Source organism: Cupriavidus sp. LA-1 (assembly GCF_055385985.1).
This window is the reverse complement of sequence record NZ_AP031388.1, coordinates 1,684,843-1,740,786: the sequence shown is the minus strand read 5'-3', so window position 1 is coordinate 1,740,786 and position 55,944 is coordinate 1,684,843. Positions and strand designations below refer to the sequence as shown.

Sequence of the window (55,944 nt, the reverse complement as noted above, 5' to 3'; positions counted from 1 at the left end):
GCTTCGAGTTCCTCCGTCCAGCCCGCCGCATGTGGAGTCATGACGACGTTGTCGAGGTCAGCGAATCGCCGCGTCGCCGGTGGGCAAGTTTTCTCGCCCGCCTCCGGATAGCGGTACCAGGTGTCGATCACAGCTCCGCGGATTCGCTTCTCTCGCAATGCCTCGTACAGCGCATCTTCGTCAACGACAGATCCTCGCGCGATATTGATCAGGACTGCGTCTGCTTTCATGCGCGCCAGTTGTGCCGCACCGATCAATCCTTGCGTCTCAGGCCCTCCGGGTACGGACAAAAGAACATAGTCACTTTGCGACAGCAGATCGTCGAGACCATCGGTCCCCTTGTACCAATCGAGACTGTGATCGATCCCCGGGTTGCGGCTGACAGCAATGACTCGCATTCTGAAAGCCTTGCTTAACTCCGCTACGCGGTGGCCAATGCGGCCGTACCCCACCAGTCCGATGGTGCGCCCCTGAAGCTCATGATGTTTGCGGCCAAGCACCGAGGCACCTCCCCACCCCCAGCGAGCTGCACGTAACTCGCTGTCCATCTCCCGTAGGGGTATAGCCGACTGCAGCATCGCGAGCATCACGTACTCCGCAATCGGGTCGATGCCGACATTCGTGTTGCTGACCACTGTGCCCGCAGGCAACCATGCCCGATCGAGCCAATCCATTCCGGAAAATGGCACCAGTATCAGCTTGAGTTTCCCCGCATTCTGGAGCGTCCGTTTCACCAGCGTTCGTTTCTCGTGGAGTACCCACTCGGCCGACGCGACAATCACTTCAGCTTCCCTTGCGATCTCCACCATCCGCTCAGCACCTTCGGATGGCAGCCAGAGGTCTACAGCGTTCTCCTGGCCTACAGCATGTTTCACCGGGTCAAGAAAAACCCTCCCATACTCTCCTGTCAATACCACGCGTAACATTGGCGGCTTCCTTTGGTTTCGCATCTCAAGAGATTGCTCGATTGACGTTCGGCTTTTCAAAGCCAAACTTCACTGAGTCGCGGTTGGTCATTGAGCAATCGCCGCTGTACCTTACCGACTCCGGTGTCCAGCGGAAGCTTCTCAATTCGAATGAGCCGCGTGGGGCGCATATATTTCGGCAAATCAAATAGCGCCGCATGCACTTCGGACTCGATGACATGATGCGCGGTCGTGTAGAGCACGACCTCGTGTCCACGCGCCGGGGAATCTATCCGCCAAAGTGCGAACTCGCCGAGAGACTCGACCCGCCTCAACCGCTCCTCAACAAATCCGATCGGGACATACTCGCCATTGACGCGAATTGAATCACTCATTCTCTCAATAAAGATGAGATCTCCACACGAGTCTAGACGCCCACGATCTCCTGTCCTGAACCATCCCTCGGCGTCGGTCTGAGCCAGTATCTCTCCATCTCGCAGATACCCCGAGAACAAGGTCTGATGATGCAGCCCACGCACCCAGATCTCGCCGTCATCGGCTATACGATATTCGACATCCGAACGAGGCTGTCCTGCCATGCTGGACGGACCTTCCGGCGGAAAGTCGGCGTCGTCCGGACGTACGATGCGCGTATGGCAAAGGCCGCCAGCTTCCGTTGATCCATACCCCGTCACACCGATCGGAATATCAAATTTTTCAAGAAAATCCGGCACGCACCCGAAGGCTATTCTGATCTGGTGACCTTGTGCTTCTGCTCGCGTCGTCTTGGCCATCAACAGATTTGCCGGCGGCTGATGCAATATCAGCGCGGTAATATGGTGCGCCTTGACCAGCGACCAGAAATCTTGCGCCTGGAAGCGATCCATCGAAAGCAACGACGCTCGCGCCGTGAGCGAACCCACGACGCCGTACCCCATCGGATTGATGTGGAACATCGGCAGTGGCGAGAGGACCCTGTCGTAATGTGAGAGCCCATGCGAATCGGCAATAAAGCGGCCCAACCGAATGAAATAGCCATGACTCAGCGCGCAGAACTTCGGCAGTCCGGTCGTTCCCGAAGTATGGATGTATGCTGCTACGCCGGCGGGGTCTGCGCAGCGTCCATCGCTATCTGATTCCAGGACGACGCGGGAGAGGAGGGGGCTTTGCACGGAAACTTCGCCTTGCCATGCTCCCGTCAGATCCAACTGTGCTTCAGTCCTGTCAGCCAACCCTCCTGGGCTACGGCCCAGCCAGAAGATGGCACGCGCGCCCAGATTGTCGAGCATCGCGCCAAGCAATTCATCAGGATATGAGGGGTTGATCAATGCCGTCTGCAGCCCCACGAACTGGGCTGCCATCCACGTGACAAGGTACCCCGCGCTATTTGGACCGATGAAAGCTACGATGTCTCCTCGCCGGAAGCCAGCATCGCGAAACTGAGCCGCGACTGTTCGAGCCCGCTCAACAAATCGATGCAACGAGTCGTTTTGTGAACAGGTGCCGAAGGATGCGTCGGGACGATCGAGGGCTGCAACCTCGATCAGCTCGGTCAGGTTGTTCATGCCAGCCCCATCAGTTGAGCATCCTGCAGGATGCATTTTGCGACGTGATTCTTGAGGATTTCACTCGATCCACCGGCCACGCGCAGCAGTTTCACGTCGAGCATGAACTGGCCGAAGTTCTGCTCCTCATACAAACCGTATCCACCGATCAAGGCGTAGACGTCGCTCACAACTCGCTCGGCGGCCTTGATCGCGAGATGCTTCGCGACACTTGTTTGCATCGCGTGCTCGTGACCTTGTTGTGCGAGGTTGGCTGCATGATCACGAGCCAAAACCGCGGCGTGGATCTCCGCATAGCATTCCGCAATCGTCCATTGGTTCCCCTGAAAGTCTGCGACGACAGCGGACCCGACCGGGCGGGTAACCGCGTATCTCGAGGCTTCGGCAAGAGCACGCCGCGCTATGCCAATCAGCGTGGACGCGTTCCCTAGCCGGCTCACATTGAAGGTGGATACAAAGGTTGCAAGGCCCTTGCCGACCTCACCAAGGATCGCGCCGTGTCCAACGCGAACATCATCAAAGTACATGTTCGCTGTCGGCGAATAGCGAAGTCCAATGGGATGGGTATGTTCGCGCCGAACACCAGGCTGATCCGTATCTACCAGAAATGCGGTCAGCCCTTCCGGAGCCATCGCGTAGACGAGCGTGAGGTCACTCTCGACACCCATATTGATGTGGCACTTCTCTCCGCTAATGACCCACCCACCACCTTCATGCCTGGCGGTGGTCTGAAGATTCTTCAAGGATGAGGCAGCGGATGGTTCGGATATCGATTCAGAGAACAGGATGCTCCCGTTGGCAAGTCCAGGAAGGTACTTCGCCTTCTGCTCCGGTGTTCCCCAGTCGTTCAGCCAGCGTTCGCCTTGGGCCTGCGTCTGCCCACTTACCAGGCCGTAGCGGCCCAATTCCTCCTCCACCAGGCAGTACTCAGGCACACCGAAACCCAACCCCCCGTACTCCCGCGGGGTAAGCATTCCGAGCAGGCCTCGCCGCCCGAGTTCATTGAACGCGTGGCGAGGAAACACGCCCTCACGTGCAGCCTTGGCCATGTCACCCTGGATGACCCCAGCAAATTCCCGAATGCTCTCGATTGCGGAAGAAGCCCAGGCCGGGTCTTTCAGACGTAGTTCCAGATTCATTGCTGTGTCTCGCAGGTGGTTTCGTTTATCATTTGATTGTCCGGACAATGATAGGATGAAGCGTTTGTGGCGTCAAGACTGTGGTTCCGCTAACATCGCCTTTCGTTTGGCGACGAACGAAACTGGTGACCATCCCGATGGAGGCCACTTCGACTCCCCGGACGCTTACCTCAACATTCGCTAACGCGACGACCGTGAAACATATTCAACACAGCAAGACGTGCCCGCGCGCCCGGCCTTCTATACCAGCACATGTATCAGGCAGGAACGGGCGTGACCACGAGCACGGCTTCAGCTGCGCGGCTCGGTCGCACTACCGCCAAAGGACGGCCGCGGCAATCCGGCTGTCAACGAGCGCTGGTCCGGGCGAGGAACATCAGTGATGAGTCCCACGCCACATTCCAGCCTGGACAATCTCGGATCCCGCCCGCCCAAACATCTGTTGCTGGCGCAGTCGCTCCTCGCCGATATCCGCAGCGGCCGATATCCGGTGGAATCTCTCTTGCCCACAGAGGAAGCCCTATGCGCGATGTTCGGAGTCAGCCGTTTCACCGTTCGCTCTGCGCTACGCGCGCTGCAGGACCGAGGCTATGTTCGAAAGCAGAGGCCGATCGGAACGCGCGTCATCGCAGACAGAACCGAAGACCAGCAGACCATAAGGCTGACCTCGCTAGGTGATCTTGTTCAGCTCGCCGAAGGCGGTCAGCAGATGATCACCGCAAGCGCCGATATCGCTGCTGATCCGACGCTGGCCAGCACCATTGGTTGCGCTGTTGGTCAACACTGGCGGCACCTTGAAGTCCTGCGCTGGACAAGCGGTAACAAGGAGGCGCCGGCGATGCTTAGCCATTTATGGATTCATCCCATGTACTCGGGCGTCGCTCAAGGTCTCCACCTCAATCGGCTCTCCCCCGTTGTCATCTTTATCGAGCAGATTGGGCAACAATTCGGCGAGCGTCCGTCCGACATCCAGCAAACAGTCAGCGCATTCAATATAAAGGGACATCTGGCGCGTGCGCTGCAGGTCAAGAACGGTACTCCTGGCCTTCGTATCCAGCGCTGGTTCCGCAATAGTTCCGGCGAGTTGATCCTCTATGCCGACGGCTTTTATAACGGGCTCCTATATAAATACCAAACCACCCTGCATTTGAATAATTGAGGCTGATTCTTGGATCGTTGAGCAACAGAAAGCCCTCCAGTGCACTTCTGTGGCGCATAGCCATCGTGCATCCAAATGGCCTGCTGTGGCGCTGATAGACAACGCTCACGAGCGACCGGATATGCCCAGCGCCGCGGCCCTGGACCACAACTGAGCAGGTTCTGCGATCGGGCAACGCCAAGGCAAACGCACTCTGCCTGCGCGGAGGCAAAAAAGAAATATTTCAGCCTGATAGCGACTGGCACAAGCTCGATAGCATCGATGGCCGTATCGCTTCCGGACACCACCCAACAATACAAAATGGGAGACGCCAACCGCGGCGTCCGCCCTTCTGTTTCTCGACGATTGGCTCTTCGAGGGATATGCATGGAGGCTGGCCGGCATGTGGATCTCCTTGACCGTGCGGGGCGAAATCCAACGCATTACTTGAAAGGTTTAGCGCGTTAGTCAAAGCCCATCTGATTCCGTAGCTATGGCAACGACCAGCAACGATGCATGGCGGCCAACTGGGCGATCTCATGGCAAGGTATTTGCGGGACAGGACACTAGCCATTGCCTCCATCGACTGACGGCACATTTCTTGCCACAACGAAGCGGACAGGGCTCTGCCAAAGCCGTGCACAAGAGGGATGGCGATGGATGCGATGGACAGATATGCAGGAAATACAAGGGCCGGGCGCGTCAGTTTGGTAAAACTTACACGCCACACACCAGGGCCTGCGCAGTCTTACACCACGTCCGGGCGGGCACCGGGGTACCCGCTGGGCCAACACTTCGGGCCGGCGCATACGCGCCCGTCAGCGTGAAGCCATGAAGCAACAAGCCAACCGCGCGCCGCTGATCCTCAATGTCGAGGACCGCGAGGGTCCGCGCTACGTCAAGAGCCGCATCCTGCATCGCGGCGAGTTTCCGGTGATCGAGGCCGTCACGGGCCGTTCGGCGCTGTCGCTGGTGCGCCAGCATGCGCCCGCGCTGGTGCTGCTGTCGGCCAGGCTGCCCGACATCAGCGGGCTGGAGGTGTGCCGCCTGCTCAAGGACGATCCGCAAACCGCGCGCACGCTGGTGCTGCTGACCTCGCCCGGGCTGGCCCGGTCGCGCCAGCGCGTCGAGGCGCTCAATTGCGGCGCCGACGGCTACCTGGTGGAACCCGCCGAGCCCGAGGAACTGCTGTCGAGCATCCAGGCGCTGCTGCGCCTGCGCGGCGCCGAGGACGCGTATCGCCGTACCTCGCAGGCCTTGCACGAGCACGAGGACATGTTCCGCCAGCTGGCCGAATCGCTCGCCGACGTGGTGTGGATCCTGGACCCTGCCACGCGGCAGCTGCTGTTTGCCAGCTCGTCGCTCGCGACGCTGTGCGGCCACCCGGCCGAGCAGCTGATAGACGATCCGCGCCGCTGCCTGGACCGCGTGGCGCCAGCCGACCGCGCACGCGTGGAGGCGGCCGTGGTCAGCATGCTGCGCGACGGCAGGATGGACATCGAATTCCAGATCACCCTGTCCTGCGGCGAACCGCGCGAGATCCGCGCGCGGGCTTTTCCGGTGCGCGGCAGCGACAGCGCGCAAGCGGCGCCGGCCGGCGACGGCACCCCGCCATTGCACATCGCCGGCACCTGCCAGGATGTGACGCTGCAGAACCGCGCCGGGCGCACGCAGCGCGACGAAGTACGGCGCAAGGACCAGTTCCTCGCCATGCTGGCGCACGAACTGCGCAATCCGCTGGCGCCGCTGCGCAGCGCGGCGGACCTGTTGCAGCAACTGGCGCCGACGCGCGCAGACATGTTCCGCGCGCGCGACATCATCAGCCGGCAGGTGCATCACCTGACCCGACTGGTGGATGAACTGCTCGATATCTCGCGCCTCAACCAGGGCCGCATCACGCTGCGCCAGGACCTGGTGGAATTGCGCACCGCGCTCAAGACCGCGGTCGAAGCCGTGCGCCCGGTGCTGGACGCCTGCCGGCACACGCTGCGCCTGTCGCTGCCCGAGCAGCCGCTGCCGGTGCGCGGCGACCTGGTGCGCCTGACGCAGATCTTCAGCAACCTGCTGCAGAACGCTGCCGCGTACACGCCGGCGGGCGGAGAGATCGTCGTGGAAGCCAGCTTTGATGACAGCGCGCCGGGCCTGGCCCCCGACGCTGTCTCCGGCGGCCACGTCTTGGTGCGCGTGCGCGACAACGGCGCCGGCCTGCCCGAGGCGCCGCAGCGGCAACTGTTCGATCCGCTCACGTGGCAGGACGAGGGTGCCTGCGCGGAGCCGCCACACGGTGCGTTCCCGCATGACGGCCCGGGCATCGGCCTGACCCTGGTGCAGGAGCTGGTGCGCCTGCATGGCGGCACCATCCGCGCCTGCAGCGAGGGCCCGGGACAGGGCAGCACCTTCACCGTGATGCTGCCGGTGGAGCCGTGGCAGAACTGGCATCCCGGTTCAGGCAAGGCCGCCCCTCGCCACGGCGTGCCGCGCCGGGTCATGGTGGTGGACGACAACGTCGATGCGCTGGAGGCGATGACGATGACGCTGCAGGCCCTGGGCCACACAGTAGTGACCGCCGCGGACGGCCCGAGCGCGCTGGCGCGCGCCACCGATGTGCGCCCGGAGGTGGTGCTGCTGGACCTGGGCATGCCCGCCATGGACGGCTTCGAGACCGCCCGGCGCCTGCGCGCGCTGCCGGAGATGCGCGGCGCGACGCTGGTCGCGCTGACCGGTTTCGGCCAGCCGGAGGACCGCCGCCGCGCGCTGGAGGCGGGCTTTGACAGACACCTGGTCAAGCCCGCTGACCTGGACGCACTGGCGCGGCTGCTGGACGAACTGGACGCAGGCCGCGCCTAGCGCGAGACCGTGCCGGCGCCGGCCGCCGCATTCCCCCATCCCTGATCAAGGAGCTTTTCGTGCATACCACGCCCGACCCCGACCTGCCCCCGCGCGAGCCCGAAATCCCGCCGCAGGAGCCACCGCCGGGCCCGTCTCAACCCGTGGTCGACCCGCCTCCGGGCGACATGCCGCCACCGCCCCCGCAACGCGCCGGCGCACGTGGCAAAGGAGCGATCAAGTGTCCCGCATCATCTGGAAAGGCGCCATTGCCTTTGGCCTCGTCAATATCCCGGTCGTCCTGCGGCCCGCGTCGCGCAACCAGACACTGGACCTGGACCTGCTAGACGTGCGCGACATGGCCCCGGTGGGCTACCAGCGCATCAACAAGAACACCGGCAAGCCGGTCGACAAGGAGCATATCGTCAAGGGCTACCAGTACGCCAAGGACGAGTACGTACTGCTCAACGAGGAGGACTTCCGGCAAGCCAATGTCGAGGCCACGCAGACTGTGGACATCGTCAGCTTTGTCGATGCCGAAAGCATTCCGCCGTACTACTTCGACACGCCCTACTACCTCGAACCCGACAAGCGCGGCGAGCGCGGCTATGCGCTGCTGCATGAGACCATGCGCCGCACCGGCAAGGCCGCGCTGGCGCTGGTGGTGCTGCGCGCGCGCCAGCACCTGGCCGCGGTGCTGGTGCACGGCGACGCACTGGTGCTCAACACCATGCGCTTTGCCGACGAGGTGCTGCCCATCTCCGAGCTGCAACTGCCCAGGGCTGCCACCGGCAAGCCCACCGGCGCGCACGCACGCGAAGTCGAGATGGCAACCAGGCTGGTCGAGGACATGAGCGAGGACTGGGAGCCGGAGCAATACCGCGACACCTACCGCGACGACCTGATGGCGCGCATCGAGGAACGGATCGAATCCGGCAAGACCCAGCAGCTGACCCCGCCGGCGCAGGAGGAAGAAGCGCCACGCCAGGGCGCCAGGGTCATCGACATGGTGGCGCTGCTGCGCCAGAGCCTGGGCAAGCGCGGCAAGGAAGCCAAAGACGAGGAAGAGGCCGGGCCCGCGCCGCGCAAGGCCCCCGCGCGGCACGCCGCGGCCCGCAAGCAGCCGGCTGCCAAGCGGGCCGGCACCACGGCTCCAAAGCGTACCAGCACAACCCGCACTGGCACTGGAACCGCCAAGCGTGCGCCCGCCAGGCGCGAGTCGCATGCGCCGGCCGCGCGCAAGAGCCCGGGCACTACGGGAAGAAAGCGCGCGGCGTAGCGCGGCACCGCGATCAGCCGAATCCCAATTGTGTTCTCCCTCTCCCGCTTGCGTGAGAGGGTCGGGGTGAGGGCGGGAGCATCAACGAAATAGAGCGCGTCGGTATGCCTGCGCCTGCCCTCTCCCCCTGCCCGTCAGCGCGACGACGCCTTCAGATTGTCATTGACCGAGGTCACGCCCTCGACGCTGCGGATGGCATCCAGCGCCATGTCGTGCTGCTGCGGGCTGGGCACGGTGCCGCTCACGTCCACCATGCCTTGCTTCGTCTTCACATGGATCCCGGTGGACTTGAGGTCCTTGGTCGCCAGGAGCTTGGTCTTGATCCTGGTGGTGATGGCGCCGTCCTCGACTGCCTGTTTGGCCTTGTCTACGGTGGCCTCCGTGCTGGCGCCACGGTCCGGGTCGGCACGGCCGGGCATGCCAGGCGCAGAATTCACCGGCGCCGCCGGCGCATTGTCCGCCGCGACAAGAATCGGGCCGCTCTTGTCGAGTGCCAGCGCGCTGCCGGCAGCCGCCGCCAGCGCCGCGGTAGCGCAGGCCATCCGCATGGTGCGCGCGGTGGTTCGGGTAAATCGCATGGCTGTCTCCTGTACGGGTCCCGGTGCGTCCCAAATGCCAGCCTGACAAGCGGAACCACCGGTAAGGCATTTTTCAGCAATCTCCATACCCGCCCGGCCGGCCCGCGCCATGCACACCAGCAGGTGGCGCAAGGTGTGTAAAACGGGCGACCCGTTGTAAAAGCGCCGCGCCGCAGCATGTGCTGCATCGCGCGCATGGCACCGGTGCTGGCGGCGCTGCGGCGCGGTCGTGCCTGGCATGGCGATTGCGGAGCAGGGAATGCGGCAGTTCGCCGCGCCAAGGAGCTTGTAATGGGACAGCAGCAACAGCCGGGTCAATCGCAGTCGGGCCAGAAGCAGCAGGAACAATCGCAGACAGGCCAACGCGGCAGCCAGCAGCAACCGGGACAACAAGGTGGCGGTCAGATGGGTGACAAGGACCGCAAGCAGGATCAACAGCAACAGCAGGATCGCGGCAGCAAGCAACCGGGTCAGCAAAGCGGTCAACGCAGCGGCCAGCAAAGCGGCCAGGGCGGGCAACAGGGTGGTCAGCAAAGCGGCCACGGCGGACAACGCCAGCAATAATCCTCGCCAGCCACGACAACAGGCAGCTATCCGGTGACGTGCGGCGGCAACATGCGGTGCTGCCGCAGGGGCATACGCCGGAGATTGGCAGGCCGGAACTCCCAGCAGGGGCTCCGGCCCTTTTTGCATCCGCGCGCGCGGCATGGTCCTGCGCACGTCGTCCCGCCATCCCGTGTATGCTGGCCCTGACTTCACCCTCCAGCCAACACCGGTCTTGTCCAGCTTTACCGACCCCGCCACCGGCCGCTCCCCGCAGCAAGGCCGCGGCCCGCTGAACCATCTCTCCACCAAGCTGCGCGAGCGCGCCGGCGCGCAGGTGCGCGCGCTGACCCGCAGCAATTCGGGCCTGAGCCTCGATTACGACAACCCGCCAGGCGATCCCGGCCTGTTCGGCCCTGACGCGGTCTGCTGGCGCGTGCATGCGGACTTTCCGGCGATGCTGGCAGGCGGCGTCAGCGCGCTGCTGCTGCAGGCGCTGCATCCGCTGGCACTGGCCGGGGTGTGGGACCACTCGAGCTTTCGCACCGATATGCAAGGCCGCCTGGGGCGTACCGCGCAGTTCATCGCCGGCACCACCTACGGCAGCCGTGCCGACGCGATGGCGCTGATCGACCGCGTGCGGCGCATCCATGCCGGCGTGGTCGGCACCGCGCCAGACGGGCGGCACTACGCGGCTTCGGATCCCGCGCTGCTGACCTGGGTGCACGTTGCCGAGGTTTCGAGCTTCCTGGGAGGCTACCTGCGCTATGTCGGGCCGCTGGAGGGCGCCGAGCAGGATCGCTACTACGAAGAAGTCGCGCGCATCGCGCAGATGCTGGGCGCGACCGACGTTCCGCGCTCGCGCGCCGAAGTGACCGCCTACCTTGAGGCCATGCGGCCCGCGCTGCTGGCCAGCGAACGCACCCGCGAAGTGGTGCGGCTGGTGAGGAAGATGCCGGTGGCCAACCCGCTGCTGCAGCCCGCGGTGCGCATCATGGCGGATGCGGGCATCGCGCTGCTGCCGCCATGGGCACGGCACCAGCTCGACCTGGACGGACCATCGATCCGGCGCCCGGCAGCGCTGGCCGGCATGCGTGTGCTGGCTCCGGCACTGCGCTGGGTGCTGGGCGCCGGCCTCGCCGCGCGCGCCCGGCGGCGTGTGGCCCGCGGCGCCTCCGCCCCGGCCGGCTGAGGCTCGCCACTGTCACCTGCGCGCTTGCGGCAGGCCGTGCGGCGGCCCGAAGCGGCTATCGGCGGGAAGCGGACACTTCTTGAGGAGAAATGGGAATTAGAGGCAAAAACCCCCGCATTTCGGAGGATTGCGTGTCCCGGAAGTGGCGTTAAATCTGCCTGGGCATTCCGAACGGCCGGTCGGGTTTCTCGACCGCACCGGCCACAGCGCCACAGAGCGCGATTCAAACGACGCGGGCAAAAAAAAAGCCCACGCGCGGGGTGCTCGTAGGCTTTCCAGGACTGCTCGAGCCCGAAGGCTCTTGTCATGAATATAAACGCGCTTACATGAGATGTAAATCTCGCTTCTATCAGGGGATTCCCCTATGACATTATGAGCTCGTTTGCGCACTTTTGGTGTTTCTGCCCCTGACATCACTTTCAGGGCATTTTTCGCATGGGCTGGCATTTCCCCGCCAGCCCAGTCCCCACCGCGCCTGGCGGGCCGCTCCAAGTGCACTGCACGTGAGCATGCGGACGGACCCTTACAATATCACGGCAGTGAGAGCAACAACTTTAGTAGACGAAAGCCTCTAGATCTTGGGCGGCGCGCCATTCGTCAATGCTTGTAGAACTTTGTTACTCTCAGCCCTGAAGTATTCCCCTCCTCTTCTGGCAGCGCCAACCGCCGGCACCTGCGCGAAATCCCGGGGCCCGTGCGCGGGGCCTGGCGACACCGCGGCCCTGGCGGCCAGCTCCGACGCCGTTACCGAGAGCGGATGTTTCTCTTGCCGCCCTGGCCGTGCCGCACCTCAAGCTGCCGGCCAACGGACTGTTATCAGCCGCCAGAACCCTTGCGGGCTCTTCCGGAGTCGTTGTGAAGAAGAAGGAAATCCCGCCCAGGCCACGCAACCGGAAACAACTGCAGCCTCAGGAATATGCCGCATACTGCACCAGCCAGACCCCGGTGATCGTGCACTTGTCCAACGGCGCCCGGCTGCAGGGGCTGGTGCTGGCGTCGGACGAATACGTGCTGCTGCTCGGGCGGCAGCCGGACGACAGCCGGCCCACGGTGGTCTACAAGCGGGCCATCTGCCTGGTCACGCCGGCCGATGCGCCAGAAGCGGTGGTGGTGGCGCCGGATCCGGCCACCGCGCCGGACTTTGTGCCTATCTATATGCCGCGCACCCGCAAGCGCCGCTAGCCCAACGCCCGCTCCGCACGCCCTTCCGCACCGCCGCCCCTGGCCGCGCGGCGCTTCCGCCCGCCCTGCCGGCGCCCCGCGAAACTATCGCGGAGATCACTCTAAATCTTTCCGGAGCCTGGTCGATAACCTTTGCAACGGAGGCACTACAGCACTGCAACGCAGTCGGCCAACGTTACGGCATCCGCCGGACTGTGTAAATCACTGCATATAGGAGTCGCAACCATGGCGTCCATCATCAATACCAACTCGTTGTCTCTGATGACTCAGAACAACCTGAACGCTTCGCAATCGTCGCTGAACACCGCGATCCAGCGCCTGTCGTCGGGCCTGCGCATCAACAGCGCCAAGGACGATGCCGCTGGCCTGGCCATTGCCAACCGTTTCACCTCGAACATCAACGGCCTGACGCAAGCCCAGCGTAACGCCAACGACGGTATCTCGCTGGCTCAGACGACTGAAGGCGCGCTGACCGAAGTCACCAACAACCTGCAACGTATCCGTACGCTGTCGGTGCAGGCCGCCAACGGTTCGAACTCCGCCTCCGACCTGAAGTCGATCCAGGACGAAATCGGCCAGCGCATGTCGGAAATCGACCGCCTGTCGCAACAAACCGACTTCAACGGCGTGAAGGTGCTGTCGTCGACCGCCAAGGCAGTGAACGTCCAGGTTGGCGCCAACGACGGCCAGACCATCTCGGTCAACCTGCAGGAAATCAGCACCAAGACCCTGGGTCTGCAAAGCTTCAACGTGAACGGCCCGCAAGCTACCGCGACGGCTTCGTTCAGTGGCACTGCAACGATGACCGGTGTGGCCGCCGCCGGCACCAACGACTTCAAGAATGCCTACGGCTCGACGACCAACGTCTCGACCAGCACGGTTACGGAAAAGACCGCAGGCACGCTCGCCACCACGCTGGGTGTTGCAGCCGGCAGCATCTCGATCGGCGCCAACGCCGTGGTCGACAAGAACGGCAACTGGTTCGCTGAAGTCCAGATCACCCCGGCATCGGCCGCCGAAGCCCAGGCCCTGAAGAACCAGGGCATGTCGGGCGCCACCAGCGGCTCCACGATGTACACCTACGTGGCCCTGGACCCGGCTTCTGCCGACACGTCGAGCACCCCTGGCACCGCCAAGCTCAGCCTCGACACCAGCAAGCTGACCGCCTCCAACCTGACGGCAGGCGCTTCGGCCAACCCGATGGCCACGCTGGACGCCGCGCTGCAAAAGGTGGACAGCCTGAAGAGCTCGCTGGGTTCGATCCAGAACCGCCTGGATTCGAGCATCGCCAACCTGGGCACGACGATCACCAACCTGTCGTCGTCGCGTTCGCGCATCCAGGATGCTGACTACGCAACGGAAGTGTCGAACATGACCCGCGCCAACATCCTGCAACAAGCTGGCACCTCGGTCCTGGCCCAGGCCAACCAGACCACGCAAGGCGTGCTGTCGCTGCTGCGTTAATTGACTGACGCGTAGCACCGGTGCCGGGCCTCGTGCCCGGCGCTGTTGTGGAATGTTTCCCCAGGGCCGCGGCCCTGGGAAAGCATTTCAAGAAACCACTGAGTCGAGACGATCATGGCTACTGCCGCTACCACTTCGTCCGCGCTGCCTCCCGCGCTGGCGACCCAGCTGACCGAGTGGCCGGACCGCCGCGTGAACAGTATGCCTGGTGAACGAGCCGCCGGCACGCCCGGCGCCCCTGCCAGGGACGGCAAGCAGCCATCGCCATCGCTCGACGCAGCGCTCGAGCGCCTGACCGACGCGCTGCGCACCGCCTCGGTCAGTGTCCAGTTTGAAATCGACAGCACCAGCCACCGCGTCATCACCAAGGTAATGGACAAGACCAGCGGCGAGGTGATCCGGCAGATCCCGACTGAAGAGCTGGTGCGTATCTCCGATGCGATGACGCAATTGCAGGGCCTGTTCGTGAACCAGACCGCCTGAGCCGCCCATCGGACCTGGATTTGAAGTAGCACTCTGGAGTAGAAGACATGGCAACAATCTCTAACCTCGGCGTTGGTTCGGGGCTTGACCTGGGCTCGCTGCTCGACCAGCTCACCACCGCCGAGCAGGCACCGCTGACTGTGCTCAAGCAGCAGCAGTCCAGCTACCAGACCAAGCTGTCGGCCTATGGCCAGCTGCAGAGCATGCTCGCCGCATTCCAGGGAACGGCCAACCAGTTGTCCAAGCCCAGCTTCTTCAACGCAGCGACCGCTACCTCCAGCAACACCACCGTCATGACTGCCACGGGCAGCAACACCGCGGCTGCCGGCAGCTATGCGGTCAACGTCACCGCCCTGGCCCAGGCCCAGTCGCTGGTGAGCGCAGGCCAGGTCAAGCAGGATGCGGCGATCGGCACCGGCACGATCCATATCGATTTCGGCGCGATCAGCGGCGGCACGCTCGACTCCAACGCCGCCAGCCCCACCTATGGCAAGTACAGCGGCGCAGGCTTCACAGCCAATGCAGGCTCGACCGGCTTCGACATCACGATCGACAGCAGCAACAATACGCTGCAAGGCGTGCGCGACGCCATCAACAAGGCCAATGCCGGCGTCACTGCCAGCATCATCAACGATGGCTCCGGCGCGCCCTATCGCCTGGTCCTGAACTCGAACAATACCGGCGCGACCAACAGCATGCGCATCTCGGTCACTTCGAGCGACGGCACCAGCGCGCTTTCCAATCTGGTTGCCAACGATCCGGCAGGCACCCAAAACATGCAACAGACTGTCGCGGCCCAGAATGCGGCGCTGACCGTCAATAACATCGCGATCCAGAGCCCCAGCAACCAGGTCAGCGGCGCCGTGCAGGGCGTGACGCTCTCGCTGGCACAGACCGGCACCAGCAACATCACGGTCCAGCGCGACACCGCATCGATCCAGAACGGCGTGCAGGCCTTTGTCACGGCTTTCAACAACCTGCAGAACGCGGCCACCAGCCTGTCTGCCTATGATCCCGGCACGCAAACAGCTTCGCCCCTCACGGGAGACGGCGTGTTGCGCGTGATCCAGAGCCAGATCCGTGGCGTGCTCAACACGCCTCAGCCGGGCAGCGGGTCCAGCGCCATCACTGCGCTGACGCAGGTGGGCGTGACGTTCCAGCTCGACGGCACGCTGGCGCTGGATTCCACCAAGCTGACCAAGGCGCTGAATGACAACCCAAGCGGCGTCGCAGCCCTGTTTGGCAACGATGATGGCAAGAGCGGCTACGGCAACCAGCTGAGCACCACCATCACGGCGCTGACCAGCAGCAAAGGGGCGCTGACGGCCGCCACCGACGGCATCAACCGCAGCCTGAAGGACCTGAGCACCCAGTACAGCGCGACCCAGGACCGCATCAACGCCACCGTCGCCAACTATCGCACGCAGTTCACGCAACTCGACGTGATCATGTCGCAGATGAAGAACACCAGCACCTACCTGACGCAGCAGTTCAACGCCATGAACAACTCGTCGGGCAAGTAAGCCTTAACCGGGAGCCGAACGCCATGTACGCGCGCAACGCCATCAATGCCTATTCCCAGGTCGGGGTCGAGACCGGGGCCATGAGCGCCAGCCCTCACCGGCTGATCGTCATGCTGTTTGACGGAGCGCGCGCGGCCATCGCCAGCGCCCGCTTCCACATGGACGCCGGCGATATCCCGGCCAAGGGCAACGCGATCTCGAAGGCCATCGACATCATCGTCAATGGCCTCAATGCCGCGCTCGACCACCAGGCCGGCGGCGACATCGCCGCCGATCTGGAAACCCTCTATGACTACATGTCGCGCCGCCTGCTGCAGGCCAACCTGCGCAACGACGCAGCCCTGCTGACCGAAGTCGACGGCCTGCTTGCCACCCTGGCGTCGGCCTGGGCGCAGATCGGCGAGCAGCCACCGGCCGCCGCGCAGGCACAGGCGCCGGCCCCGCTGTTGGTCATGGAGAACTGAGATGAACCCGTTCAAACCAGAAGCCCCGAGCCCGGTCACCCGTGGCTACGAGGAATTGCTGCTGCTCTCGGAACAGATGCTGGACGCAGCACGCGCCGGCAACTGGGATGCCATGAGCGAGCTGCAGCAAGTCTATGTGGCGGAAGTCGACCAGCTGCGTGCCCTCCCTGCCCAGCCAGTGCCCTCCGCACAGGAGCGCACCCGCCGCTATCAGCTGCTCGAACGGATCCTTGCCCACGACGCCGCCATTCGCCAGATCGTGATGCCACAGATGTCGCGGCTGGAAGCGCTGCTGAGCAATTCCCGCCGCAGGCAGGAGCTCGGCCAGGCCTACGGCGTGCCCGTCTGAGCCCGAAGTGGGGCAGCGCATGCCTGCTTGCCTCGCCCCCGCCGTGGCCCCGGTCCATTCCCTGCCTGCCCGGAGCCAGCCAATGCGCCGCGATAGCGGCTTCCCGTCTTACTGGCTTGCATCATGACCGGCCTGCTCCTGCCTCCCGACGCCTCGCTGACACCGCGTCCCGATACGCAGACGCTGCGACCTACCCTTTCGGTCAACAAGCTGGCCGCGCTGATGCCGGCGCCCGACGTCACGCAGACAAATTCACGCAGCGCCGGCGAAGCCGGCAACGCGGCGATCCAGGGCCGGCTGGCTCAGGATGCCGGCAGTGTCCTCAACGGGAGCGGTCCGGCCGGCACCACCTCGACACGTGAAACACTGAGCTTCGCCGCCCGCACCATCCTCGACCTGCTCGGCAAAGGCGCGCAGAGCGCGCCCCGCACGACAGCGGTGTTGATGCCGGCACCGCCCACCGCGGCCAGGGCCGGCACGCTGCCTGCGGCCCTGGCGGGGCTGGTGGACCATAGCGGGCTGTTCTATGAGTCGCACCTGGCGGCATGGGTCAACGGTGCACGCACGCTGGCCGAGCTGAAAAAAGATCCGCAGGCGTCGCTGGGCACGCAGGCCCAGGATAGTCCGGAAGACACCCCCGGACGGCCGGTGGCGCTGCTGCCCGCCCCGCAACCCCGCCCTGGCCCGGGGCCATATCCGCTTCCTGCGACTGCCGCAGCCAGCATGGCCGACAGTCCCGCCGACACGCTTGCGCGGGCGCTCGCCATGCAGGCGGCGCCGCCCGGAGTAAAGGACAACGCCGGCCCTGAACACGCCCGCGTGACCACGCCTTACACGATGTCATCGCCGCACGATGCGGACACGCCCGACCAGGCCTTCGCCGCTCCGCGCGGCCCTGCCCACGGCCCGCAAACCGGCACCGGCCCGACGGCTACGCCACAACAAGGGGCCTTGCTCTATGAGGCCATGGCCCGGACCGGCGACGCAACCCAATCCCCGGCCCATGTGCACGCGCATGCGGACAATGTCCCGGCCAGCGCCCCCGCCGGCACCGCGCCCGCCGGCCCGGCCGTGCATCCAGGCGCAGAAGGGCTGGTCCGCCAGCAACTGGAGCTACTGGCCAGCCAGCACTTTCGCTGGACGGGCGAGGCATGGCCCGGCACGCACATGGCATGGGAGATTGTGCGCGACCCGACCGGAGACGAGGACGCGCGCGGTCCACGGCAGACGCAAACCTGGTCGACGCGCCTGCTGCTGGAGCTGCCCGAACTGGGCACGGTCGAAGCGCGGCTCTCGCTGTCGCCCGCCGGGCTCGGGGCGCGGCTCGTTGCCAATGCGCCTGATATTGCCGGGCGCCTTGACGATGCGCGCAGCAAACTGCGGGAACGTCTCGCGGCCAATGGTATCGAACTGGTTCAGTTTGCAGCAGATACCGCCAGGCCAAAGGGATCGTCATGAGCAACGGCGACCCGTCGCGCGGCGCCGCAGTGGCGCTGACGTATGACCACAAGGACGGCGCGCCGCGCGTCGTCGCCAAGGGCTATGGCGTCGTCGCCGAATCGATCATCGCGCGCGCGAAGGAGTCCGGGGTCTACGTCCACGACTCGCCGGCGCTGGTGAATCTGCTGATGCAGGTCGACATGGACTCGCATATTCCACCGCAGCTCTATGTCGCGGTAGCGGAGTTGCTGGCCTGGCTGTACCAGCTTGAAGAGGAGAAGGCAGCCGACCTCGCCTTCCGGCTCGCCCCCTGAGCGACGGCGCCTGGCCAGTGCCGGGGCGCCGGCCGCTCAGCGTAGTCCCGGATTCACGCGGCGGCCTGGATCGGCGCGGCATCCAGCAAGTCCCGCACCGCTGCGCCTACGCGTGCTACGTCTTCGCGGTGCAGGCTGAGCCCCGAGGGCAGGTTCACGCCATGTGCCGACAGCGTGTACGCCACTGCATTGCGCGCACGCGCAGCCTGGGCCATCGGTGCTGCGGCATAGGCATCAAGACTGCTGAGCGGGCTGAAGAACGGCCGGCAGTCGATGCCCTGCTCCCCGAGGTGGCGGATCACCGCGGCCTTGCCGCCCAGGCTGGCGGGCAGGATCGCCGTCACCATCCAGTAGGTATTGCGCACATTGTCCGCCTCGCTGTTGAGTACCACTTCGCCGCACCCCGACAGCTCCTCGCAGTACCAGCCGAAGATCTCGCGCTTGCGCGCCACCAGCTCCTCGGCGCGCTCGATCTGCGCCAGCCCCAGCGCGGCCTGCATGCTGCTCATCTTGTACTTGTAGCCAACCTCCCGGTTTTCGAACATCGTGTCGCCGGGGCGACGCCCATGGTCGCGCAATACCAGCACGCGCCGGTACACATCATCATCGTCGGTGATCAGCATGCCGCCTTCGCCCGTGGTCAGCGTCTTCGAGCCGTGGAAGCTGAACGTGCCGGTGACGCCAAAGGTGCCGGCGGCGCGGCCGCGGTAGCGCGTGCCGGCAGCTTCCGCGGCGTCTTCGATGATGGCGATGCCGTGGCGCCGTGCCACCTCCTGCAGGGCAGCATAGTCGGGTACATTGCCATACAGGTCGACTGGGATCACGGCCCTGGTGCGCGGCGTGATGCAGGCCGCAAACGACTCGGCAGACAGGCACCAGCTGGCCGGATCGATGTCCGCAAACACAGGCGTGGCGCCAACGTAGCTGACCGGCGCCGCACTGGCAATCCAGGTGCAGTCCGGAACAATCACTTCGTCTCCCGGGCCCACACCGAGCGCCAGCAGCGACAGGTGCAGCGCCGATGTGCACGACGGCAGCGACACCGCGTACCGCACGCCGTGGTACTCGGCAAAGGCCCGCTCGAAGCGCTCGTTGTAGATGTTGGCATTGGCGTACCAGGCATTGGTCACCGCATCGGTGACATAGGCGATCTCCTTTTCGGTGATAGACGGGCCGGAGACAGGGATGCGCTTCATGGTGTTCGGAATCAGAATGGCGGCGGGATGGCGGGACGGCTTTGCAGCGCTCAGAGATAGAAGACTTCCAGCTGCCGGCCCTGCCACTCGGGAATGGCGCGAATGGCCTCGCGCGAGATACGCGGGTTCAGGCCAACGTACACATGTCCGACGTGCTCCGGCAACACGGCCGGTGCGATCACGTCGCGCTCCAGGCGCTTGCGCCCCTGCAGGTGTGCATTGCGGTCGATAAAGCATTCGACATGCGACATCGACGCCAGGTTGGCCGCAATGAAATTACCGAAGAACCCCGCGCCGTAGATTGCGCTGGCCGCATTGGCCGGCTGGCTGCGCTCGAAGGCCCGGATTCGCGAAGCCACGCCGGACCAGTACGCCGACATCTCCGTGGCCGCGCGCCGCAGTTCCGCAATAGCGGCGGGTTCCGGCTTGACCGGCCGGGCCGTCCCGGAAGCGCCCAGGCGGGCGATGACGACGTAGGCGGAGTCATGCGCGCGGGCGTCGACCTCGACCCGGTCGAAGCCCTGCGCGCTCAGCAGGTAGTGCAGCGACTCGGCCGTGAAATGATTGACGTGGTCGGCCACCACGAAATCGGAAGGGCTCTGCTGCACATTCGGCACGATGAAATAGAAGAGGCCGCCGGGCTTGAGCAGTCCTTTGATATTGGCCACCGCATGCTGCAGCGACGAAATGTGTTCCAGGGCGTAGAACGACAGCACCACATCCATCGTGCCCGCCCAGGCCGGATCTGTCTGGTGCGAGGCCCAGCCGGGCTGGCCGGGAAATTTCTTCCAGAACGTCTGGTACTTGTCGGTCACGTCGAACAGGAACGGCCTGACTTGCGGAGCACGGCCCACCACCTTCTTCAGCGTCGGCGCCTTGGCGCAGCCGTAGTCGAGGATGCGGCATCCGTCAAAGAGATCCAGCTTGGCCAGCAGCACTTCAGCCTGGTGATCGGCGCGGTAGACCGGCCGGCCGTCAACGATCTGGTAGAGCTGGTCCTCGTCGTCGGATGTCAGGTTGATCTCGTAGACGTTGGCATAGTAGTCAGCGGCGTTCTGCAGCTCGGCCGTCTGCAGGTGTCCGCAATGACCGCACAGGAAGACACGCGTGCGTCCCGGCACCATGATGTTCATGGTAGTGATGGAGCTGTCTTCCGCCGATTCGTAGATCGGCGTTGCCAGCGCGTTCCCGCAGACGTTGCAAGAACAGGTCATGGTGACTCCTCGGAGAAATATTCTGGGAACAGCGCCTGGACTTCGGTTCCCGCGGTGATCGAGGCCTTCCACCCCAGTCGCATACCATAGGCATCGCGGAAATTAAACAGGCGCGATTGCATGGACCAGCGCGGCCGGCCCGAAACGTTGTAGCCGGACTGATGGATGGTCAGGTAGTCCATCAGGATCAGGTCTCCGGGCCGAGTAAGCGGCGCAATCTGCCGATAGCCTGCAGCCACCGCCTCGTCATCGGCGATCCCGATCTTGTAGGCGCCGGCCTTGGCGGCCCCGGCGCCGGTCCGGTTGACCTTGCGGATGCCGTCACGATGAGAGCCGACGCAGACCACCACCGGGCCCATTTCCGGCGTCACGGCTGCCAGCGGGCTCCAGAACACGATGCCGTCCACGCTTTGCGGCTGGAAGATGAATTCCTGGTGCCAGTGGCTGCGAAAGCGCTCCTCATTGGGGCGATCGATGCGGATGCCGTAGCTTGCAGTCCCGATTCCGGCGAAATCCGTGCCGCGCATCGCCCTGAACAGCGCCTCTGACTTTTCGGCGCAGACCAGCCGCACGAATGCCGGGATCTGCTTGACCAGGTCATAGACCTCGCCGCCGAAGGCACGGTCCACGGCTGCCAGCGCGTTGTATCCGGCATCGAAATGCGCAGGGGAGAAGGCTTCGCGCTCCAGCGCGATCCCGTGCCGGGCGGCGACCAGGCCGATGATCTCGTAGATGGCCTGCTGGACCGGCAGTATCTCGCGCTCGACGTCATAGAAGCCCGGCAGCACCAGCACACCGTCGCGCGCAAATTGCTCGCGCATGGCATCGGTCACGATCGCGCTCATTGGAATTCCTCCGCGTCATCGCTGCGTTCAATTATCACTTTGTCGATCCGTCCGCCAATCTGGGCGCCGATATACAGGCACTCCGCGTAGTGCGGAGGGAACCCCGCGGCCTTCATGGCCGCGGCGGTGGCATCGATGTCGTAGGGCACGCGATGCAGTGTCACCGCGTCGTCTGCCAGCACGGCAAAGGCCGCGCGCGGATCGCCGTCGCGCGGCTGGCCGACCGAGCCCGGATTGCAGTATTGCCGCCCGCCGAAGGCGGCCAGCACCTGCACGTGCGTATGCCCCGAGAAGAGCCGGCGCGCCTGCGCGGGAATCGTTGCCTCGCTGATGCGGTAGAGGTACTGGTCAAGCGGGTCTTCGCATCCGCCATGCACAAAGTGATTCGCGCCTTCCACCAGCATCGGCAGCGAGCCGGACAGCCATTCCACTTGCTCGGGCGTTACCACGCAACGCTGGTAGGTCATGATCTCCGACACCACGCGCGAACGCGGGCAAGCCAGCCCTTCCACCATGTAGTGATCGTGATTGCCCATCAGGTTGATCACACCGTGCGCGCGCAACAGGTCAATGCATTCGCCCGGCTGCGAGTAATAGCCCACCACGTCGCCGAGCGAAATGAAGCGGCGGCAGCCCAAGTCGGAGGCAGCCGCAAGTACGGCCTTCAGCGCTGGCAGGTTGCCGTGCACATCAGAGAGAATGCCGATCATGGATGACAAGATCCTCCGAGTAGCGCCAGGCCCGCCCCCGCATCAGTACGGCTTCATCGGGACGCTGGCGGTGCACGTAGTAAGCAAGGCTCATGGCGGCTTCGTTGTAGCCGAATGCGGCGCGCAGCGAGGTGCTGCTGGAAAAGCGCGGATTGATTTCCAGCAGGAAGATGCGGTCGCCCTCCTTACGGAACTGATAGTTGGTGGGCCCGAGCGGCATGAAGTGCGCGCAGAGGGCACGCGTGGCGCGCTCAATGGCGGCATCGCTCACCACCTCGGCGTAGCCCGTATTGCCCGCCGGTGACAGGCGCCGGCGCAGCACCACCGGTGCCAGCATGTCGCCCTCACCCAGGCCAAAAGCTCCGACTGTGTACTCCTCGTCATCGCTGCCGACGATGCGCTGGATCATGAAGCCCGCCCCAGACTTGCGCCGCCAGTAGCTGAAATCCGTCTCGTCCTGCAAGCGGACGATGCCGCGCCCGGCGTTGCCATGCCGCGGCTTGAGCAGCAGCGGCGGCGGACCAAGCCGCGCCGTGCATGCAGCCCAGTCGCCATCGAGCATTCCCGGAATCGCCAGCGCTGCCAACTCGCCGCCAGCACGCTCCAGCGCCTGTGCCAGCGCCCATTTGTCCTGGCCCAGAGCAATCAGCCCGTCCGTGTTCAGGCACAGGGTGGTGCCCATCGCGGCGAACGCCGTGCGATGGGCGGCCAGGTATTCCACATCGATCTCGATGCCCGGGATCACGAGCTGCACGCGTTCCGCAGCCACCAGTTCGCGCCAGAAAGCAAGATAGCCAACATCCTGCTCGGCGCAGGATGGCTTCGGGTAGAAGGCATCGCACAGGAATGCGCCCATCGAACCTGCATTGCGATCCACGCCGACCACCCGCACGGCCAGCCCGCACTTGCGCAGGCTCCGGACAATGCCCTGTCCGATGATTGCGCCGACGCCGGTGACGGCCACGGTCACCGGCCTGGCGGCAAGCGCTGTCGTCATGCCGGCTTTACCTCCATCAGCAGGCCCACGCACAGATCCGGGAAGTCGATGCCGACCTTCAGCATGGCTTGGAGGTTGGCCGCCATGTCAGGCAGCGTCTTCAGCACAGCGAGCGGCAGCGGCTTCAGGTAGATGCCTTCCTCGTGCACCACGGCGTAGCCATGCTCGCGCAGCAACGCGCGCAGCGTGTCGCGGCAGAACTGGCGCTGGTGCCCCAGTGCGATATCGTTGGCATTCAGGCTATAGATGTCGTCGATCAGGCCTAGCTCCAGGCCCAGCCTGCGGTTCATCGACTTCGCATTCGGCACCGCTACGAACATCCGCCCGCCCGGCTTCAGGAAACGCCGGAAGCGCGCCAGGAGGAGCCCCGGATCGTCGACGTGCTCGAGGATAAAGCCCATCACGATCACGTCGAAGCGCTCATCTGTCTCGAACGCCTCGAAGTAGGCCTCGATCACCTCGGCCTGGCTGTCGGGATGATTGCGCCGGAACTGCCCGATCACGGCGGGCGAGCCTTCAACGATCACATGGCGGTCGGTGTGGGCACTGAAGGTTTCAGTGGTGAAGCCGTGCCCAATGCCCAGTTCTAACAGGCTCCCGCAATGGCCGAAGCGACCCGTTATCCGCGTGGGATACCAATGCAGGACCAGGTCGTTTTCCACCGAAGTGGCTCCGTTGGGAAAATACTCCGAAGAAACGGCGTCAAGCCTGTTCATGATCGATTCCGGTTGACGCCCCGGCCAGCCGCTGCCCGGCGCACACCTCGCGCCAGGGTTCGGTGCCGGAGCAGATATGGCGGACGCCGTCGCGTCCGCAGTTGGCCACGAGGTCGAGCCCGGTGACATAGGGCGTAAATTCACCGTGGCGCTGGGGATAGGGGCTGAGCCGGTAAGCCATGTACTCGACTGCAATGCCGGCCTGCTCGAACAGGCTGTGGTCGAGATAGTTCCTTGCCCCGTGCCCGGTCACGTAGCGTGTTGCATCCAGGCGCCGGCACAGCGCGACGACGCGTTCGCTGCTGCCTCCCGGCACGCCCAGCGTCGACGAGTCCAGGAAGGTCCTGCCGGCTTCCAGCCCGAAGTAGCGCACCAGGGCCATGGTGGAGGCCCGCGAAAGCTCCGAAAGATATCGCGCCGGCACCGAGAAGACTTCGTCCACCAGCGCCAGCATGTCCTGCAGGTAGGGTGCACCGCGGTAGGCCTGGCGCAGCAAGTCCCGATGACTGGCCCGCCAGTCGGTACGGTCATCCAGTTCGAGTTCGCCGATCAGGCTGCCCAGGTGCCGCCCACGCAACGGCGCCGTCATCCAGTGCATGCCGTCGCGCATCTTGACCTGCACCCTGCTGACGCGGTTGGCCGCGCCGTACGAGAACTGCACGTCATCGTAAAAGACATAGGTATCGCTCAGCCGGACCTGTTCCAGCATGCCCACCCACGGAAAGTACATGGGCTGCGAGATGACCAGGCTATGGCAAGCCTTGGGCATGTCAGGCGCCGCCATGACCGAGCATCCTGATCGCTGGCACCGCCACCGCAAAGCACGCGCCCCACTCGCGCACGTAGGCGTGCTGGGCCTGGACCTCGCCGGCGATATTCCACGGCAGAATCAGCACCACGTCCGGGCGCGCCTCGCGCAGGTGCGCGGGGTCGACCACGGGGATGCGGCTGCCCGGCAGGAAACGGCCTTGCTTGGACGGCGCGGCATCGCAGACGAACGGCAGCAGGTCCGGCCGCACGCCCGCATAGTTCAGCAGCGTGTTGCCCTTGGCCGCCGCGCCGTAGGCCGCCACCTTGCGCCCCAGGCGCTTTTGCTCGATCAGGAACATGACCAGCCCGTCCTTGACCGCATCGGCACGCGCCTGGAAGCCGAGGTACGTCGCCAGTCGGCGCAAGCCGAATGCCTCTTCGGCTTGCAACAGCGCCGCAACAGCCGCGGAGGAAGCGCGCGCATCGTCGGCATGGCAACCGTAAACACGCAGACTGCCGCCATGGGTCGGCAGCGCTTCGACATCCAGCACCCGCAGGCCTGCGCTCGCAAAGATCCGCTGCACCGTGTACAGCGAGAGATACGAAAAATGCTCGTGGTAGACGGTATCGAACTGCGTATGCTCGATCAGCTGCATCAGGTGCGGGAACTCCAGCGTGATCGTGCCGCCGGGCTTCAGGGCTGCCTTGAGGCCGCGCGTAAAGTCATTGATGTCCGGCACATGCGCGAAGACATTGTTCCCGGCAATAAGATCCGCCTGCCGACCCTCGGCCGCCAGCCGCTCACCCAGCGTCAGCCCGAAGAACTCGCGCAGCGTCGGCACGCCGATGGCTTCGGCAGCCTGCGCGGTACTGGCAGTCGGCTCGATGCCCAGGCACGGGATGCCGGCGGCAACAAAGTTCTTCAGCAGGTAGCCGTCGTTGGAAGCCACTTCGATGACGAAGCTCTCCGGCCCCAGATCGAGGCGGCTTGATATATCGCTGGCATAGGCAGCCGCATGCGCGAGCCAGGTTTGCGAGGTCGACGAGAAGTACGCGTAGTCGCGGCTGAACAGCGCGTCGGCGCGCGCATAGTCTTCGGTCTGGACCAGCCAGCAGCCGGTGCACACATGCAGCCTGAGCGGCAAGGTTGTTTCCGGCGCCAGGAGCTCGGCCGCGCTCAGGTAGGCATTGGAAGGCGGCGCGGAGCCGAGATCAAGGAAGACATGATCGAGGGCTGCATTGCAGTGGCGGCAGTTCATGGAATGAGGCCGGCAAAGCCGGTGCTGAGAAGCGGATGGGAGCGGTCGCGTGCCGAGAGGTCGGTCACCGGCAGCGGCCAGCGGATACCAAGCGCGGGATCGTCGTGGCGCACGCCGCCTTCAGCCTGCGGGGTGTAGGGAGCGGTGTGCAGGTACAGCAACTCGCTGTCGGCCTCCAGCGCCTGGAAGCCATGTGCGCAGCCCTCCGGAATCACCAGCATGCGCGCATTGCCGGGACTCAGCTCCTCGGCATGCCATTGCAGGAAGGTCGGCGAACCGGCGCGCAGGTCGACCAGCACGTCCCAGACACGGCCGCGCAGGCAGCGCACCAGCTTCATCTCGGCATGCGGCGCGTGCTGGAAATGCAGGCCGCGCAGCGCCCCGGCTGCGCGCGTCAGCGAGTGATTGGCCTGCACCACGCGGCGCTGACCGAAGACCTCGGACAGCGCGTCGATGCAGAACAGGCGGGCAAAGGCGCCGCGATGATCCGCGAAGGGTTCTCCCTGGACCAGCGCCGCGCCGCTGATTGCAAGCGGCATCACGTTCATGAGGCCACCCAGTGCACGCCGGCCGCAGCGGCCGCGGCGATGTAGGCATCAATCTGTCGGCAAGTCGGCACCGTGCCGCCAGCCTGCTCGCGATACCAGGCGGCAGTCGCTGCCAGCGCCTCGCCAAGCTGCCAGGCGGGCTGCCAGCCAAGCCTTGCCCGGGCGAGCGAGCTGTCCAGATAGAGCAGGCCGGCTTCATGCGGCTGCGCGGCGTCGGACACCCGCCAAGCCAGCTCCGGCCAGTGCGCCTGCATCAAGTGCAGGACGGCTTCGACCGTACGGTTGTCCTGCGCAGACGGGCCGAAGTTCCAGGCCGCCGCACAGGCCTGGTCGCCTTGCAGCAGGCGCTGGCCGAGCAGCAGGTAGCCGGCCAGGCAATCGAGCACGTGCTGCCACGGCCGCGTGGCCTGGGGCGAGCGGATCTCCAGCGTTTCGCCGCGGCGGGTGGCACGCACCAGATCGGGAATCAGGCGGTCTTCGGACCAGTCGCCGCCGCCGATGACGTTGCCGGCGCGGGCAGTCGCCACCAGCTGCGCGCCATCCACACCGAAGTAGCTCTGGCGATAGCTGGCCGCGACCAGTTCGGCGGCCGCCTTGGATGCGCTATAGGGATCATGGCCGCCGAGGCGATCGCCCTCCCGATACCCCCAGTCCCATTCCTGGTTGGCGTAGACCTTGTCGGTGGTGACCACGACCACGGCGCGCACGCAGCGATGGCGGCGGCAAGCTTCCAGCACGTTGGCCGTGCCCATGACATTGGTGGACCAGCTTTCCAGCGGATCGCGGTAGGAGCGGCGCACCAGCGGCTGCGCCGCGAGGTGGAAGACGATTTCCGGCTGACACTGCGCCACCGCGGCGTCCAGCGCCGGCAGGTCCCGCACGTCGCCGCGCAGGTCGGTGGCCGGCACCTCCAGCAGTTGCCAGTGGCCGGGCGTGGTCGCGGGCGGCAGCGCATAGCCGGTCAGTGCCGCGCCGAGCTTGCTCAGCCATTGCGCCAGCCAGCTGCCCTTGAAGCCGGTGTGCCCGGTCAGCAGGACGCGCCGGCCTGCGTAGACGTCGCCGAACAGTCTCACGTCCACACCTTCCACGGCGGAGTGCCGCCGGCCCACAGGTTCTCCAGGTGGTTCTTGTCGCGCAGGGTATCCATGGCCTGCCAGAAGCCGTGGTGCATGTACGCCTGCAGTTGGCCCTGCGCGGCCAGGCGCATCATCGGATCGCCCTCCCAGATGCTGGCGTCGTCGGCCACCAGGTCGATCACGGAGGGCTCGAGCACAAAGAAGCCGCCGTTGATCCAGGAGCCGTCCCCCGCGGGCTTCTCCTGGAAGCTGTCGACCGAGGTGCCTTCGACATTGAGCGCACCATAGCGGCCTGGCGGCTGGATGGCCGTGACCGTCGCCCGCTTGCCGTGCGCGAGATGGAAGTCCAGCAACGCGCGGATATTGATGTCGGACACGCCGTCGCCGTAGGTAAAGCAGAACGGCTCGTTGTCCAGGTAATCGCGCACGCGCCGCATGCGGCCGCCGGTCATGGTGTGCTCGCCGGTATCCACCAGCGTGACGCGCCATGGCTCCACATGGCGCTGGTGCACCTCCATGCAGTTGTGCTTCATGTCGAACGTCACATCCGACATGTGCAGGAAATAATTGGCGAAGTACTCCTTGATGACGTAGCCCTTGTAACCCAGGCAGATCACGAAGTCGTTGATCCCATAGTGCGAATACGTCTTCATGATGTGCCACAGGATCGGCTTGCCGCCGATCTCGATCATGGGCTTCGGCCGCAGGTGCGATTCCTCGGAAATGCGCGTGCCGAGTCCGCCGGCAAGGATCACTGCCTTCATGCCGCGACTTCCTCTGCCGGCACCGGCATGCCGGTGATCTCGAACACTGACGGCAGCGGCTGCGCCTCAAGGAGGGCGATGTCCAGCCCGAACGCTTCCTGCAGGAAGTCCGCGAGCGCAGTCTTGTCCTGGCCGCATTCGTCCAGGCGCGCCAGCAGCAGGCGATACAGCGGCAGCGAGTATTTGCGCAGCGTCGCGCTCTCGATCAGCAGTTCCAGCGCCGTAGTCGTGTCGCCCTGCATGTAGGCGACTTCGGACAGCGCGTAAGCGACCAGCCAGTGCTTGCTCCAGCGGGCGGAAATGTTCTCCAGCACATTCGCCAGCCCGTCGGCATTGCCCGCTTGCAGCGTGTTGACCACGGAGACGATGATCTCTTCCATGGCATGCCAGCGGCCGCCGAAGAACACGCCATCGCCGGCCGGCCGCTCAAGCTTCCCGGGCTGCCGGTAGCTGCTGGTCCAGCTGGCGACTTCGCCCTCGAACCAGCGGCAGAAGGCGGCGGCGTCGAACAGCGGGCTTGCCTCGAAGCGCTGGCGGATCGACAGGCGCAGCGCATTGAGCTGCGCCACGTCGGCAGCCAGGCTGGCGGCTGTTTCCACATACTGCTCTTCCGTCAGGCAGCCCAGACCGGCCAGGCCAACCGACGCGACGATGGAGGCCGCAATGCGCTCGTGGCTGGCATGCCCGCAGAAAGTGACCACCGGCACACCCATCCACAGCGCATCGCACGCGTTGGTGCCGCCGGTGACGGGCGAGGTATCGAGGACGATATCGATGCTGTGGTAAATCAGGTACTGGTTCTCGCCACGCCGCGGCACGCAGATCACGCGGTCGCTGTCGATGCCGGCCTGCTCCATGCGCGCAAGCAGCGGCTGGCGCACGGGATCCTTGTCCAGGCCCGCGCACTCCAGCAGCAGCTTGCTGCCCGGGCAGCGCGCCAGCACCTGGCCCCACATCCGCAAGGTCCGCGCGCTGATCTTGGCAAGGTTCACGCTGCAGCCAAAGGTGACATGCCCGGCCTCCAGTGCCGGCGTCGGACGCGGGCGGTACGCCATGGCATAGGCGTCCAGTGGTCGCCCCACCAGCGGGAAGTAAGCCGCCGACACCACCGGGGCGCGCATCAGCTGTTCCGTGTAATAGGCCTCGTGGCCTTCGGGATCGGTCACGTTGTCGACCAGGCGGAAGTCGATCTCAGGCATGCCGGTGGAACCCGGGTAGCCGATCCACGTGATCTGCCGGGGAGCCAGGCGGTGCGCCATGTACTGCAGCGGCGAATTGCGCGAATAGCCGCCCATGTCGATCATGACGTCCAGCCTCGCCTCGCGAATCAGGTCCGGAATGCTGGCGGCAGGCGTCGCAGAGATATCGACAAAGTGCTCGGCGTAATTGCGGATCTTCTGCGTGATATTGTCCTTGCGCCCGTTCAGCGCATAGACGAACACTTCGATCCTGGTGTGGTCAAGATTTGCCAGGAACGGGATGATGAAGTACGCGCACGCATGCGCGTAGAGATCGTTGGAGAGCATACCCAGCCGGATACGGCCGGTGTCCTTCGGCGCTTGCAGCGGCCTTGCCGGCCCGGGCGCCTTCATCAGCGCCGCACAGGCCTGCGCTTCACGCAGCAAGTCCTGCGGCGTGGTGGCCTCATCGAACATCATCGTGTAGAGCAGGTTGCTCCGGATCGCCGCCTCGGCCGGCGCCGCCGCGACGGCTCTGCGCTGCGCCGCCAGCGACTCCGCGATCGCACCGGTTTCCTTCAGCGTGTTGGCGTAATTCGACAGCAGTCCGGCATCCGAGGGCTCGAGCTCGATAGCCCGGCAGATCGCATCCTTGGCGCCCTGGTAATCCTGCACCGTATACAGGAGCGTCGAGTAATTCGCCCACGCCATCCAGATCGACGCATCGATCTCGAGCGCAGCCTCCATCACTTCCCTGGCCGCCTCGTAGTGCCCCAGGTCCATCATGACCTTGCCCGCCAGGACCCGTACGCGCGCATTGTCCGGGAACACTGCCTGTGCCTGTGCCAGGATGTTCTTCGCTTGCTCCAGCGTGCCGAGCGACATATGCGACAGCGCGCGCCAGCAGTAGGTGTTCGGGTTCTTCTTGTCGAAGCGCTCGGCCTGCTCGGCCTGCCGGATGCAATCGTGGTACCGCTGCGCGGCAAAGCTTGCCTCGGCCTGGCTCAGGTAGCGGGATACCCGGGAAGCATAGTAATTGTTCTGCATGAGGTGACAACCAGGAATCAGGATCGTGCCAGCGCGCCGGCACCGCATGCACCGGCGCGGTTGCGCCAGGCTTTCCGGCTTGCGATGCCTCAGACCGGCATATTCATCATCTCCTGATACGCCGCCACCAGACGGTTCCGCACCTGCACCCCGGTCTGGAACGACACGTTGGCCTTCTGCAGGTCGATCATCACGTCATTGAGCGCCACGCCCGGCTTGCCCAGCTCGAACGCCTCGGCCTGGCCGTAGGCGCGGTCCTGGGCGGCGTTGATGCGGCCCAGCGAGCGCTGCAGCTCGCCGGCGAAACCGCCGCCGACCGGCGCGGCGGACGGGCTGGCGGTGTTGCCCGAGGCTGCCTGGGACATCCCGCGCAGTTGCTGCAGCATGCCCTCGATGGAAGAGATAGTGGTCATTTGGCTCGTCGGTGGCTTGTCGTAGGCCGGCGTACCGGCTCGGTTGTTGTTCTGGCGCGCCCCTTGCATCACATGCCAGCCTGCCGGCAAGCAGGGCCTCAGGCGGTTCGCACCCAGTTTCAGCCCCCGCAGAGTACCCGCCGCCCGCGCCGGCCCATGGGCCGAAATCGGACAAAAAACCGGGTCTATTCACCGGATTGTCGGGCTCAAGTCTCGCCGATCATTGCCACCGTGCCGGAAAAGCGCGGGCGATCGCCCTGCGCGGGTGCCGGCAGTCACCAGACAACCATCGATTCGGGAGTACGCGTGTTTTCTCTCCAGCGTAATGTGAGCCGTGCCGTGAGCCGAGCCGACGACCAAGGCGGTCAACATCGCCCATGCCGTCGCGAGCGCCGCGGCACCGGATCCGGAGCACACGCATGACCGCGGCCGTGGCTATGCCCGGGCGCCCTACCGAAATGCTGGAGCGCCTGAAGGCCAACCCGAAGCTGCCGCTGATGCTGGCCGGCGCGGCGCTGGCCGCCGCCATCGCGGTGGGCGTGCTGTGGTCGCGCAGCCCGGACTACAAGGTGCTGTACAGCAACCTGTCCGAGCGCGACGGCGGCGCGGTGCTGCAGTCGCTGCAGCAGATGAACGTGCCGTACAAGTTCGCCGAAGGCGGCGGCGCGGTCATGGTGCCGGCGGAGAAAGTGCATGAGACACGCCTGCGCCTGGCTTCGCAGGGCCTGCCCAAGAGCGGCACGGCCGGCATGGAGCTGATGGACAATCAGAAGTTCGGCATCAGCCAGTTTGCCGAGCAGGTCAACTACCAGCGCGGGCTGGAAGGCGAGCTGGCGCGCTCGATCGAATCGATCGCGGCGGTGCAGTCCGCCCGCGTGCACCTGGCCATTCCCAAACCGACGCTGTTCGTGCGCGAGCGCCAGAAGCCGACCGCATCGATCGTGTTGCAGCTGTACCCGGGGCGCGCCATCGATGAAGGCCAGGTCGCTGCAATCGGCCACCTGGTGTCGTCGAGCGTGCCGGAACTGACACCCAAGTCGATCTCGATCGTCGACCAGCACGGCAACCTGCTGTCGAACACCGGCAACGAGCGCATGCTCGACGCCACCCAGCTCAAGTACGTGCAGGCGCTGGAGCAGAACTACCTGAAGCGCATCGAAGCGATCCTGACGCCGATCCTCGGCAAGGACAACGTGCGCGCGCAGGTGACCGCCGACGTGGATTTCTCCATCGTCGAGCACACCGACGAGAGCTACAAGCCCAACCAGGACCCGACCCGCACGGCCATCCGCAGCCAGCAGACCAGCGAATCGACGCAGCAGGGCGCGACGCCCCCGGGCGGCGTGCCCGGGGCGCTGTCGAACCAGCCGCCCGCTGCCGCGGTCGCGCCCGTGACCACGCCGCAGACGCCGCGCGCGGGCCAGGCGCCCGGACAGGCCGGCGCCCCGGCCGCGGGCCAGCCCGGCCAGCCAGGCCAGGCGGCGCAGGGCACCACTGCCACCGCTTCCAGCGGCCCGAGCAGCAACCGCCGCGACTCCACCGTCAACTATGAGCTGGACCGCTCCGTGCGCCACGTGCAGCAGGCACCGGGCGGCGTGCGCCGGCTGTCGGTGGCGGTGGTGGTCAACTACCGCCAGCAGGCCAATGCCAAGGGCAAGCTCGTGGCCGAACCGCTGCCGCCGGCGCTGCTGGCGCAGATCCAGAACCTGACCAAGGAAGCGATGGGGTTCTCGGCCGACCGGGGCGACTCCATCAACGTGGTCAACAGCCCGTTCACCGCCGAGCGCGAAAAGGTCGAGCCCGAACTGCCGCTGTGGAAGCAACCCGACATGATTGAACTGGGCAAGACCCTGGCCGGCTACCTGCTGCTGGCACTGCTGGCTCTGTTTGCGTGGTTCAAGGTGGCGCGCCCGATCCTGCGCCGCTACACCACGCCGCCGCTGCCGGCGCCGGCGGCCAAGGACGAAGCCGAGGCGGTGCTGCTGCCGCCGGAGGAGCCGGCCAGTCCGGAAATCCTGCGGCTTGCCGCCAAGTATGAAAGCGACCTCGCGCTGGTACGCGACGCCGCACAGCGCGACCCGCGCCTGGTCGCCAGCGTGATCAAGAACTGGATTGCAGATGACAACCGCTAAGGGCATCTCCAAGGAGGTCCAGGCCAGCGGCCTGCAGAAGAGCGCCGTCCTGATGATGGCGATCGGCGAGGATGCCGCGGCCGAGGTGTTCAAGCACCTGTCGCAGCGCGAAGTGCAGGAGCTGGGCTCGGCCATGGCCACGCTCAGCTCGGTCACCCGCGAGGAAATGGCCGGGGTGCTGGGCGAGTTCCGCTCGGAGACCGAGCAATACCTGGCCCTGAACGTCGACTCCAACGCCTTTATCCGCAGCGTGCTGAACAAGGCGCTGGGCGAGGAGCGCGCGCAGTCGGTGATCGAGGACATCCTGGAGTCGCGCGATCCGGGCGGCGGCATCGACTCGCTGAACTGGATGGACTCGACCGCGATCGCCGAGCTGATCCGCGACGAGCACCCGCAGATCATCGCCACCATCCTGATCCACCTGGACCGCCAGAAGTCGTCCGAAGTGCTGGGCCTGTTCACCGACCGCCTGCGCAACGACGTGATCCTGCGTATCGCCACCTTCGGCGGGGTGCAGCCGGGTGCGCTGCAGGAGCTGACCGACGTGCTGACCAAGCTGCTGGCGGGCCAGAGCCTGAAGCGCAGCCGCATGGGCGGCGTGCGCACCGCGGCCGAGATCATCAACCTGATGAGCACCGCGCACGAGGAGGCTGTCATCGACGGCGTGCGCCTGCACGACGGCGACCTGGCGCAGAAGATCATCGACGAGATGTTCCTGTTCGAGAACCTGATGGAGGTCGACGACCGCGGCATCCAGCGCGTGCTCAAGGAAATCGCCACCGAGTCGCTTATCGTCGCGCTCAAGGGCGCGCCGCAGGAACTGCGCGACAAGTTCATCCGCAATATGTCCACCCGCGCCGGCGAGATGCTGCGCGAGGATCTGGATGCGCTGGGCCCGGTGCGCGTGTCGCAGGTCGAGGCCGAGCAGAAGGCCATCCTGCAGGTGGTAAGACGCCTGGCGGATGCGGGCGAAGTGCAGATCGGCGGAGGCGACGATGCCTATGTCTGAGGCAAAGCCTGAGCGCGGCCAGGCCGCACGCCGCGCGCAGCGCGGCGACCCGCTCTCTTCCCTGGCCGGCAACGGCACCGCCGCCGAGCCTGGCGGCTTTGCGCCGTTCGAGCCCCCGCGCCGCGCGCGCGGCGGCGGCGCCGGCTGGCAGCGCTGGCAGATGGGCTCGCTCGACCCACGCGATGCCGAGCCGCCAGAGGCCCTGGCCGCCATACCCGCCGAACCCGCACCGCCGCCGATCGACTTCGAGGCCCTCGACGCGATGCGCGAAGGCGCGCGCAAGGAAGGCTATGCCCAGGGCTACACCCAGGGCCAGACGCAGGGCTACGGCGACGGCCACCGCGAAGGCTATGCACGCGGCCTGGAAGCCGCCCGCAACGAGGCCGCGCAGCTGCAGGCGCTGGCCGGCAATTTCCGCAGCGCGCTTGGCGGCGTGGACGACCAGGTCTCGCGCGCACTGGTGTCGCTGGCGCTGGACGTGGCGCGCCAGCTGGTGCGCTCGGCGCTGGCGGAAGACCCCTCGGTATTGCTGCCGGCGGTGCGCGAGCTGCTGACCAGCGAGCCCGCGCTGTCCGGATCGCCCAGCCTGCTGCTGCACCCCGACGACGTGGCGCTGGTGGAAGCCCACCTGCACGGCGAACTGGCCGCCGCCGGCTGGACCGTGCGCGCCGATCCGTCGGTGGCGCGCGGCGGCTGCATCGCCAGTGCCGCCAGCGGCGAACGCGACGCCACGCTGCCCACACGCTGGACCCGCGTGGTCAAGGCGTTGGGCCGCGACGATCCGTGGGAGCCGCCGCATGCCTGACACCACCGCGCAAGCCACGCCCACGCCGATTGCAGACGCGGCGCTGGCCCACACGCAACGCTGGGTCGGCGCGCTGAACAGCGCCGCAGCCGGCATTGCCGGGCTCGACAGCAAGCGCAGCTGCGGCCGCCTGACGCGCGCCGCCGGGCTGGTGCTGGAAGCCGTAGGCCTGCGCCTGCCGGTAGGCAGCGACTGCCTGATCGAACTGCCCGCGGGACAATTCACCACTGACAGCAACGCCCCGCGCACCGCTGAAGCGGAAGTGGTCGGCTTTGGCGCCGACCGCCTCTACCTGATGCCGCAATCCGACGTGGTGGGGCTGTTGCCGGGCGCGCGCGTCTACCCGCTGGAGCCGTCGCCGCAGCCGGCCGGCACCGCCACGCCGCGCGAGCCAGGCTCCAAGCGCCTGCCGGTCGGCGCCGGGCTGCTGGGCCGCGTGCTGGATGCCGCGGGCCGTCCGCTCGACGGGCTCGGCCCGCTTGCCGCCGCCATGGAAGTGCCGCTGGCCGGCGAGCAGATCAACCCGCTGATGCGCGCCCCGATCGAGACTGTGCTCGACACCGGCGTGCGCGCCATCAACGGCATGCTGACCGTCGGCCGCGGCCAGCGCATGGGCCTGTTCGCGGGATCGGGCGTGGGCAAGAGCGTGCTGCTCGGCATGATGGCGCGCTATACCAGCGCCGATGTGATCGTGGTCGGCCTGATCGGCGAACGCGGCCGCGAAGTGAAGGAATTCATCGAGAACATCCTCGGTCCCGAGGGCCGCGCACGTGCCGTCGTGGTGGCCGCGCCCGCTGATACCTCGCCGCTGCTGCGCATGCAGGGCGCGGCTTATGCGACGCGGCTGGCCGAGTATTTCCGCGACCAGGGCCAGCACGTGCTGCTGATCATGGACTCGCTCACGCGCTACGCCATGGCCCAGCGCGAGATCGCGCTGGCCATCGGCGAACCGCCCGCCACCAAGGGCTATCCGCCCTCGGTCTTTGCCAAGCTGCCGACGCTGGTCGAGCGCACCGGCAACGGCCCCGAAGGCGGCGGCTCGATCACCGCGTTCTACACGGTGCTGACCGAAGGCGACGACCAGCAGGACCCGATCGCCGATTCGGCGCGCGCCATCCTGGACGGCCATATCGTGCTGTCGCGCAGCCTGGCCGAAGCGGGCCACTACCCGGCCATCGACGTCGAAGCGTCGATCAGCCGTGCCATGACCGCGCTGATCCCGAACGAGCAGTTCGGCTCGGTGCGCCGCTTCAAGCAGCTGATGTCGCGCTACCAGCGCAACCGCGACCTGATCAGCGTAGGTGCCTACATGCCGGGCAACGACCCGGAACTGGATCTGGCGATCCAGCTGCACCCGCGCATGGAAGCCTTTTTGCAGCAGGATATCCACGAGCGCGCCGGCTACCACGACGCCATCGCCCAGCTTCACCGCCTCTTCGACAGGAGTGAACATGCTCAAGCATTCACCGCTTAATACGCTGGCTGACCTGGCCCAGACCGATACCGACACCGCCGCACGCGAGCTGGGGCGGCTGCAGGGTCTGCGCACGCAGGCGGAGCTGCAGCTCAACCAGCTCACCCAGTATCGCCAGGAGTATCGCGCGCGCATGCAGGTGGCAGCCGCGCAAGGCATAAGCTCCAGCCGCTGGCAGGACTTCTCGCGTTTCCTGGATTCGCTCGACCAGGCCATCCGCCAGCAAGGCGCTGCGGTGGCCAAGGCCGAAGCGGATCTGCTGGCCGGCCGCAACCGCTGGCAGCACCAGAAGCGCCGCCTGAATTCGTTCGACACGCTGATCGCGCGCGCCGAAGCGAAGGAAGACCAGGTCGCCGCGCGCCGCGAACAGCGCGCCAACGACGAATACGCCGCCCGCCTGGCCCGCACCACGGCCAGCCGGCTGAGCGAAGCCTGAGCCTCATCGGCCAGGCCTGACCCCGCAGCGACCCCCCCATGATCGATATCAGCCAGATTGTCAGCAGCGCCGCCAATGCGGTAGCAGGCGCCAGACGCGCCACCACCGAAGCGGCCGCGAGCGGCTTCGGCGACGCGCTGTCGCGTGCCAGCGAAAACAACAAGTCCGCCACGCCGACGCCTGCGGCTAAGGAGACGGCTGCGTGCGACCAGCCCGCATCGCGCCCGGCCGCGGCGCAAGCCGATGCCGGCAAGCCACAGCAGGCCGCCGCAAGCGGCAAGAAGCCCGCGGTCGGCCAGAAGGATAAGGACAAGGATCAGGAAGACACCACGGCGGCAACGCCGTCAGATGCTGCCGCCGCCGCTGCAGCCGCCGCACTGGCGCTGATGCTTCCCGCCACCGCGCCCGCCAGCCCGGCCGCCACGCCGGCCGGCGCGGCAGGCACCGCCGTTGCCGGCGTTACCGATGGCGGCGGCGCCGCGGCACTGCAGGCGGCGCTGGCAACTGCCACGCAAACCCCTGCGGCGGATGCCCGGGCTGAAGCCAGCCCGGCTGCTGCCGTGCTCCCGCCGGACACGCTGCACGTGGCGACCACCGAAGCCCGGCCCGCGCAGCCTTCGGTAGCCGACACGCTGGCCACCATCGCCTCGCAGCGCGCCACGATTCAGGCCGGCGCCACCGCAGGCACCGACGGCAAGGCCGGCACCACGCAGGCCGTCGCGGGCCACGTGCCCGCCGCCCAGCTACAGGACACCTCGGGTGAGAACGCCGGCGGTTCGGGCAACCGCCCTGACAGCGGCATCGGCCAGCACCGCGCCGATCCGCTTGCCGCCAGCACCGGCACGCCGGATGCCAAACCCGCGGCAATGCCGTTCGCCGCCGCGCAGGCTGCCGCCCGTACCGGCGAAACTACCGCGGCCAGCCCCGACAATACGCAAGCGCTGGCCGCCGCGCTGGCCGGCCAGCCAACCCCGTCGGCCGCCGCCGCCGCGGCCGCTGCCGTCAGCCGCCCCGTGGTCGCCCCGCCGCTGTACGACAGCCAGTGGCCGCAGGCCCTTGGCCAGCAGATGATCCGCCTGGGCACGCAAGGCCAGCAAAGCGCCGAACTGCAGCTGAACCCGCCCGACCTGGGACCGCTGAAGGTGGTGCTCAACGTGGTCAACGACCAGGCCCAGGCCCAGTTCGTCTCGCCCCACCAGGCCGTGCGCGCCGCGGTGGAAGCAGCACTGCCGCACCTGCGCACCGCGCTGTCGGAAAATGGCATCCAGCTTGGACAGACTTCGGTGGGCGCAGACGGCTTTACCGGCCAGGCGGGCAATGGGAACGGACAGCAACGGCAGGCGCCGGGAAATGGGCGGGGGCAGTTCAGTCTGGGCACCGGTAACCTCGCATCTGCTGAGCCGGCACCAGCGGCCATCGCTGCGGCTCGGCCCATGCGAGTGCTTGGGCGTGGTGAAATCGATACGTTTGCCTGAGCAGACGCTGTGCAGCGTGTGCAAGTAGGCCGCCTGACAGGCGGCCTTTTTCATGTCGAAGACCGGCACGCTACATTGCGCACCCGTTCCGGGAATCGTGCATTTCCTCACAATCCTGCAACCAGAGTTAACAGATTGCTGCTAGAATCAGTAAACATTTTTGCTTACCCTTGATCTCCCCTGAGGTGCAGGAGAATCCGGGTGAAGCAGAGCGAATTCCGGCGATGGCTCGCCGGGCAGGGCGCGACCTTCAGTGAAGGCGCGAAGCATGTGAGGGTATATCTCAATGGCAGGCAGTCCACGCTGCCACGGCATCCCAGCCATGAGATCCGGGAGGGGTTGCGCAAGGCGATTCTCAAGCAACTCGGCCTGTCATGAATCTCCAATCTCACGCCCAGACGTGCCCTTGTCGTTAACGGAGTCCCAATATGCTGCGTTTCCCCGCCAATATCGTCCCGGATGGCAATGGCTTTGTCGTGTCGTTTCCCGATATTCCGGAAGCCCTGACCAGCGGCGACACCATCAAGCAAGCCCGCGAGATGGCCGCCGATGCGCTCGCCACGGCCATGGAGTTCTATTTCGAAGATGGCCGACCGGTGCCGCTGCCGTCGAAGGCAAAGCGCGGCCAGCATCTGGTTGAACTACCGGCCAGCGTGTCCGCGAAGGTGCTGCTGCTCAACGAGATGATCGCGCAGGGCGTGACGCAGGCCGAACTGGCGCGCCGGCTGCATACACGCAAGCAAGAGGTACAGCGTATCGTCAACCTGGACCATGCGACCAAAATCGATACGATCGAGGCCGCCTTCCGGGCGCTGGGGAAGCGGCTGGAACTGACGGTCGCCTGACCGCCCCTGGGCGCCCGCAATCTCTCACTCCATGACTTTCGACCTGTTCGACGACCTGCCACCGAGCGGCCCTGCCACTCCCGCCGTCGAGCCCCTCGCCGACGGCGCGGCAGTCCTGCGCGGCGCGGCCCGGCCCGATGCCGAAGTGCTGCTGGCCGACGTCCAGGCTGTCATTGCCATGGCTCCCTGGCGGCACATGGTCACTCCCGGCGGCCTGAAGATGTCGGTGGCGATGACCAACTGCGGCGCTGTCGGCTGGGTCTCCGATGCGCGCGGCTATCGCTATGACCCGATCGATCCGCTGAGCGCAAACCCGTGGCCGGAGATGCCGGCGAGTTTCCGGCAGCTGGCCGCCTCCGCCGCGGCGCAAGCGGGCTTTGCCGGCTTCGAGCCGGATGCCTGCCTGATCAACCGCTATGCGCCCGGCACCCGGCTCTCACTGCACCAGGACCGCGACGAGCGGGACTATGGCGCGCCCATCGTCTCGGTCTCGCTGGGGCTGCCCGCGGTGTTCCTGTTCGGTGGCATGCGCCGCGCGGACAAGCCGCAGCGGATACGGCTGGCGCACGGGGACGTGGTGGTGTGGGGCGGGCCGTCTCGGCTGGCCTTCCACGGCGTGGCGCCACTGGCCGATGGCGATCATCCGTTGCTGGGACGGCTGCGCATCAACCTGACGTTCCGCAAGGCGCTGTAACCATCGCCACCTTGGCACTTTGCCGGGGGTTTTCTACAGTCAATGGACTGTCCTGAACGCCACCGAGCAAAGGCCCTCTCCATGCATCTCGACGGCTCCTGTCATTGCGGCGCGATCCACTTCTCGCTCGAGTCCGATTCACCCTATCCCTATATGCATTGCCATTGCTCGATCTGCCGCAAGACCGCGGGGAGCGGCGGCTATGCGATCAACCTCGGCGGCGACGCCGCCACGCTGCGCGTGCGCGGACGCAAGCACCTGGGTATCTATCACGCGGTGCTGCGCGAACCCGGCAAGCGCGCGCGGCGATCGCCCGCGCAGCGGCACTTCTGCGTGAAGTGCGGCAGCGCACTGTGGCTGTGGGACCCGCGCTGGCCCCATCTGGTGCATCCGCATGCATCGGCCATCGACACGCCGCTGCCGCGCCCCCCGGAGGTAGTGGAGGCTGCGCTGGATTCTGCCGCATCGTGGGTGGATGTGCCCAGGGGCAAAGGCCATGTGCACTGCGACACGTGGCCGGATGAATCGCTGGCGGACTGGCACAAGCGGCACGGCTTGTTGTCGCGCTGAACCGGTCGGGGTTCGCGATATGAACGTTTTCATCGAGAGATCTTAGTCTTTCTTCCTGAAGCGGCAGATGCGACGGTTTGCGCGCCGCACGCATTGCCTCGCGCGGCGCGCACCAGTATCTTCTGGCAACGACCACAAAGAACAAGCCAGGGAAAGCCATGGCGCAAGGCGCAGACGGGGCAGCCAGGAAGCGCCGCATCCAACCGGCACGCTGCGCCGGCATCGCCGCGCTGCTGCCTGCCGTGCTGTGGTGCATGCCCGTGGCCGCGCTGGCGTGGGTGGCCGGCAACGGCGGTGAAGCCACGGCTACCACCAGCGCGGTGCCGGCCAGCAGACCCTCGACGGGGCCCTACCGCGGCTACGTCGGGCCGCCGGCGCAGCCTGACAGCGGCGAACCCGCCAGCGCTACACCGCGCCAATGGGACCGCGCGCTGCCGTTCTTTGCCCAGCGCGTGATCGACAAGGGTTATGACCTGCCCAATCCCTACGACATCGGCTATTCGTATTTCGCCGGGCAACAGCGTTACCAGCTCAGCGGACTGAGCGTATCGGCGGGCAGCGCGCCGCTGCGCGGTGCGGATTTCGTGCGCTTCGACCAGTCGCGCATTCGCAATACCTCGAACCAGGTCCAGGTGGGCGCGTGGCTGTTTCCATTCATGAACGTCTATGGAATGCTCGGCACGGTGGGGGGCAGCGGCAATATCGGCATCAGCTTTTCTTCGCTGACCGACCTGGAGCGCTTCTTCGGCATCGATATCGGTTGCGGCGGACGCCGGCCGCGCCCGGATTGCGGCAAGCCGATCCGGCTGCCGACGCAGCGTGCCAGCTACAGCGGACACTCGTACGGCGCCGGCTTCACGCTGGTGGGCAGCTATGGCGATCTGTTCTTCTCGCTGCCGGTGACGTTCACCGTGTCCGACATCTCCATGTCCGAAACGCCGGTCAAGTCGATCAATATTGGCCCTCGCTTGGGCTGGAACTTCCGCCTGGGCCGCTTCGGCGTGCTGACGCCTTACGTCGGCGCGACATGGTTCCAGACCCATGCCAGCATCGCCGGGCATTTCGACGTGCCGGTGCCGGGCACCGGCCAGACGCAGCGGCTGAACTACAAGATCGATGAGAAGGCGGTGGGCGCCTGGAGCGGCTCGGTCGGCATGAACTGGACCGTCAACAAGTACGTGGGGCTGCTGGTGGAAGTCGGCTACGGCTACAACCGCAACAACGTGATCGCTACCGGATTCCTCCGCTTCTGACGCAGGCAACACCATGTCCGAAACGCTCCGCCGCCTTGCCGCCACCCTCGCCCTGTTCTGCGCTTGCGTCCCGGCGCGCGCCGACGAGCCGGGCTGGATGGACCGGCTGCTGACCAGGCTTGGCGCGTCCAGGCAGGTGGACCTGAGCCACGGCATGGACTGGGGCGTGCTGCCCGGGCCGTTCTACAACCCGGAGATGGGGCTTGGCATCGGCATGGCGGCGATCGGGCTGTACAAGCCCACCCATGCAGCGCCCGGCACGCAGATCTCCACCCTTAACCTGCACGGCTTTGTCACCACCCGCGGCGCCATCGGGCTGGGCGTGGACAACACCACCTTCCTTGCCGATGACAGCTACCGCTTCGCGATCACCGGCGCGGTGGTCAATATGCCAACCTCCTATTGGGGAGTCGGCTATGACCGCGCCGTCAATGATGCCAACAAAGAGGGCTACACCCGGCGCGAGTTCTTCCTGCAGCCGCGCATGCTGATGCGCGTGCGTCCCAACACCTACATCGGCGCCGGCATCTCGGTGCAGAATGACGACGCCAACAGCCTGCAGCGCGGCGCCGCCAGCGCGCTGGCCACCGACCCCAACGGGCCGCACGTGTTCAGCTCAGGCGTGACCGCGCATTTCTCGTACGACACGCGCGACTTCCTGCCCAACCCCTATTCCGGCCAGGCGCTGATCGCCAATGCGGCGGTGTACCGGCGCGGGCTGGGCAGCAATACCGATTTCGAGACGCTGGAGTGGTCCTACAACCGCTATTACCAGATGCGCGAGCGCGATGTGCTGGCCTTCGACATCCATGGCCGCTTCAGCTGGGGCGACGTGCCGTGGAACATGCTGTCGCAGCTCGGCGACAACAAGCGCATGCGCGGCTATTTCCTGGGGCAGTACCGCGACCGCAACGTGATCGAAGCGCAGGTGGAATACCGGATGCATATTGCCGGCCGGCAGGGGGTGGTGTTCTGGGCCGGCACCGGGGCGATTGCGCCCAAGCCGGGTGACCTGGCCTCGGCGCACTGGCTGCCCAATGCGGGCATCGGCTACCGCTTCGAATTCAAGCCGCGCGTCAATGTGCGGCTCGATGCCGGCTTCGGGCGGCAAACGCGCGGCGTCTACTTCCAGATCAATGAAGCGTTCTGAGCGCCCGGGCCGCAAGGTCCGGGCGCTTGCGCCCGCTTACGCGGGCAGGAACCCTTCAACCGTCAGGTAGCGCTCGCCGGTGTCGTAGTTGAAGCCCAGCACGCGCGCGCTGGCGTGCAGCTCGGGCAGCTTCTGCGCGATCGCGGCCAGCGTGGCGCCGGACGAGATGCCGACCAGGATGCCTTCCTCGCGCGCGCAGCGGCGCGCCATCTCGCGCGCGGGCTCGGCATCGACCTGGATCACGCCGTCGAGCAAGGACGTATCAAGGTTCTTCGGGATAAAGCCCGCGCCGATGCCCTGGATCGGGTGCGGCGCCGGCGCGCCGCCGGAGATCACGGGCGAGGCCACCGGCTCGACGCCGAACACCTTCAGTTGCGGCCACTTGTCCTTGAGCACGCGGGCGCAGCCCGTCAGGTGGCCGCCGGTGCCGACGCCGGTGATCAGCACGTCCAGCCCCTCGGGGAAGTCGTTCAGGATTTCCTGCGCGGTGGTGCGCACGTGCACGTCGACATTGGCCGGGTTCTCGAACTGCTGCGGCATCCATGCGCCCGGAGTGGCGGCAACCAGTTCCTCGGCGCGCGCGATCGCGCCCTTCATGCCCTTCTCGCGCGGGGTCAGGTCAAAGGTGGCGCCATAGGCCAGCATCAGGCGGCGGCGCTCCACCGACATGCTGTCCGGCATCACCAGCACCAGCTTGTAGCCCTTGACCGCGGCCACCATGGCCAGGCCGATGCCGGTGTTGCCCGAGGTCGGCTCGATGATGGTGCCGCCCGGCTTGAGCACGCCGCGGCGCTCGGCGTCTTCCACCATCGACAGCGCGATGCGGTCCTTGATCGAGGCGCCGGGATTGCTGCGCTCGGACTTGATCCACACCTCGTGCCCGTTGCCAAACAGGCGGTTGATGCGGATATGCGGGGTATTGCCGATCGTCTGCAGGATGTTCTGGACCTTCATCGTGTTCTCCGGGGCGGGCGCGGTGCGGCCAGCCGGGAAGGCAGCGGCACCGCAGGATCGAATGACCGGGCGATTTTAGTGCAAAGCGCCCGCCGGGCTGCCCGCATATGATTGAGGCCGCCCCGCCTTGCCCCCGCTTTCTCCGGAATCCGGCCTGAAATCCCCCGCCTTGCCCACCGCGCTGGGGATGATCGCGCCCGTTGTGCCGATCGGCTTCTGGCAATACTGAAAGCGCGCAGCAGCTTACTTGCGGAACACCAGGCAGAAGTTGTTGGCCGGCATCGGCACCGGCTCGTCGCAGCGCATGCCCTGCGCCTCGCCCAGCGCGATCACCGCTTCCATGTCGCGCACGCCCCAGTCGGCATCGGTGGCGCGCAGCTGCGCGTCGAAGGCCGCGTTGCTGGGCGCGGTGTGCGCGCCGCCGCGGCGATAGGGGCCGTACAGGAACAGCACGCCGCCCGGACCCAGCAGCTTGCCGGCGCCGTCAAAGAGCGCCTCGGCCGCGGCCCACGGGGCGATATGGATCATGTTGATGCACACCACCGCATCGGCGGCGTCGATGCCCCACGGCTGGCGGCAGACATCCAGCGCCAGCGGTGCGCGCACATTGGCCAGGCCGGCATGCGCGGTCCACGCGGCGATCGACGCGCGCGCGGCGGCTTCCGGATCGCTCGGCTGCCAGGTCAGCCCGGGCAGCGCCGCCGCGAAGTGTGCGGCGTGCTGGCCGGTGCCGCTGGCAATTTCCAGCACCGTGCCACTCGCGGGCAGGACGTTGCGCAATACCGCCAGGATAGGCTCGCGGTTGCGCTCGGTGGCGGGCGCCATGCGGCGTGCGTCGGGGTCGTGGGTCGAGCCGGTCATGATGGCATGCTCAGCGGGGGAAAGCGCCTAGCGTAGCAGAATCGGCACGCGGGGCGGCGCCGCGCGCCGGGATACGGTAGATCAGGCGCTCGTACTTGGGCGTCGTGGTTTGCCCCACGAGCACGCCACCCAGCGATTCGGCAATACGGCGGCTAGGCCAGTTCTGTTCGGCCACGGGATAGACCAGGTGCGATGGCGAAAGGTTGGCCAGCGCCCAGTCCGCCACCGCTGTCACGGCCTCCCTGCCGTATGCATGGCCGTGGCAGTCCTCGCGGATCCAGATGCCAAGCTCTGGCGCGGCCGTGTCGGCATGATGGAGGCCGGCCAGCCCCAGGAACAGGCCGTCATCGGCACGACGGATGGTGAAGACGTACTCCGAGCCGCCAGCCATGCTGACCAGCCATCCTTGCCAGACCGCTTCGAATGCCCGCAGCGATGGCGCCGGCTCCCAGTCCATGAACCGGGCGAGGGTCGGGGTGATGCAGGGGAATGCCTCGATCGCGTCGTCGCCACGAAAGGGCAGCAGGGTGAGGCGCGCGGAGCGGAAATTCGGATGCTGATCAGGCATGACTGGCAGCAAGGTTGGCATGATGCCGGACCTGCCATGTTAAACGATCGCGCCGCAATGAGAACGGCGGGCCGAAGCCCGCCGCCGTCATCCGCGCACTAACCGCGGCGCGTATCAGGCCTTGGCCAGCTTGACGCCGGTCGGATCGGCCGTCAGGTAGCCCACTGCAGCACCGAAACGGTCCTTGTACCTGGCGCGCACCAGCGGATCCAGCTGTGCCTTCACGATGTCGTGCAGCGGCGTCTCCCAGTCACCGGCGTGCTGGAAGCTGCTCATCACATAGGTCCAGCCGTTGATCTCGTCCACCGCATGCAGGCCCGTGGATTCGGCGCCGACCGGGCACGACAGCACGCGGCTGAGCACCTTGGTGTCGACGTTGTAGGCCCACAGGAAGTTGTTGACGTGGGTGTTGCTGTCCTCGCCCACAAACAGCGTGCGCAGCTTCTCCGAGAACTTCAGGTTGTCCGGCGTGGCGATCTTGTCGGGGTTGGCAAAGTTGCCCAGCGCGTCCTGCTGCTTCATCTTGCCGCCGCCCAGGTCTTCGCTGATCAGCGCGGGCACGGCGGCCATGTCGACCGGCACCCATTCGCTGCTGATGGCCGTGCCGGTCTTGTCGGCCTGGCCGCCCTTCAGGTTCAGCTCATAGACCGCGCCGGAGTAAGGGCCTTCCACCTGGATATCGCCGGCGTTGGCGGCATTGCCCTTGAGCATGCTCGACTCGATGCGGGACATCGCCGAATAGGCCTTCTTGTCCTTGATGTTGACGGTGGTGCCTTCCATCTTGGTGAAGCCCAGGCTGCCGCCGACCAGCGCGGCGTAGCGGTGGGTTTCCAGGAACGCCGCGGCCTTTTCCATGCCCGGCATCAGCTTCACCCAGTTCGGCTTGCCGTTGTAGAGGATGCGGGTGTAGCTGGCGTCGGCCGGGTCGGCGGTCTTGACGTCCATGATGTTGGCGAGCTTGATGCCGCCATCGACCAGCGCGCGGATTTCGGCGCTGGTCGCGCTGCCCAGCCTGATCCACGACAGCGTGGCGCTGCCCGGGCCCACGCCCGAAGTCTGGTTCCACTTGGCCACGTACAGCGTGCCGGAGGACAGGTCGCGGGCGCGGTCGGCGATAAACAGGAACAGGCCGCCGTTGGTGGCATCGTCGCCCATCAGCACGGTGCGCTCGTCGGGCATGACCTGCACCAGCTCATGCGAGATGCGGCCCAGGCAGTAGTGCTTCTTGATGGAGCCGGTGCCGTCCGGGTTGACCGTGACTTCGGGCAGGTGGCCGTAATTGTAGGCGTTGGCGCGGGCCGGATCGCCGTACAGGTTCTGGCTGTAGCCCTGCAGTTGCTTGACCGCGTTGGCGTCCATCATGTCGGTCTCGTACTCTTCGCTCGACAGATGGGTGTTCCACGGCGACAGGCTGGCGCCGCAGGTGATCCACAGGCCGTTGACGCCCGAGGTGTCGACGTTGTGGTACTTGACCGGAGTCAGCTTGCCGGTGGCCGGGTCCTGGTCCAGCGTCACCACCGCGATCGGCGACGGCAGCAGGCCGTACATGCTGGCATTGCCCTGGTTGCGCGTGGTGTATTCGAACTGCACCACCGCGAACACCGTCTTGCCCTTGACGCCCGGAACGGTCGGGTTGGCCAGCGTCAGCAGCGAGCTGCCGTCCGGTGCATCGGAGAAGAACTGGCGTTCCTTGCCGGCCACGGAGGTGTCGATGATCGGCTTGTTGTTGATGTCGTAGTAGCCGCCGGCCAGAGTGGTGCCGCCCTTGCCGTCCGGCACGCTGTCGCCGGTGATGAAGAACGGCTGGAAAGCCAGCTTGTAGGTCTGGCTGCTGCCGTCGCTGAACGACACCTTGAGGCTGGAGCCCACCGTGGTGGACGCCATGGCGTCCGGCGCGGCCAGCGTCGGCGCGCTCATGCCAACGAATTCGGCGGTGGTAAAGGTGGCGGCCTGGGCCGGCGGAACGGGCGCGGCGACGGCGTCGTCGCCACCGCCGCAGCCTGCCACCAGACCGACGGAGGCCAGGCCAAGCGGCAGCATCGGCGCGCCGGCCAGGATCTTCAGGGCCTTGCGGCGGCCAACATTGGGTTGTTCAAGCATGTTCTCGATCCGGGATGAGGAAGGGGTCTGTTGTTCACTGCGTATTTGCGCCGCTCCCGCTGGCGGGACCGGGCACCTGTTGGCACAGGCGGGCGGCGGGCGGCATTGCGCACAACCGGAGCGGATCGTATCCTCGGTTTGTGACAGCATGTTGACTACATAAGACATTCACCCTGCCTGGGCCGCCGGGCCCGCTGCGGTACACTCCCCGTTTGCCTTGCCGCGGCCTGACAGGCGCGGATCCCTGCCCCAGCTTTCAGCCTCTTCGCTTGCCCACCTACACGCTAGCCGCCCCCGTTCACGCCGAGATCGAGATCCGCAAGAGCCGCTTCCTGGCGCTGGCGCGGCCCGTTGCCGACCGCGACGCCGCCATGGCGGCGCTGCAGGCGCTGCGGGCCGAACACCCGACCGCCACCCACGTCTGCTGGGCGCTGCTGGCCGGCGGCGCCTCGGGCATGTCCGACGATGGCGAACCCTCTGGCACGGCGGGACGGCCAATCCTGGAAGTGCTGCGCCACCACGACCTTGACGGCGTGCTGGCGGCCGTGGTGCGCTATTACGGTGGCGTCAAACTGGGGGCTGGCGGGTTGGTGCGCGCTTACACCGACGCCATAGCGGCAGCGCTGAAAACCGCCGAGCGCGTGGAACGCATCGCCTACGGCACCCTGACGGTGGCCGTGGACTATGCCGATGAACCGCGCGTGCGCCGCTGGCTGGACTATGAGGCGCAACCGGGCTGCACCCTGGCCGACACCGCCTACGGCGCGCTGGCCACGCTGGTCCTGCGCATGCCCGCGACACAACTGGACGCCGCGCGCGACGCACTGCGGGATGCGACCCATGGGCGCGCTCAGTTTCCGGAAGCGGAGGATGAGACGCATGGCTGAGCACGCTCCGACCCTGCCGGACGACAGCACCGAATTCACGGCGCACGTGCTGCCGGGAGACACCCGCTTCGCCGCGCCGGCCGGGCAGAGCCTGCTGGAAGCCGCACTGCTTGAAGGCGTGCCGCTGCCCAACTCCTGCCGCAACGGCACCTGCCGCGCCTGCGCCAGCCGGTTGCATGCGGGGACGATCCGCTACCGGATCGAATGGCCGGGGTTGAGTCTGGATGAGAAGGAAGAGGGGCTGATCCTGCCTTGTGTGGCTTGTCCGGCGAGTGATGTGGTGTTTGAGCCTGTCAGTTTGGCCTGAAGATAGTCTTATTCGCCGGCCCTTACCCCCCAACCGCCAGAAAAAACCGCAACGCCAGCTTCAATCCATCCGGCCCCGCCGGATCCGAAAACGCCTGCCCGCCGGCCCCGCCGCTCCACGCGTGGCCCAGTCCTTCCACCCGCACCAGGCGCAGGTAGGGCGACTTGCCCTCGGTCCAGTCGAACACATCCATGGCACGGCGCATGCCGCGCTGGATACGCCGTGCCGGCACCGCGGACAGCGGGTGCGCATCTTCCGGCTGCAGGTGCATCCACATGCCGGCCGCGGCGGTGGCGTTGCTGAAGTCGACCACGTGGTCGGCATCGCCATGCAGCAGCAGCAACGGCGGCGGGCGGCGCCCGGCCAGCCCGGACCGCAGCGCCTGCATGGCCTTGGCATCGGGTCCGCGCTGCCCGCGCATGGCGCGCGCCGCCTGCGCGGCATTGGCGGCGCTCCAGGGCGCCGCGCCGGAGTGCGAGCCGACCGCGGCAAAGCGCTCCGGATAGCGCAGCCCCAGCATCAGCGCCATCGCGCCGCCCGCGGACAGCCCCAGCACGCTGATGCGGTCCGCGGCAACCGGATGGCGGCGGCAGGCCTGGTCGATCAGTGCCATCAGCAGCCCAGCCTCGATGCCACCCTGCGCGGCGGGCCGGAACCAGTTCCAACAGCGCTGGGCATTGGCCTGCGAGGTCTGCTCGGGCAACAACACCACCCAGCCTGATTCGCGCGCCACCGCTGCCGCGCGCGTGACCGCGGCAAAGCTGGCGGCGTCCTGGCCGCAGCCGTGCAGCAGCACCAGCAGCGGGGCGCGCCGCGACGCAGTGACGCCAGCCGGCACGAAGATGCGGTAGCGGCGCGGTGCCAGCGGAGTGCCCCAGGCACCCTCCTCCCAGCGGCCGTTGCCACGGCTTTGCGGCGCCTGCACCGGCGATACCACGCCCGACAGCGCGCGCTGCGTGGCGGCCGTGACCGCAGCCGATTGCTTCACCGCGTTGCGCACCATGGCCTCCGTCATCGGCCCGGTCAGGTTCTTGTTGACGGCGCGCTGCACCTGGCGCGCATTGCGGGCCGCGGCCTGGTTCAGCGTGGACCAGAGTTTCGCGCCGGGTGAGCGGGGCATGCGGCATCCTGTCGGCGTGGGTAACCGCTACATCATATGCCTGCGGCAGACACACCTTGATGCAACGCGCGCCGGATGACTGCCTACAATGCAAGGGCTGTGTCGCGCCGAGACACGGACAGGAGGCAAGCATGAGCCATGTGACAAGCGAGTTCAGGCCCCTGGATCCGGGCCGCATCAACCTGATGGATCCGCTTGAAGTGCAGTACTGGTGCCGGGAGCTGGGCTGCAGCACCAGCGACCTGGAAAGCGCCGTCGATGAAGCAGGCGATCATATCTCCGCGGTGCGTGCGCAACTGGAGTCGAAACAGGCCGGCGCGCGGCCTGGCTGAAATCCCGAGACTAAAGGTGGCAGGCAGGCATCCCCGCCTGGGTGGGGATGTCTGTGGCGCCCTGCGCCCCCAGCGCGCCACGTGAGATGTCCGCATTGTGTCCCCTCCATGACGGCATGCGCAGCACGCATCAATCGCCAGCGTGCATGCAGTCCATACTCCTGTTAAACGCAGTGCAGACCGGAGTTCAGCAATACCTTATTCGCCGGACGGCAGTTTTGCTGCATGATTTCCGGCCCGGGCAACGACCCGGCACTCAAGACTGGGACAGCTTGATAACACCATGTCGGAAAACAAGGGGTTGCCAACACCAGGACACATCGACAATGAACTACAGGCTGCCGATTTTCACGCTTTGCGCCACCTTGCTTGCACCTGCCGCGTGGGCCGGCAATGACCCGCACTGGAGCTACACGGGACCAACCGGCACCAGCCACTGGGCCGAGCTGGACCAGGACTACAAGACCTGCGCGCTGGGCAAGCACCAGTCGCCCATCGATATCCGCACCGGCAAGGCCCGGGCCGCGGACCTGAAGCCGATCGGCTTTGGCTACGCCGCCGCGCCCGGCACCGTGGTCAACAACGGCCATACGGTGCAGGTCAACCTGCCCGCCGCTGGACAGATCGAACTGGACGGCGTGCCCTACAAGCTGCTGCAGTTCCACTTCCACACGCCCAGCGAAGAAAAGATCAACGGCAAGACCTATCCGCTGGTGGCGCATCTGGTGCACCAGAATGCCGAAGGCAAGCTGGCGGTGGTGGCCGTGCTGTTCAAGTCCGGCCGCGAGAACGCGGCGCTGAAGCCTGTCTTTGCCAGCCTGCCGGCCAAGGCCGGCGAGTCGCGCGAACTGGCCGCGCCGCTGGATGTGGCAGCCGTGCTGCCGGCAAGCCAGGCGTACTGGGCCTTCACCGGTTCGCTGACGACGCCGCCGTGCAGCGAGGACGTGCGCTGGCAGGTGCTGAAGACCCCGGTGGAAGTATCGCCGGCGCAATTGGCGGCGTTCCGCGCGCTGTATCCGATGAACGCGCGCCCGGTACAGCCGCTGAACGGACGTACGGTGCGGGCGAGTCGCTAAGGGATTGCGCCAGACAGGACATCACCGAAGGTGTGCCCCCTCTCCCGCAAGCGGGAGAGGGGAGCAAACCCGCAGCAACGTTACGACAACCCCCGCATCGCCAGCTCACCGCCCAGCACCAGCAGCCCGCAGAAGAACAGCTTGCGAAAGCGCTCGGCGCTGATCCGGTGGCGCAGCCACTGGCCCAGGAACATGCCGCCGAGCGCCGGCACCAGTGCCAGCGCCGAGGCGCCCAGCACCGGCATGTGCTGCAGCGACCCGCCCATCGCCAGGCTCACTCCCAGCGCGATGGTCGACACCGTGAACGACAGGCCCAGCGCCTGCACCAGGCTTTCCTTGTCCTGCCCGAGTCCCTGCAGGTAGGGCACGGCCGGGATCACGAACACCCCGGTCACCGCGGTGATGCCACCCGTGACAAGTCCGACCAGCGGGCCGAGCCACCACTCCGCCCGAGCCGGCACCGTCAGCTTGACCGCCGCCAGCCCGACCACCGCGTACAGCACCAGCGCAACGCCCAGCGCTGAGGTCGCATGCGTCATCATGCCGGCGGGCACCAGCGCCGCGCACAGCCAGGTGCCGGCGCAGATCGCCAGCAGCATCGGCCACAGCCGCTGCACCAGCAGGCCGAAGCGCGGGCCGCTGAACAGCTGCACCACGTTGGTCACCATCGATGGCGCCACCAGCAGCGCCGCCGCCTGCGCGGGCGGCATCACCAGTCCCAGCATGCCCACCGCGACCGTGGGCAAGCCCAGGCCCACCACGCCTTTGACAAACCCGGCCAGCAGGAACGTCATGCCGATAAAGGCGGCCTGGGTGCCGATCGATTCCATCGTCATCGCCCGCTTTCTCAGCCTGCCTTGTGGTCGTGCACCGCGCGGCTGTCCGCCGGCGCCTCGTCGCGCTCGTCGAGCCCGTAGTCGCGCAGCACCTGCGCCACGCGCAGCCGGTAGCCGGCAAACACGCCGCCGCGCCCGGCCGCCTGCGCCTGGCGATGCGCCAGCGTATTGCGCCAGGCGATCACCGCGGCCTCGTCGCGGAAGAATGACAGCGACAGCAGCTTGTTGGGATTGGTCAGGCTCTGGAAACGCTCCACCGAGATAAAGCCGTCGATGGCTTCGAGCTGCGGGCGCACGTGCGCGGCGATATCGAGATAGGTGTCCTGCCGGCCCGGTGCGGGCTCGACTTCGAAGATGACGGCGATCATGGTTGTCTCCCGGGTGATCAAAGGAAATGCGGAATGCGCGCGTTCAGCGACGGACGATAGCGGAACGCACGCGCCAGCGCGACCGGATCGGCACCCCGCGCACGCAGCGCCGCCACCGTGGCGGCAGCCAGCGCCTGCGCCAGCCGGTCGCCGGGACAGGCATGGCGGCCGTGGCCGAAGGTCCATGCCCGCTCCCCGTCCGCAGGGCCGCTGCATGACGCCGCAGCCAGCAGCACCAGCACCGCATCGCCCGCCTTGACGGCGTGGCCGCACAGTTGCGCATCGGCAGCCAGGAAGCGGCGCGTGTTCTGCACCGGCGGATCGTCCTGCGCTACCCGCGCCACCACGTCATCCAGCGGCGCCTCCCGCTGCGACGCGCCTCGGCCTAGCCGCAGCAATGTGCTGCCCGCCAGCGCGGCGGTCGCTTCGCAAGCCTGCACCAGCAGCCCGATGATATTGGCGGCGACAGCCTGCGGGTCGATGCCGGCGCTGTGGGCGGCTTCCCGCAGGGCGGGTAGCGGACCGTCGCCGGGCGCCGCGTCGGCCAGCCACTGGCCCAGCCATTGGGCGGCCCGCGCGCCGGCTGCCACCGCCTGCCCATCGGCTAATGGCGACTGTGCCGCGGCATACGCCGCGACATGCTGCGCGACTTCTGCCGCGTTGCCGCGCTCTCCCGCAACAGCCAGGCCAAGCAGGTCGGCAACCGTCACGACGGGCAGCGTGACGAGCCAGCGGTTGACGTTGTCGCCCGACATCGCGGTGCGGCAGTCTTCATCCGCATCGAGCATCCTCGCGATTGCCGCGGACCGTTGCGCCGCCCTGTCCGGATCGATGCCCACCAGCATCGGCACCAGCAAGGCCTTGAGCGGCGCGTGCGCGGCACCGTCGTTCATGCGCACCAGCCGGCCGAACAAGTCACCCGCGGCGGTGCCGGCCAGTGACGGCGGCACCGGCTGCGCGGGCGGTCGCACGCGGCAGTCGGGGTGGGCCAGTACGGCCGCGACTTCATGCCGTCCGGCGGCCACCCAAAGGCCGAGGCGCTCATCGCGGAAAAAGGGCCGACTGGCGGCCAGTTCCCGGTAATAGGGGTACGGATCGGGATGGGTGACGGCGCTAAGCGGGTCGATCCCGACAATTTCGGCAACGGCGGCGATGTCAGTCTGGGTCATGGCGGCGCGAAATGTACCTGCTGGGTAGTGTGACGATCTCAGCGCCGCAATGGGCGCATATCCGCATCATGCCGCCGCAGCCCGGGCGAAAGATTCATGGTGGCGTGAACTATCGAATGCGGCACGGCCCCGGCCATCAAGCATCCACTCGCGCCAACTCCCCTTCTTCTCGCGCCGCTTCCATCGCCGGCTCATCGTTGCGGTGCGCCAGCCGGTACAACACCGGCAACACCAGCAAAGTCAGCGCCGTCGACGACAGGATGCCGCCGATGACCACCGTCGCCAGCGGCCGCTGCACCTCGGCACCCGTGCCGGTAGCCAGCGCCATCGGCACGAAGCCCAGCGATGCCACCAGCGCCGTCATCAGCACGGGGCGCAGGCGCGTCAGCGCGCCATTGCGGATGGCATCGTCAAGCCCATGGCCTTCCTCGCGCAGCGAGCGGATGAACGACAGCATCACCAGCCCGTTGAGCACCGCCACGCCGCACAGCGCGACAAAGCCCACCGCCGCCGAGATCGACAGCGGGATGCCGCGCAGCCACAGCGCGAGGATGCCGCCGGTCAACGCGAACGGGATGCCGGTGAAGACCAGCAGCCCGTCTTTGACGTTGCCGAACATGGCGAACAGCAGCACGAACACCAGGCCCAGCGCCAGCGGCACCACCACGCGCAGCCGCGCGGTGGCGGACTGCAGCTGCTCGAAGGTGCCGCCCCAGCTGGTCCAGTAGCCCGCCGGGATCGCCACGCGCGCGCGGATCGCCGCCTCGGCGTCGGGCACGAAGCTGCCGATATCGCGCCCGCGCACGTTGGCGCTGACGACGATGCGGCGCTTGCCGTTCTCGCGCGAGACCTGGTTGGGGCCCGGCGCGATCTCCACGCTGGCGACTTCGCTCAGGGGGATATAGCTGGTGCGCGCGGTGGCTTCCTTCGGCAGCGGGACCGGCAGGCGCCGCAGTGCATCCACGTCCTCGCGCACGGCCTCCGGCAGCCGCACCACGATATCGAAGCGCCGGTCGCCGCTGAAGAAGGTGCCCGACACCTTGCCGCCGATGCCGATCGCCACCGCCTCCTGGATATCGCTGAGGTTGAGCCCATAGCGCGCCGCCTTGTTGCGGTCGATCCGCACCGTCAGCATGGGCAGGCCGGTGGTCTGCTCGACCTTCACCTCGGCCGCGCCGGGGATGCCCTGCAGCACCGCCGCGATGCGGTTGGCGGTCTGCTCCAGCACGGCGTTGTCGTCGCCGAACACCTTGACCGCGACGTCCGAACGCACGCCCGAGATCAGCTCGTTGAAGCGCAGCTGGATCGGTTGCGAGAACTCATAGTTGTTGCCCGGCAGCTTGCCCACCTCATCGCGGATCGCAGCGATCAGCTCGTCGCGCGTGCGGCGGGGCTCGGGCCACTCGGACACGGGCTTGAGCATGATGTAGCCGTCGGAGATATTCGGCGGCATCGGGTCGGAGGCGATCTCCGCGGTGCCGGTGCGCGCAAAGATGCGCTCGATCTCCGGGAACCTGGCCTTCAGCGCGGTTTCCACCTGCTGCTGCATCGCCACCGATTGCGTCAGGCTGGTGCCGGGAATGCGCAGGGCCTGGATCGCCAGGTCGCCTTCGTTCAGGCTGGGCACAAACTCGCTGCCCAGCCGCGTGGCAATGGCCAGGCACAACGCCACCGCCACGCCCGCAACGGTCAGCACCACCGGCGTCGCCGCCAGCGAGCGATCCAGCAGCACCGCGTAGCGGCGGCGCGCCCAGGCCATCAGCCGGTTCTCGCGCTCGGCCACGCGGTTGCCGATAAACAGCGCCACCGCTGCCGGCACAAAGGTCACCGACAACACCATCGCGCCCAGCAGCGCCAGCACTACGGTGAAGGCCATCGGGTGGAACATCTTGCCCTCCACGCCGGTCAGCGCAAAGATCGGCAGGTACACCACCATGATGATCAGCTGCCCGTACAGCAGCGGCCGGCGCGCCTCGCACGCCGCGGCAAAGACTTCATGCAGGCGCTCGCTGCGCGTGAGGGGCCGGCCGTGGCGCTCCTGCGCATGCGCCAGCCGGCGCACGCAGTTTTCGACGATCACCACGGCGCCGTCGACGATGATGCCGAAGTCCAGCGCCCCCAGGCTCATCAGGTTGGCGCTGATGCGGTAATGCACCATGCCCGTGAAGGTAAACAGCATCGACAGCGGGATCACCAGCGCGGTGATCAGCGCCGCGCGCAGGTTGCCCAGGAACAGGAACAGGATGGCGATCACCAGCACCGCGCCTTCCAGCAGGTTCTTCTTGACCGTGGCGATGGCCTTGTCGACCAGCGTGGTGCGGTCATACACCGTGACGGCCTTCACCCCCGCCGGCAGCGAGCGGTTGATCTCCGCCATCTTGCGATCCACCGCCTGCGACACCGTGCGGCTGTTCTCGCCGATCAGC

The 55,944-nt window shown here is 66.5% G+C and carries 54 protein-coding genes (2 of these 54 cut by a window edge); 28 read left to right on the top strand and 26 right to left on the bottom strand.

The features are described from left to right. The 3 genes in view from ACZ5MJ_RS27075 to ACZ5MJ_RS27065 are tightly spaced (at most 56 nt apart) and all read right to left on the bottom strand, a layout consistent with a single transcriptional unit that may run on beyond the window. Window positions 1–926: the 5' portion of a 2-hydroxyacid dehydrogenase gene (locus ACZ5MJ_RS27075; protein WP_464224006.1), read on the bottom strand. The gene continues 82 nt to the left of window position 1, outside the view; 926 of the gene's 1,008 nt are visible here — the first part of the coding sequence; its start codon is at window positions 924–926; its stop codon lies beyond the left edge, outside the window. Between the two features lie 56 nt (window positions 927–982). Beyond that, complete coding sequence (locus ACZ5MJ_RS27070; RefSeq protein WP_464224005.1) at window positions 983–2,470, bottom strand: class I adenylate-forming enzyme family protein; 1,488 nt, start codon at window positions 2,468–2,470, stop codon at window positions 983–985. Beyond that, entirely contained in the window at window positions 2,467–3,609 is a 1,143-nt protein-coding gene (locus ACZ5MJ_RS27065) for an acyl-CoA dehydrogenase family protein (RefSeq protein ID WP_464224004.1), read from the bottom strand. Before ACZ5MJ_RS27065 ends, ACZ5MJ_RS27070 begins: the two co-directional genes overlap by 4 nt. 382 nt (window positions 3,610–3,991) lie before the next feature. On the opposite strand from ACZ5MJ_RS27065, the gene ACZ5MJ_RS27060 reads away from it, so the two are divergent. The 3 genes from ACZ5MJ_RS27060 (at window position 3,992) to ku (ending at window position 8,852) form a co-directional block, all read left to right on the top strand. Then, window positions 3,992–4,768: a GntR family transcriptional regulator gene (locus ACZ5MJ_RS27060; RefSeq protein ID WP_464224003.1), complete on the top strand. Its 777-nt coding sequence runs from the start codon at window positions 3,992–3,994 to the stop codon at window positions 4,766–4,768. Window positions 4,769–5,578: 810 nt separating this feature from the next. Further along, window positions 5,579–7,594, top strand: coding sequence for a hybrid sensor histidine kinase/response regulator (locus tag ACZ5MJ_RS27055; protein WP_464224002.1), 2,016 nt, complete (start codon window positions 5,579–5,581; stop codon window positions 7,592–7,594). Between the two features lie 220 nt (window positions 7,595–7,814). Beyond that, window positions 7,815–8,852, top strand: a complete 1,038-nt coding sequence (gene ku / locus ACZ5MJ_RS27050) for a non-homologous end joining protein Ku (protein ID WP_464224001.1) — start codon at window positions 7,815–7,817, stop codon at window positions 8,850–8,852. Window positions 8,853–8,986: 134 nt separating this feature from the next. Here the strand turns inward: ku and ACZ5MJ_RS27045 are convergent, their stop codons facing one another. After that, window positions 8,987–9,991, bottom strand: coding sequence for a BON domain-containing protein (locus tag ACZ5MJ_RS27045; RefSeq protein WP_464224000.1), 1,005 nt, complete (start codon window positions 9,989–9,991; stop codon window positions 8,987–8,989). A gap of 217 nt (window positions 9,992–10,208) precedes the next feature. On the opposite strand from ACZ5MJ_RS27045, the gene ACZ5MJ_RS27040 reads away from it, so the two are divergent. The 9 genes from ACZ5MJ_RS27040 to ACZ5MJ_RS27000 all read left to right on the top strand — a co-directional run bounded on the left by ACZ5MJ_RS27040 (window position 10,209) and on the right by ACZ5MJ_RS27000 (window position 18,384). Further along, the gene (locus tag ACZ5MJ_RS27040; protein WP_464223999.1) at window positions 10,209–11,165 is read left to right on the top strand and encodes an oxygenase MpaB family protein; all 957 of its coding nucleotides are present in this window, start codon (window positions 10,209–10,211) and stop codon (window positions 11,163–11,165) included. A gap of 855 nt (window positions 11,166–12,020) precedes the next feature. Beyond that, a complete protein-coding gene (locus ACZ5MJ_RS27035) occupies window positions 12,021–12,347 on the top strand; it encodes an RNA chaperone Hfq (RefSeq protein WP_464223997.1) in 327 nt (108 codons plus the stop codon). A 225-nt stretch (window positions 12,348–12,572) separates the two neighbouring features. Next, entirely contained in the window at window positions 12,573–13,811 is a 1,239-nt protein-coding gene (locus ACZ5MJ_RS27030) for a FliC/FljB family flagellin (protein WP_464223996.1), read from the top strand. Window positions 13,812–13,925: 114 nt separating this feature from the next. After that, complete coding sequence (locus ACZ5MJ_RS27025) at window positions 13,926–14,294, top strand: flagellar protein FlaG (protein ID WP_464223995.1); 369 nt, start codon at window positions 13,926–13,928, stop codon at window positions 14,292–14,294. Between the two features lie 47 nt (window positions 14,295–14,341). Beyond that, the gene (fliD, locus tag ACZ5MJ_RS27020; RefSeq protein WP_464223994.1) at window positions 14,342–15,817 is read left to right on the top strand and encodes a flagellar filament capping protein FliD; all 1,476 of its coding nucleotides are present in this window, start codon (window positions 14,342–14,344) and stop codon (window positions 15,815–15,817) included. 23 nt (window positions 15,818–15,840) lie between these two features. Beyond that, the gene (gene fliS / locus ACZ5MJ_RS27015) at window positions 15,841–16,281 is read left to right on the top strand and encodes a flagellar export chaperone FliS (RefSeq protein ID WP_464223993.1); all 441 of its coding nucleotides are present in this window, start codon (window positions 15,841–15,843) and stop codon (window positions 16,279–16,281) included. A 1-nt stretch (window position 16,282) separates the two neighbouring features. After that, a complete protein-coding gene (locus tag ACZ5MJ_RS27010) occupies window positions 16,283–16,630 on the top strand; it encodes a flagellar protein FliT (protein ID WP_464223992.1) in 348 nt (115 codons plus the stop codon). 123 nt (window positions 16,631–16,753) lie between these two features. Continuing rightward, complete coding sequence (fliK, locus tag ACZ5MJ_RS27005; RefSeq protein WP_464223991.1) at window positions 16,754–18,088, top strand: flagellar hook-length control protein FliK; 1,335 nt, start codon at window positions 16,754–16,756, stop codon at window positions 18,086–18,088. Next, window positions 18,085–18,384 carry an EscU/YscU/HrcU family type III secretion system export apparatus switch protein gene (locus tag ACZ5MJ_RS27000; RefSeq protein ID WP_464223990.1) on the top strand — a complete coding sequence of 100 codons (300 nt, stop codon included), beginning with the start codon at window positions 18,085–18,087 and terminating at the stop codon, window positions 18,382–18,384. Before fliK ends, ACZ5MJ_RS27000 begins: the two co-directional genes overlap by 4 nt. A 53-nt stretch (window positions 18,385–18,437) precedes the next feature. Here ACZ5MJ_RS27000 and ACZ5MJ_RS26995 read toward each other — a convergent pair whose 3' ends face one another. The 13 genes from ACZ5MJ_RS26995 to fliE all read right to left on the bottom strand — a co-directional run bounded on the left by ACZ5MJ_RS26995 (window position 18,438) and on the right by fliE (window position 31,097). After that, window positions 18,438–19,580: a DegT/DnrJ/EryC1/StrS family aminotransferase gene (locus ACZ5MJ_RS26995; RefSeq protein ID WP_464223989.1), complete on the bottom strand. Its 1,143-nt coding sequence runs from the start codon at window positions 19,578–19,580 to the stop codon at window positions 18,438–18,440. Between the two features lie 50 nt (window positions 19,581–19,630). After that, window positions 19,631–20,794, bottom strand: coding sequence for a class I SAM-dependent methyltransferase (locus ACZ5MJ_RS26990; RefSeq protein WP_464223987.1), 1,164 nt, complete (start codon window positions 20,792–20,794; stop codon window positions 19,631–19,633). Next, window positions 20,791–21,639 carry a phytanoyl-CoA dioxygenase family protein gene (locus tag ACZ5MJ_RS26985; RefSeq protein ID WP_464223986.1) on the bottom strand — a complete coding sequence of 283 codons (849 nt, stop codon included), beginning with the start codon at window positions 21,637–21,639 and terminating at the stop codon, window positions 20,791–20,793. The genes ACZ5MJ_RS26990 and ACZ5MJ_RS26985 overlap by 4 nt, the downstream gene beginning before the upstream one ends. Continuing rightward, the gene (locus ACZ5MJ_RS26980; RefSeq protein ID WP_464223985.1) at window positions 21,636–22,349 is read right to left on the bottom strand and encodes a metallophosphoesterase family protein; all 714 of its coding nucleotides are present in this window, start codon (window positions 22,347–22,349) and stop codon (window positions 21,636–21,638) included. Before ACZ5MJ_RS26980 ends, ACZ5MJ_RS26985 begins: the two co-directional genes overlap by 4 nt. Further along, window positions 22,330–23,346 carry an ATP-grasp domain-containing protein gene (locus ACZ5MJ_RS26975; protein WP_464223984.1) on the bottom strand — a complete coding sequence of 339 codons (1,017 nt, stop codon included), beginning with the start codon at window positions 23,344–23,346 and terminating at the stop codon, window positions 22,330–22,332. The genes ACZ5MJ_RS26980 and ACZ5MJ_RS26975 overlap by 20 nt, the downstream gene beginning before the upstream one ends. Beyond that, on the bottom strand, window positions 23,343–24,062 hold the full coding sequence (locus ACZ5MJ_RS26970; protein ID WP_464223983.1) for a class I SAM-dependent methyltransferase: 720 nt from the start codon (window positions 24,060–24,062) through the stop codon (window positions 23,343–23,345). Before ACZ5MJ_RS26970 ends, ACZ5MJ_RS26975 begins: the two co-directional genes overlap by 4 nt. Further along, complete coding sequence (locus ACZ5MJ_RS26965; RefSeq protein WP_464223982.1) at window positions 24,049–24,846, bottom strand: WbqC family protein; 798 nt, start codon at window positions 24,844–24,846, stop codon at window positions 24,049–24,051. Before ACZ5MJ_RS26965 ends, ACZ5MJ_RS26970 begins: the two co-directional genes overlap by 14 nt. Next, on the bottom strand, window positions 24,833–26,071 hold the full coding sequence (locus ACZ5MJ_RS26960) for a methyltransferase domain-containing protein (protein WP_464223981.1): 1,239 nt from the start codon (window positions 26,069–26,071) through the stop codon (window positions 24,833–24,835). The genes ACZ5MJ_RS26965 and ACZ5MJ_RS26960 overlap by 14 nt, the downstream gene beginning before the upstream one ends. After that, complete coding sequence (locus tag ACZ5MJ_RS26955; protein ID WP_464223980.1) at window positions 26,068–26,619, bottom strand: dTDP-4-dehydrorhamnose 3,5-epimerase family protein; 552 nt, start codon at window positions 26,617–26,619, stop codon at window positions 26,068–26,070. The genes ACZ5MJ_RS26960 and ACZ5MJ_RS26955 overlap by 4 nt, the downstream gene beginning before the upstream one ends. Further along, window positions 26,616–27,698, bottom strand: a complete 1,083-nt coding sequence (rfbG, locus tag ACZ5MJ_RS26950; RefSeq protein WP_464223979.1) for a CDP-glucose 4,6-dehydratase — start codon at window positions 27,696–27,698, stop codon at window positions 26,616–26,618. Before rfbG ends, ACZ5MJ_RS26955 begins: the two co-directional genes overlap by 4 nt. Next, window positions 27,689–28,459, bottom strand: coding sequence for a glucose-1-phosphate cytidylyltransferase (rfbF, locus tag ACZ5MJ_RS26945; protein WP_464223978.1), 771 nt, complete (start codon window positions 28,457–28,459; stop codon window positions 27,689–27,691). The genes rfbG and rfbF overlap by 10 nt, the downstream gene beginning before the upstream one ends. Next, window positions 28,456–30,684 (bottom strand): O-linked N-acetylglucosamine transferase, SPINDLY family protein, encoded by a 2,229-nt coding sequence (locus tag ACZ5MJ_RS26940; protein ID WP_464223977.1) that lies wholly within the window; start codon window positions 30,682–30,684, stop codon window positions 28,456–28,458. The genes rfbF and ACZ5MJ_RS26940 overlap by 4 nt, the downstream gene beginning before the upstream one ends. Before the next feature lie 89 nt (window positions 30,685–30,773). Further along, window positions 30,774–31,097 (bottom strand): flagellar hook-basal body complex protein FliE, encoded by a 324-nt coding sequence (gene fliE, locus ACZ5MJ_RS26935; protein WP_464223976.1) that lies wholly within the window; start codon window positions 31,095–31,097, stop codon window positions 30,774–30,776. Between the two features lie 419 nt (window positions 31,098–31,516). Between fliE and fliF the strand changes: the two genes are divergently transcribed. The 12 genes from fliF (at window position 31,517) to ACZ5MJ_RS26875 (ending at window position 42,940) form a co-directional block, all read left to right on the top strand. After that, window positions 31,517–33,229 carry a flagellar basal-body MS-ring/collar protein FliF gene (fliF, locus tag ACZ5MJ_RS26930; protein ID WP_464223975.1) on the top strand — a complete coding sequence of 571 codons (1,713 nt, stop codon included), beginning with the start codon at window positions 31,517–31,519 and terminating at the stop codon, window positions 33,227–33,229. Further along, window positions 33,216–34,238 carry a flagellar motor switch protein FliG gene (gene fliG, locus ACZ5MJ_RS26925; protein ID WP_464223974.1) on the top strand — a complete coding sequence of 341 codons (1,023 nt, stop codon included), beginning with the start codon at window positions 33,216–33,218 and terminating at the stop codon, window positions 34,236–34,238. Before fliF ends, fliG begins: the two co-directional genes overlap by 14 nt. Next, window positions 34,225–35,043, top strand: coding sequence for a flagellar assembly protein FliH (gene fliH, locus ACZ5MJ_RS26920; protein ID WP_464223973.1), 819 nt, complete (start codon window positions 34,225–34,227; stop codon window positions 35,041–35,043). The genes fliG and fliH overlap by 14 nt, the downstream gene beginning before the upstream one ends. After that, window positions 35,036–36,517 (top strand): flagellar protein export ATPase FliI, encoded by a 1,482-nt coding sequence (gene fliI, locus ACZ5MJ_RS26915; RefSeq protein WP_464223972.1) that lies wholly within the window; start codon window positions 35,036–35,038, stop codon window positions 36,515–36,517. The genes fliH and fliI overlap by 8 nt, the downstream gene beginning before the upstream one ends. After that, window positions 36,495–36,953, top strand: a complete 459-nt coding sequence (fliJ, locus tag ACZ5MJ_RS26910; RefSeq protein WP_464223971.1) for a flagellar export protein FliJ — start codon at window positions 36,495–36,497, stop codon at window positions 36,951–36,953. Before fliI ends, fliJ begins: the two co-directional genes overlap by 23 nt. A gap of 38 nt (window positions 36,954–36,991) precedes the next feature. Then, window positions 36,992–38,428, top strand: coding sequence for a flagellar hook-length control protein FliK (locus tag ACZ5MJ_RS26905; RefSeq protein WP_464223970.1), 1,437 nt, complete (start codon window positions 36,992–36,994; stop codon window positions 38,426–38,428). 201 nt (window positions 38,429–38,629) lie between these two features. Next, the gene (locus ACZ5MJ_RS26900; RefSeq protein WP_464223969.1) at window positions 38,630–38,806 is read left to right on the top strand and encodes a type II toxin-antitoxin system HicA family toxin; all 177 of its coding nucleotides are present in this window, start codon (window positions 38,630–38,632) and stop codon (window positions 38,804–38,806) included. A gap of 50 nt (window positions 38,807–38,856) precedes the next feature. Then, on the top strand, window positions 38,857–39,273 hold the full coding sequence (locus ACZ5MJ_RS26895) for a type II toxin-antitoxin system HicB family antitoxin (RefSeq protein ID WP_464223968.1): 417 nt from the start codon (window positions 38,857–38,859) through the stop codon (window positions 39,271–39,273). A gap of 31 nt (window positions 39,274–39,304) precedes the next feature. Next, the gene (gene alkB / locus ACZ5MJ_RS26890; protein ID WP_464223967.1) at window positions 39,305–39,967 is read left to right on the top strand and encodes a DNA oxidative demethylase AlkB; all 663 of its coding nucleotides are present in this window, start codon (window positions 39,305–39,307) and stop codon (window positions 39,965–39,967) included. Window positions 39,968–40,048: 81 nt separating this feature from the next. Further along, on the top strand, window positions 40,049–40,537 hold the full coding sequence (locus tag ACZ5MJ_RS26885) for a GFA family protein (RefSeq protein WP_464223966.1): 489 nt from the start codon (window positions 40,049–40,051) through the stop codon (window positions 40,535–40,537). Window positions 40,538–40,695: 158 nt separating this feature from the next. Beyond that, window positions 40,696–41,790, top strand: a complete 1,095-nt coding sequence (locus ACZ5MJ_RS26880; RefSeq protein ID WP_464223965.1) for a hypothetical protein — start codon at window positions 40,696–40,698, stop codon at window positions 41,788–41,790. A gap of 13 nt (window positions 41,791–41,803) precedes the next feature. Beyond that, a complete protein-coding gene (locus ACZ5MJ_RS26875) occupies window positions 41,804–42,940 on the top strand; it encodes a BamA/TamA family outer membrane protein (RefSeq protein ID WP_464223963.1) in 1,137 nt (378 codons plus the stop codon). Between the two features lie 36 nt (window positions 42,941–42,976). Here ACZ5MJ_RS26875 and cysK read toward each other — a convergent pair whose 3' ends face one another. The 4 genes from cysK to ACZ5MJ_RS26855 form a co-directional block, all read right to left on the bottom strand. Then, complete coding sequence (gene cysK, locus ACZ5MJ_RS26870) at window positions 42,977–43,894, bottom strand: cysteine synthase A (RefSeq protein ID WP_464223962.1); 918 nt, start codon at window positions 43,892–43,894, stop codon at window positions 42,977–42,979. 243 nt (window positions 43,895–44,137) lie between these two features. Beyond that, window positions 44,138–44,755 (bottom strand): DUF938 domain-containing protein, encoded by a 618-nt coding sequence (locus ACZ5MJ_RS26865; RefSeq protein ID WP_464223961.1) that lies wholly within the window; start codon window positions 44,753–44,755, stop codon window positions 44,138–44,140. Window positions 44,756–44,765: 10 nt separating this feature from the next. Continuing rightward, window positions 44,766–45,323: a GNAT family N-acetyltransferase gene (locus ACZ5MJ_RS26860; RefSeq protein ID WP_464223960.1), complete on the bottom strand. Its 558-nt coding sequence runs from the start codon at window positions 45,321–45,323 to the stop codon at window positions 44,766–44,768. A gap of 114 nt (window positions 45,324–45,437) precedes the next feature. Next, complete coding sequence (locus ACZ5MJ_RS26855) at window positions 45,438–47,423, bottom strand: PhoX family protein (protein WP_464223959.1); 1,986 nt, start codon at window positions 47,421–47,423, stop codon at window positions 45,438–45,440. 269 nt (window positions 47,424–47,692) lie between these two features. Between ACZ5MJ_RS26855 and ACZ5MJ_RS26850 the strand changes: the two genes are divergently transcribed. Both ACZ5MJ_RS26850 and ACZ5MJ_RS26845 read left to right on the top strand, forming a co-directional pair. Then, window positions 47,693–48,310: an IMPACT family protein gene (locus ACZ5MJ_RS26850; RefSeq protein WP_432261347.1), complete on the top strand. Its 618-nt coding sequence runs from the start codon at window positions 47,693–47,695 to the stop codon at window positions 48,308–48,310. Further along, the gene (locus ACZ5MJ_RS26845) at window positions 48,303–48,617 is read left to right on the top strand and encodes a 2Fe-2S iron-sulfur cluster-binding protein (RefSeq protein WP_464223958.1); all 315 of its coding nucleotides are present in this window, start codon (window positions 48,303–48,305) and stop codon (window positions 48,615–48,617) included. Before ACZ5MJ_RS26850 ends, ACZ5MJ_RS26845 begins: the two co-directional genes overlap by 8 nt. 22 nt (window positions 48,618–48,639) lie before the next feature. Here ACZ5MJ_RS26845 and ACZ5MJ_RS26840 read toward each other — a convergent pair whose 3' ends face one another. Further along, the gene (locus ACZ5MJ_RS26840) at window positions 48,640–49,737 is read right to left on the bottom strand and encodes an extracellular catalytic domain type 1 short-chain-length polyhydroxyalkanoate depolymerase (protein WP_464223957.1); all 1,098 of its coding nucleotides are present in this window, start codon (window positions 49,735–49,737) and stop codon (window positions 48,640–48,642) included. A 131-nt stretch (window positions 49,738–49,868) separates the two neighbouring features. On the opposite strand from ACZ5MJ_RS26840, the gene ACZ5MJ_RS26835 reads away from it, so the two are divergent. Both ACZ5MJ_RS26835 and ACZ5MJ_RS26830 read left to right on the top strand, forming a co-directional pair. Beyond that, the gene (locus tag ACZ5MJ_RS26835) at window positions 49,869–50,069 is read left to right on the top strand and encodes a DUF3606 domain-containing protein (RefSeq protein ID WP_464223956.1); all 201 of its coding nucleotides are present in this window, start codon (window positions 49,869–49,871) and stop codon (window positions 50,067–50,069) included. 326 nt (window positions 50,070–50,395) lie between these two features. Beyond that, window positions 50,396–51,145 (top strand): carbonic anhydrase, encoded by a 750-nt coding sequence (locus ACZ5MJ_RS26830; RefSeq protein ID WP_464223955.1) that lies wholly within the window; start codon window positions 50,396–50,398, stop codon window positions 51,143–51,145. A gap of 80 nt (window positions 51,146–51,225) precedes the next feature. Here the strand turns inward: ACZ5MJ_RS26830 and ACZ5MJ_RS26825 are convergent, their stop codons facing one another. The 4 genes from ACZ5MJ_RS26825 to ACZ5MJ_RS26810 all read right to left on the bottom strand — a co-directional run. Next, entirely contained in the window at window positions 51,226–51,981 is a 756-nt protein-coding gene (locus tag ACZ5MJ_RS26825) for a sulfite exporter TauE/SafE family protein (protein ID WP_464223954.1), read from the bottom strand. Window positions 51,982–51,992: 11 nt separating this feature from the next. Next, complete coding sequence (locus tag ACZ5MJ_RS26820) at window positions 51,993–52,349, bottom strand: antibiotic biosynthesis monooxygenase family protein (protein WP_464223952.1); 357 nt, start codon at window positions 52,347–52,349, stop codon at window positions 51,993–51,995. A 17-nt stretch (window positions 52,350–52,366) separates the two neighbouring features. Then, entirely contained in the window at window positions 52,367–53,518 is a 1,152-nt protein-coding gene (locus ACZ5MJ_RS26815; RefSeq protein ID WP_464223951.1) for a cytochrome P450, read from the bottom strand. 136 nt (window positions 53,519–53,654) lie between these two features. After that, a protein-coding gene (locus ACZ5MJ_RS26810; protein WP_464223950.1) for a CusA/CzcA family heavy metal efflux RND transporter crosses the window boundary here: on the bottom strand, window positions 53,655–55,944 show its 3' portion. 887 nt of this gene lie beyond the right edge of the window; only the last 2,290 of its 3,177 coding nucleotides appear in the window; its start codon lies beyond the right edge, outside the window; the stop codon is at window positions 53,655–53,657.

Bases quoted from the DNA above. Each gene is read 5' to 3' on its own strand.
- ACZ5MJ_RS27070 (WP_464224005.1), bottom strand. From the start codon at position 2,470: ATGAACAACCTGACCGAGCTGATCGAGGTTGCAGCCCTCGATCGTCCC.
- ACZ5MJ_RS27065 (WP_464224004.1), bottom strand. From the start codon at position 3,609: ATGAATCTGGAACTACGTCTGAAAGACCCGGCCTGGGCTTCTTCCGCA.
- ACZ5MJ_RS27060 (WP_464224003.1), top strand. From the start codon at position 3,992: ATGAGTCCCACGCCACATTCCAGCCTGGACAATCTCGGATCCCGCCCG.
- ACZ5MJ_RS27055 (WP_464224002.1), top strand. From the start codon at position 5,579: ATGAAGCAACAAGCCAACCGCGCGCCGCTGATCCTCAATGTCGAGGAC.
- ACZ5MJ_RS27030 (WP_464223996.1), top strand. From the start codon at position 12,573: ATGGCGTCCATCATCAATACCAACTCGTTGTCTCTGATGACTCAGAAC.
- ACZ5MJ_RS27025 (WP_464223995.1), top strand. From the start codon at position 13,926: ATGGCTACTGCCGCTACCACTTCGTCCGCGCTGCCTCCCGCGCTGGCG.
- fliD (WP_464223994.1), top strand. From the start codon at position 14,342: ATGGCAACAATCTCTAACCTCGGCGTTGGTTCGGGGCTTGACCTGGGC.
- fliS (WP_464223993.1), top strand. From the start codon at position 15,841: ATGTACGCGCGCAACGCCATCAATGCCTATTCCCAGGTCGGGGTCGAG.
- ACZ5MJ_RS27010 (WP_464223992.1), top strand. From the start codon at position 16,283: ATGAACCCGTTCAAACCAGAAGCCCCGAGCCCGGTCACCCGTGGCTAC.
- fliK (WP_464223991.1), top strand. From the start codon at position 16,754: ATGACCGGCCTGCTCCTGCCTCCCGACGCCTCGCTGACACCGCGTCCC.
- ACZ5MJ_RS27000 (WP_464223990.1), top strand. From the start codon at position 18,085: ATGAGCAACGGCGACCCGTCGCGCGGCGCCGCAGTGGCGCTGACGTAT.
- ACZ5MJ_RS26995 (WP_464223989.1), bottom strand. From the start codon at position 19,580: ATGAAGCGCATCCCTGTCTCCGGCCCGTCTATCACCGAAAAGGAGATC.
- ACZ5MJ_RS26990 (WP_464223987.1), bottom strand. From the start codon at position 20,794: ATGACCTGTTCTTGCAACGTCTGCGGGAACGCGCTGGCAACGCCGATC.
- ACZ5MJ_RS26985 (WP_464223986.1), bottom strand. From the start codon at position 21,639: ATGAGCGCGATCGTGACCGATGCCATGCGCGAGCAATTTGCGCGCGAC.
- ACZ5MJ_RS26980 (WP_464223985.1), bottom strand. From the start codon at position 22,349: ATGATCGGCATTCTCTCTGATGTGCACGGCAACCTGCCAGCGCTGAAG.
- ACZ5MJ_RS26975 (WP_464223984.1), bottom strand. From the start codon at position 23,346: ATGACGACAGCGCTTGCCGCCAGGCCGGTGACCGTGGCCGTCACCGGC.
- ACZ5MJ_RS26970 (WP_464223983.1), bottom strand. From the start codon at position 24,062: ATGAACAGGCTTGACGCCGTTTCTTCGGAGTATTTTCCCAACGGAGCC.
- ACZ5MJ_RS26965 (WP_464223982.1), bottom strand. From the start codon at position 24,846: ATGGCGGCGCCTGACATGCCCAAGGCTTGCCATAGCCTGGTCATCTCG.
- ACZ5MJ_RS26960 (WP_464223981.1), bottom strand. From the start codon at position 26,071: ATGAACTGCCGCCACTGCAATGCAGCCCTCGATCATGTCTTCCTTGAT.
- ACZ5MJ_RS26955 (WP_464223980.1), bottom strand. From the start codon at position 26,619: ATGAACGTGATGCCGCTTGCAATCAGCGGCGCGGCGCTGGTCCAGGGA.
- rfbF (WP_464223978.1), bottom strand. From the start codon at position 28,459: ATGAAGGCAGTGATCCTTGCCGGCGGACTCGGCACGCGCATTTCCGAG.
- ACZ5MJ_RS26940 (WP_464223977.1), bottom strand. From the start codon at position 30,684: ATGCAGAACAATTACTATGCTTCCCGGGTATCCCGCTACCTGAGCCAG.
- fliE (WP_464223976.1), bottom strand. From the start codon at position 31,097: ATGACCACTATCTCTTCCATCGAGGGCATGCTGCAGCAACTGCGCGGG.
- fliF (WP_464223975.1), top strand. From the start codon at position 31,517: ATGACCGCGGCCGTGGCTATGCCCGGGCGCCCTACCGAAATGCTGGAG.
- fliG (WP_464223974.1), top strand. From the start codon at position 33,216: ATGACAACCGCTAAGGGCATCTCCAAGGAGGTCCAGGCCAGCGGCCTG.
- fliH (WP_464223973.1), top strand. From the start codon at position 34,225: ATGCCTATGTCTGAGGCAAAGCCTGAGCGCGGCCAGGCCGCACGCCGC.
- fliI (WP_464223972.1), top strand. From the start codon at position 35,036: ATGCCTGACACCACCGCGCAAGCCACGCCCACGCCGATTGCAGACGCG.
- fliJ (WP_464223971.1), top strand. From the start codon at position 36,495: ATGCTCAAGCATTCACCGCTTAATACGCTGGCTGACCTGGCCCAGACC.
- ACZ5MJ_RS26905 (WP_464223970.1), top strand. From the start codon at position 36,992: ATGATCGATATCAGCCAGATTGTCAGCAGCGCCGCCAATGCGGTAGCA.
- ACZ5MJ_RS26895 (WP_464223968.1), top strand. From the start codon at position 38,857: ATGCTGCGTTTCCCCGCCAATATCGTCCCGGATGGCAATGGCTTTGTC.
- alkB (WP_464223967.1), top strand. From the start codon at position 39,305: ATGACTTTCGACCTGTTCGACGACCTGCCACCGAGCGGCCCTGCCACT.
- ACZ5MJ_RS26885 (WP_464223966.1), top strand. From the start codon at position 40,049: ATGCATCTCGACGGCTCCTGTCATTGCGGCGCGATCCACTTCTCGCTC.
- ACZ5MJ_RS26880 (WP_464223965.1), top strand. From the start codon at position 40,696: ATGGCGCAAGGCGCAGACGGGGCAGCCAGGAAGCGCCGCATCCAACCG.
- ACZ5MJ_RS26875 (WP_464223963.1), top strand. From the start codon at position 41,804: ATGTCCGAAACGCTCCGCCGCCTTGCCGCCACCCTCGCCCTGTTCTGC.
- cysK (WP_464223962.1), bottom strand. From the start codon at position 43,894: ATGAAGGTCCAGAACATCCTGCAGACGATCGGCAATACCCCGCATATC.
- ACZ5MJ_RS26865 (WP_464223961.1), bottom strand. From the start codon at position 44,755: ATGACCGGCTCGACCCACGACCCCGACGCACGCCGCATGGCGCCCGCC.
- ACZ5MJ_RS26860 (WP_464223960.1), bottom strand. From the start codon at position 45,323: ATGCCTGATCAGCATCCGAATTTCCGCTCCGCGCGCCTCACCCTGCTG.
- ACZ5MJ_RS26855 (WP_464223959.1), bottom strand. From the start codon at position 47,423: ATGCTTGAACAACCCAATGTTGGCCGCCGCAAGGCCCTGAAGATCCTG.
- ACZ5MJ_RS26845 (WP_464223958.1), top strand. From the start codon at position 48,303: ATGGCTGAGCACGCTCCGACCCTGCCGGACGACAGCACCGAATTCACG.
- ACZ5MJ_RS26840 (WP_464223957.1), bottom strand. From the start codon at position 49,737: ATGCCCCGCTCACCCGGCGCGAAACTCTGGTCCACGCTGAACCAGGCC.
- ACZ5MJ_RS26835 (WP_464223956.1), top strand. From the start codon at position 49,869: ATGAGCCATGTGACAAGCGAGTTCAGGCCCCTGGATCCGGGCCGCATC.
- ACZ5MJ_RS26830 (WP_464223955.1), top strand. From the start codon at position 50,396: ATGAACTACAGGCTGCCGATTTTCACGCTTTGCGCCACCTTGCTTGCA.
- ACZ5MJ_RS26825 (WP_464223954.1), bottom strand. From the start codon at position 51,981: ATGACGATGGAATCGATCGGCACCCAGGCCGCCTTTATCGGCATGACG.
- ACZ5MJ_RS26820 (WP_464223952.1), bottom strand. From the start codon at position 52,349: ATGATCGCCGTCATCTTCGAAGTCGAGCCCGCACCGGGCCGGCAGGAC.
- ACZ5MJ_RS26815 (WP_464223951.1), bottom strand. From the start codon at position 53,518: ATGACCCAGACTGACATCGCCGCCGTTGCCGAAATTGTCGGGATCGAC.